Origin of the sequence: Acinetobacter indicus (assembly GCF_009914475.1) — a bacterium.
Classification (GTDB): Bacteria; Pseudomonadota; Gammaproteobacteria; order Pseudomonadales; family Moraxellaceae; genus Acinetobacter; species Acinetobacter indicus.
Window position 1 is genome coordinate 1,094,662 of record NZ_CP045198.1, and the last position, 57,671, is coordinate 1,152,332.

At 46.5% G+C, this 57,671-nt stretch carries 54 protein-coding genes and 1 other RNA gene (2 of these 55 only partly in view); 27 read left to right on the forward strand and 28 right to left on the reverse strand.

Translation table 11 applies throughout. From position 1 onward, the window contains the following. The 8 genes from GA693_RS05735 to fdx form a co-directional block, all read left to right on the forward strand. Positions 1-180: the 3' end of a hypothetical protein gene (locus GA693_RS05735; RefSeq protein ID WP_160241254.1), read on the forward strand. 468 nt of this gene lie to the left of the window's left edge; 180 of the gene's 648 nt are visible here — the last part of the coding sequence; the start codon falls outside the window, past its left edge; it ends in the stop codon at positions 178-180. Positions 181-291: 111 nt separating this feature from the next. Then, the gene (locus tag GA693_RS05740; RefSeq protein WP_005178455.1) at positions 292-765 is read left to right on the forward strand and encodes an Rrf2 family transcriptional regulator; all 474 of its coding nucleotides are present in this window, start codon (positions 292-294) and stop codon (positions 763-765) included. Position 766: 1 nt separating this feature from the next. Then, positions 767-1,984, forward strand: coding sequence for an IscS subfamily cysteine desulfurase (locus tag GA693_RS05745; protein WP_005178458.1), 1,218 nt, complete (start codon positions 767-769; stop codon positions 1,982-1,984). A gap of 102 nt (positions 1,985-2,086) precedes the next feature. Next, positions 2,087-2,473, forward strand: a complete 387-nt coding sequence (iscU, locus tag GA693_RS05750) for a Fe-S cluster assembly scaffold IscU (RefSeq protein WP_005178460.1) — start codon at positions 2,087-2,089, stop codon at positions 2,471-2,473. Positions 2,474-2,510: 37 nt separating this feature from the next. Further along, positions 2,511-2,831, forward strand: a complete 321-nt coding sequence (gene iscA / locus GA693_RS05755) for an iron-sulfur cluster assembly protein IscA (RefSeq protein WP_005178462.1) — start codon at positions 2,511-2,513, stop codon at positions 2,829-2,831. Positions 2,832-2,935: 104 nt separating this feature from the next. Next, positions 2,936-3,451 carry a Fe-S protein assembly co-chaperone HscB gene (hscB, locus tag GA693_RS05760; RefSeq protein ID WP_016659013.1) on the forward strand — a complete coding sequence of 172 codons (516 nt, stop codon included), beginning with the start codon at positions 2,936-2,938 and terminating at the stop codon, positions 3,449-3,451. A gap of 39 nt (positions 3,452-3,490) precedes the next feature. Further along, positions 3,491-5,350 carry a Fe-S protein assembly chaperone HscA gene (gene hscA / locus GA693_RS05765; protein ID WP_005178467.1) on the forward strand — a complete coding sequence of 620 codons (1,860 nt, stop codon included), beginning with the start codon at positions 3,491-3,493 and terminating at the stop codon, positions 5,348-5,350. A gap of 15 nt (positions 5,351-5,365) precedes the next feature. After that, positions 5,366-5,704, forward strand: coding sequence for an ISC system 2Fe-2S type ferredoxin (gene fdx / locus GA693_RS05770; RefSeq protein WP_005178469.1), 339 nt, complete (start codon positions 5,366-5,368; stop codon positions 5,702-5,704). 95 nt (positions 5,705-5,799) lie between these two features. Here the strand turns inward: fdx and GA693_RS05775 are convergent, their stop codons facing one another. The 7 genes from GA693_RS05775 to GA693_RS05805 form a co-directional block, all read right to left on the reverse strand. Further along, on the reverse strand, positions 5,800-7,257 hold the full coding sequence (locus GA693_RS05775; RefSeq protein WP_171525163.1) for an adenylate/guanylate cyclase domain-containing protein: 1,458 nt from the start codon (positions 7,255-7,257) through the stop codon (positions 5,800-5,802). Between the two features lie 83 nt (positions 7,258-7,340). After that, positions 7,341-7,775 carry an HIT domain-containing protein gene (locus GA693_RS05780; RefSeq protein WP_005178471.1) on the reverse strand — a complete coding sequence of 145 codons (435 nt, stop codon included), beginning with the start codon at positions 7,773-7,775 and terminating at the stop codon, positions 7,341-7,343. Between the two features lie 218 nt (positions 7,776-7,993). Further along, positions 7,994-11,455: a transcription-repair coupling factor gene (gene mfd / locus GA693_RS05785; RefSeq protein ID WP_160241253.1), complete on the reverse strand. Its 3,462-nt coding sequence runs from the start codon at positions 11,453-11,455 to the stop codon at positions 7,994-7,996. 129 nt (positions 11,456-11,584) lie between these two features. Beyond that, positions 11,585-11,941 carry a hypothetical protein gene (locus GA693_RS05790; RefSeq protein WP_005178476.1) on the reverse strand — a complete coding sequence of 119 codons (357 nt, stop codon included), beginning with the start codon at positions 11,939-11,941 and terminating at the stop codon, positions 11,585-11,587. 123 nt (positions 11,942-12,064) lie between these two features. Further along, positions 12,065-12,841, reverse strand: coding sequence for a glutathione S-transferase N-terminal domain-containing protein (locus GA693_RS05795; protein WP_160241252.1), 777 nt, complete (start codon positions 12,839-12,841; stop codon positions 12,065-12,067). Positions 12,842-12,895: 54 nt separating this feature from the next. Then, positions 12,896-13,408: a ribonuclease E activity regulator RraA gene (gene rraA, locus GA693_RS05800; protein WP_005178481.1), complete on the reverse strand. Its 513-nt coding sequence runs from the start codon at positions 13,406-13,408 to the stop codon at positions 12,896-12,898. An 11-nt stretch (positions 13,409-13,419) separates the two neighbouring features. After that, the gene (locus GA693_RS05805) at positions 13,420-14,085 is read right to left on the reverse strand and encodes an NAD(P)H-binding protein (protein ID WP_075167976.1); all 666 of its coding nucleotides are present in this window, start codon (positions 14,083-14,085) and stop codon (positions 13,420-13,422) included. Positions 14,086-14,297: 212 nt separating this feature from the next. On the opposite strand from GA693_RS05805, the gene rpsT reads away from it, so the two are divergent. After that, positions 14,298-14,567 (forward strand): 30S ribosomal protein S20, encoded by a 270-nt coding sequence (rpsT, locus tag GA693_RS05810; protein ID WP_005178484.1) that lies wholly within the window; start codon positions 14,298-14,300, stop codon positions 14,565-14,567. Positions 14,568-14,848: 281 nt separating this feature from the next. On the opposite strand, the gene GA693_RS05815 is transcribed toward rpsT, so the two are convergent. From GA693_RS05815 to GA693_RS05825, 3 genes are all read right to left on the reverse strand, one after another. Further along, positions 14,849-17,527, reverse strand: a complete 2,679-nt coding sequence (locus tag GA693_RS05815) for a M66 family metalloprotease (protein ID WP_407646728.1) — start codon at positions 17,525-17,527, stop codon at positions 14,849-14,851. Positions 17,528-17,888: 361 nt separating this feature from the next. Then, positions 17,889-18,623, reverse strand: coding sequence for a histidine phosphatase family protein (locus GA693_RS05820; RefSeq protein WP_005178488.1), 735 nt, complete (start codon positions 18,621-18,623; stop codon positions 17,889-17,891). Between the two features lie 55 nt (positions 18,624-18,678). Further along, positions 18,679-19,536 carry a 3'(2'),5'-bisphosphate nucleotidase CysQ family protein gene (locus tag GA693_RS05825; RefSeq protein WP_160241250.1) on the reverse strand — a complete coding sequence of 286 codons (858 nt, stop codon included), beginning with the start codon at positions 19,534-19,536 and terminating at the stop codon, positions 18,679-18,681. Between the two features lie 12 nt (positions 19,537-19,548). Between GA693_RS05825 and GA693_RS05830 the strand changes: the two genes are divergently transcribed. From GA693_RS05830 to GA693_RS05845, 4 genes are all read left to right on the forward strand, one after another. Then, positions 19,549-20,235, forward strand: coding sequence for an HAD-IA family hydrolase (locus GA693_RS05830; protein ID WP_160241249.1), 687 nt, complete (start codon positions 19,549-19,551; stop codon positions 20,233-20,235). Then, the gene (locus tag GA693_RS05835; protein ID WP_005178493.1) at positions 20,228-20,668 is read left to right on the forward strand and encodes an RNA-binding S4 domain-containing protein; all 441 of its coding nucleotides are present in this window, start codon (positions 20,228-20,230) and stop codon (positions 20,666-20,668) included. The genes GA693_RS05830 and GA693_RS05835 overlap by 8 nt, the downstream gene beginning before the upstream one ends. 145 nt (positions 20,669-20,813) lie before the next feature. Then, positions 20,814-21,857 (forward strand): recombinase RecA, encoded by a 1,044-nt coding sequence (gene recA / locus GA693_RS05840; RefSeq protein ID WP_005178495.1) that lies wholly within the window; start codon positions 20,814-20,816, stop codon positions 21,855-21,857. Between the two features lie 89 nt (positions 21,858-21,946). Further along, entirely contained in the window at positions 21,947-22,558 is a 612-nt protein-coding gene (locus GA693_RS05845; protein WP_127801453.1) for a regulatory protein RecX, read from the forward strand. A gap of 138 nt (positions 22,559-22,696) precedes the next feature. Here the strand turns inward: GA693_RS05845 and ffs are convergent. Beyond that, an RNA gene (gene ffs / locus GA693_RS05850) (signal recognition particle sRNA small type) lies at positions 22,697-22,793 on the reverse strand. 288 nt (positions 22,794-23,081) lie between these two features. On the opposite strand from ffs, the gene GA693_RS05855 reads away from it, so the two are divergent. Beyond that, positions 23,082-23,936, forward strand: coding sequence for a YbgF trimerization domain-containing protein (locus GA693_RS05855; protein ID WP_104511293.1), 855 nt, complete (start codon positions 23,082-23,084; stop codon positions 23,934-23,936). A 47-nt stretch (positions 23,937-23,983) separates the two neighbouring features. Here GA693_RS05855 and rodA read toward each other — a convergent pair whose 3' ends face one another. The 6 genes from rodA to GA693_RS05885 all read right to left on the reverse strand — a co-directional run bounded on the left by rodA (position 23,984) and on the right by GA693_RS05885 (position 30,192). Continuing rightward, on the reverse strand, positions 23,984-25,120 hold the full coding sequence (gene rodA, locus GA693_RS05860; RefSeq protein WP_005178500.1) for a rod shape-determining protein RodA: 1,137 nt from the start codon (positions 25,118-25,120) through the stop codon (positions 23,984-23,986). A 106-nt stretch (positions 25,121-25,226) separates the two neighbouring features. After that, on the reverse strand, positions 25,227-25,964 hold the full coding sequence (ispD, locus tag GA693_RS05865) for a 2-C-methyl-D-erythritol 4-phosphate cytidylyltransferase (protein WP_005178503.1): 738 nt from the start codon (positions 25,962-25,964) through the stop codon (positions 25,227-25,229). Beyond that, positions 25,924-26,325 carry a septum formation initiator family protein gene (locus tag GA693_RS05870; protein ID WP_160241248.1) on the reverse strand — a complete coding sequence of 134 codons (402 nt, stop codon included), beginning with the start codon at positions 26,323-26,325 and terminating at the stop codon, positions 25,924-25,926. The genes ispD and GA693_RS05870 overlap by 41 nt, the downstream gene beginning before the upstream one ends. A gap of 7 nt (positions 26,326-26,332) precedes the next feature. Continuing rightward, positions 26,333-27,622 (reverse strand): phosphopyruvate hydratase, encoded by a 1,290-nt coding sequence (gene eno / locus GA693_RS05875; protein ID WP_016659026.1) that lies wholly within the window; start codon positions 27,620-27,622, stop codon positions 26,333-26,335. Positions 27,623-27,666: 44 nt separating this feature from the next. Next, entirely contained in the window at positions 27,667-28,524 is an 858-nt protein-coding gene (kdsA, locus tag GA693_RS05880) for a 3-deoxy-8-phosphooctulonate synthase (RefSeq protein WP_005178509.1), read from the reverse strand. Positions 28,525-28,554: 30 nt separating this feature from the next. Next, complete coding sequence (locus GA693_RS05885; protein WP_005178510.1) at positions 28,555-30,192, reverse strand: CTP synthase; 1,638 nt, start codon at positions 30,190-30,192, stop codon at positions 28,555-28,557. Positions 30,193-30,417: 225 nt separating this feature from the next. Here GA693_RS05885 and GA693_RS05890 point away from each other — a divergent pair, with 225 nt between their 5' ends. Next, entirely contained in the window at positions 30,418-30,834 is a 417-nt protein-coding gene (locus GA693_RS05890; protein ID WP_005178512.1) for a hypothetical protein, read from the forward strand. Positions 30,835-30,919: 85 nt separating this feature from the next. Here GA693_RS05890 and GA693_RS05895 read toward each other — a convergent pair whose 3' ends face one another. From GA693_RS05895 to GA693_RS05905, 3 genes are all read right to left on the reverse strand, one after another. Next, positions 30,920-32,032, reverse strand: coding sequence for a YheT family hydrolase (locus GA693_RS05895; RefSeq protein WP_160241247.1), 1,113 nt, complete (start codon positions 32,030-32,032; stop codon positions 30,920-30,922). An 82-nt stretch (positions 32,033-32,114) separates the two neighbouring features. Further along, positions 32,115-32,522: a nuclear transport factor 2 family protein gene (locus tag GA693_RS05900; RefSeq protein WP_127800150.1), complete on the reverse strand. Its 408-nt coding sequence runs from the start codon at positions 32,520-32,522 to the stop codon at positions 32,115-32,117. A gap of 277 nt (positions 32,523-32,799) precedes the next feature. Further along, positions 32,800-34,824: an NADPH-dependent 2,4-dienoyl-CoA reductase gene (locus GA693_RS05905; protein ID WP_005178520.1), complete on the reverse strand. Its 2,025-nt coding sequence runs from the start codon at positions 34,822-34,824 to the stop codon at positions 32,800-32,802. Positions 34,825-34,958: 134 nt separating this feature from the next. Here GA693_RS05905 and GA693_RS05910 point away from each other — a divergent pair, with 134 nt between their 5' ends. After that, a complete protein-coding gene (locus tag GA693_RS05910) occupies positions 34,959-35,504 on the forward strand; it encodes a PadR family transcriptional regulator (RefSeq protein ID WP_005178523.1) in 546 nt (181 codons plus the stop codon). 21 nt (positions 35,505-35,525) lie between these two features. Then, positions 35,526-36,434, forward strand: a complete 909-nt coding sequence (locus GA693_RS05915) for an alpha/beta fold hydrolase (RefSeq protein WP_160241246.1) — start codon at positions 35,526-35,528, stop codon at positions 36,432-36,434. A 97-nt stretch (positions 36,435-36,531) separates the two neighbouring features. Here the strand turns inward: GA693_RS05915 and GA693_RS05920 are convergent, their stop codons facing one another. From GA693_RS05920 to GA693_RS05930, 3 genes are all read right to left on the reverse strand, one after another. Further along, complete coding sequence (locus GA693_RS05920; RefSeq protein ID WP_160241245.1) at positions 36,532-37,761, reverse strand: CaiB/BaiF CoA transferase family protein; 1,230 nt, start codon at positions 37,759-37,761, stop codon at positions 36,532-36,534. 49 nt (positions 37,762-37,810) lie between these two features. After that, positions 37,811-39,232, reverse strand: a complete 1,422-nt coding sequence (locus GA693_RS05925; protein WP_075174549.1) for an MFS transporter — start codon at positions 39,230-39,232, stop codon at positions 37,811-37,813. Positions 39,233-39,462: 230 nt separating this feature from the next. Further along, the gene (locus tag GA693_RS05930) at positions 39,463-40,686 is read right to left on the reverse strand and encodes an acyl-CoA dehydrogenase (RefSeq protein ID WP_016659032.1); all 1,224 of its coding nucleotides are present in this window, start codon (positions 40,684-40,686) and stop codon (positions 39,463-39,465) included. 247 nt (positions 40,687-40,933) lie between these two features. Between GA693_RS05930 and GA693_RS05935 the strand changes: the two genes are divergently transcribed. Then, positions 40,934-41,893, forward strand: a complete 960-nt coding sequence (locus GA693_RS05935; RefSeq protein ID WP_005178537.1) for a LysR substrate-binding domain-containing protein — start codon at positions 40,934-40,936, stop codon at positions 41,891-41,893. Then, the gene (locus tag GA693_RS05940) at positions 41,886-42,590 is read left to right on the forward strand and encodes an SIR2 family NAD-dependent protein deacylase (protein ID WP_160241244.1); all 705 of its coding nucleotides are present in this window, start codon (positions 41,886-41,888) and stop codon (positions 42,588-42,590) included. The genes GA693_RS05935 and GA693_RS05940 overlap by 8 nt, the downstream gene beginning before the upstream one ends. 89 nt (positions 42,591-42,679) lie before the next feature. On the opposite strand, the gene aspA is transcribed toward GA693_RS05940, so the two are convergent. Then, positions 42,680-44,128, reverse strand: a complete 1,449-nt coding sequence (gene aspA / locus GA693_RS05945) for an aspartate ammonia-lyase (protein ID WP_160241243.1) — start codon at positions 44,126-44,128, stop codon at positions 42,680-42,682. A gap of 424 nt (positions 44,129-44,552) precedes the next feature. Between aspA and putP the strand changes: the two genes are divergently transcribed. After that, on the forward strand, positions 44,553-46,061 hold the full coding sequence (putP, locus tag GA693_RS05950; RefSeq protein WP_104489216.1) for a sodium/proline symporter PutP: 1,509 nt from the start codon (positions 44,553-44,555) through the stop codon (positions 46,059-46,061). Positions 46,062-46,153: 92 nt separating this feature from the next. Here putP and GA693_RS05955 read toward each other — a convergent pair whose 3' ends face one another. Continuing rightward, on the reverse strand, positions 46,154-46,636 hold the full coding sequence (locus GA693_RS05955) for an Lrp/AsnC ligand binding domain-containing protein (protein WP_005178547.1): 483 nt from the start codon (positions 46,634-46,636) through the stop codon (positions 46,154-46,156). A gap of 129 nt (positions 46,637-46,765) precedes the next feature. On the opposite strand from GA693_RS05955, the gene putA reads away from it, so the two are divergent. The 4 genes from putA (at position 46,766) to GA693_RS05975 (ending at position 52,718) form a co-directional block, all read left to right on the forward strand. Next, positions 46,766-50,518, forward strand: coding sequence for a trifunctional transcriptional regulator/proline dehydrogenase/L-glutamate gamma-semialdehyde dehydrogenase (gene putA / locus GA693_RS05960; protein ID WP_160241242.1), 3,753 nt, complete (start codon positions 46,766-46,768; stop codon positions 50,516-50,518). A gap of 252 nt (positions 50,519-50,770) precedes the next feature. Continuing rightward, complete coding sequence (gene trmA / locus GA693_RS05965) at positions 50,771-51,853, forward strand: tRNA (uridine(54)-C5)-methyltransferase TrmA (protein ID WP_087662276.1); 1,083 nt, start codon at positions 50,771-50,773, stop codon at positions 51,851-51,853. A 243-nt stretch (positions 51,854-52,096) separates the two neighbouring features. Continuing rightward, positions 52,097-52,321, forward strand: coding sequence for a hypothetical protein (locus tag GA693_RS05970; protein WP_005178553.1), 225 nt, complete (start codon positions 52,097-52,099; stop codon positions 52,319-52,321). Positions 52,322-52,487: 166 nt separating this feature from the next. Then, complete coding sequence (locus GA693_RS05975) at positions 52,488-52,718, forward strand: hypothetical protein (RefSeq protein WP_160241241.1); 231 nt, start codon at positions 52,488-52,490, stop codon at positions 52,716-52,718. A 10-nt stretch (positions 52,719-52,728) separates the two neighbouring features. On the opposite strand, the gene GA693_RS05980 is transcribed toward GA693_RS05975, so the two are convergent. Continuing rightward, on the reverse strand, positions 52,729-53,577 hold the full coding sequence (locus GA693_RS05980; protein ID WP_160241240.1) for a phosphodiester glycosidase family protein: 849 nt from the start codon (positions 53,575-53,577) through the stop codon (positions 52,729-52,731). A gap of 84 nt (positions 53,578-53,661) precedes the next feature. Here GA693_RS05980 and GA693_RS05985 point away from each other — a divergent pair, with 84 nt between their 5' ends. Next, a complete protein-coding gene (locus GA693_RS05985) occupies positions 53,662-54,192 on the forward strand; it encodes a lecithin retinol acyltransferase family protein (RefSeq protein WP_016659043.1) in 531 nt (176 codons plus the stop codon). A gap of 140 nt (positions 54,193-54,332) precedes the next feature. On the opposite strand, the gene GA693_RS05990 is transcribed toward GA693_RS05985, so the two are convergent. Then, positions 54,333-56,057 (reverse strand): glutamine--tRNA ligase/YqeY domain fusion protein, encoded by a 1,725-nt coding sequence (locus GA693_RS05990; RefSeq protein WP_016659047.1) that lies wholly within the window; start codon positions 56,055-56,057, stop codon positions 54,333-54,335. Between the two features lie 166 nt (positions 56,058-56,223). On the opposite strand from GA693_RS05990, the gene GA693_RS05995 reads away from it, so the two are divergent. Then, a complete protein-coding gene (locus GA693_RS05995; protein WP_005178561.1) occupies positions 56,224-56,733 on the forward strand; it encodes a peptidylprolyl isomerase in 510 nt (169 codons plus the stop codon). 57 nt (positions 56,734-56,790) lie between these two features. Beyond that, positions 56,791-57,510, forward strand: a complete 720-nt coding sequence (locus GA693_RS06000; protein ID WP_160241239.1) for a UDP-2,3-diacylglucosamine diphosphatase — start codon at positions 56,791-56,793, stop codon at positions 57,508-57,510. 62 nt (positions 57,511-57,572) lie between these two features. Here the strand turns inward: GA693_RS06000 and hpaI are convergent, their stop codons facing one another. Beyond that, positions 57,573-57,671, reverse strand: the 3' end of a protein-coding gene (gene hpaI / locus GA693_RS06005) for a 4-hydroxy-2-oxoheptanedioate aldolase (RefSeq protein ID WP_075166833.1). Its footprint extends 696 nt past the window's final position; only the last 99 of its 795 coding nucleotides appear in the window; its start codon lies off the right edge, out of view; it ends in the stop codon at positions 57,573-57,575.

The following is a 57,671-nucleotide window of genomic DNA, read 5'->3' on the forward strand; positions in this document are numbered from 1 at the left end:
CCATTATTAGAGAAAATTGACCTGCAACGCTCGACCATTAATACCCTGCAGGTAGAAGTTAAACAGTATAAAAACCGCATTCGTCGCATGCAACGCAACCAAAAGCGAATTAATCTGGCTTTTAGTCTAATTACTCTGCTATTAATTGCGTTATTAGTGTATAATTTATGGATCGTTTAAATCCTTAATTTCCCTGCGATTGAATCGAATATCCGAATAATAAAAAAACTTGACTATTTTAGTCAGGATTCATAGAATCTACACATCTAGTCCAACCATGTGTATCGAATCATGCGCTTAACCACTCGCGGTCGCTACGCAGTGACTGCTCTACTTGATCTAGCTTTGCAGCCAACTGAACAAACGATCACTCTTGCAGAAATTGCAGCTCGACAATCTATTTCTGTCGCTTACCTTGAGCAGTTATTTGCGAAATTAAAGCGTCACGGCCTGGTTTCCAGTATTCGTGGAGCCAATGGTGGTTATCACCTGGCGCGCAGTGCCGATACAATCACCGTATTAGAAATCATTGAAGCTGTAAATGAAACGGTTGATGCCACCCGTTGTGACCATAAAGGCAACTGCCAGAATGGTGCAATGTGCTTAACCCATGATTTATGGCAAGAACTCTCCCACCATATTGCCGATTATCTTGCAAAAATCACCCTTGCTGACCTTGTAGCTCGTGACAACGTTCAAGCCGTTGCAATTCGCCAAAATTCAGCATCTTTTGATTCAGCCCTTTTATCGGTTACAGGTATTTGACATGAAACGTCCGATCTATCTTGACTATGCAGCAACAACTCCTGTAGACCCTCAAGTTGCAGAACGTATGATGGAATGCTTAACTTTCGAAGGCACCTTCGGTAATGCAGCATCTCGTTCACATGCCTATGGCTGGCAAGCAGAAGAAAAAGTGGAATATGCACGTGAACAAGTTGCGAACTTGATCAAAGCTGACCCACGTGAAATTGTCTGGACTTCAGGCGCAACTGAATCTGACAACCTTGCCCTAAAAGGTGTGGCTCAATTCTATGCATCTAAAGGCAAGCACATCATTACCTCTAAAATTGAACACAAAGCAATTTTAGATACCTGCCGCGAGCTTGAGTCTGAAGGCTTCGAAATTACCTATCTTGAGCCACAACCACAAACCGGTTTAATTACCCCGGAAATGGTTCAAGACGCAATTCGTCCAGATACTATTCTTGTTTCCCTGATGATGGTGAACAACGAAATTGGTACCGTGACTGACGTTGCTGCAATTGGTGAAATTACCCGTGCCAACAAAATCTTCTTCCACGTTGATGCTGCACAGGCTGCGGGTAAAGTCGAGATTGATCTTTCAACCTTAAAAGTTGATTTAATGAGCTTCTCTGCACACAAAATCTATGGCCCTAAAGGCATTGGTGCCTTATTTGTACGCCGTAGCCCGCGTGTGCGTCTGAAAGCGCAAATGCACGGTGGCGGTCATGAGCGCGGTATGCGTTCTGGTACGCTGGCGACCCATCAAATCGTGGGTATGGGCGAAGCATTTGAGCTGGCAGGTAAAAACCTGGAAGCTGAACAAACCCGTTTACGCGTGTTACGTGACAAACTCTGGAATGGCCTGCAAGATCTTGAACAGGTGTTCCTGAACGGTCACCCGACTCAAAACGTAGCCAACTACTTAAACGTCAGCTTCAACTTTGTTGAAGGTGAATCGTTAATGATGGCGCTTAAAGATGCAGCAGTATCTTCAGGTTCTGCATGTACGTCTGCAACGCTTGAGCCATCTTATGTACTGCGTGCGCTAGGTCTGTCTGACGAGCTTGCGCACAGTTCAATTCGCTTCAGTTTTGGCAAATACACCACTGAAGAAGATATTGATCATGTGTTATCAATTACCAAAGCTGCTGTTGAGAAATTACGTGAACTTTCTCCGCTTTGGGATATGTATAAGGAAGGTATCGACCTTTCTACAGTTGAGTGGGCGGAACACTAATTCGACACTGAGATGAAGCTTTATTCAGCTTCATCTCATTGATAAAACGAATATTGACCCCATATTAATATTAACGCTGACCCCGAGGTTTGGAGAAGCAAAATGGCATATAGCGAAAAAGTAATTGATCATTACGAAAACCCACGCAACGTTGGTGTTTTAGACAAAAATGCAGACAACGTAGGTACAGGCATGGTCGGTGCACCAGCATGTGGCGACGTAATGCGTTTACAGATTCAAGTGAATAATGACGGTGTAATTGAAGAAGCACGCTTTAAAACCTATGGCTGTGGTTCGGCAATTGCATCAAGCTCACTAGTAACTGAGTGGTTAAAAGGTAAAACTTTGGACGAAGCTCAAGCCATCAAAAACATTGATATTGCAAACGAGCTGGCTTTACCACCAGTTAAAGTACACTGCTCTGTACTTGCAGAAGACGCGATTAAAGCGGCTGTTGAAGACTATCGTACCAAACAGCAAAAAGCTTAATTGTTTCTCGTTTTAAAGACAGATTAACGGAGTTTTCATGATCCATTTAACTGAAAATGCTGCAACTCATATCAGCAATTACTTAAAGAATCGCGGTAAGGGTGAAGGTATTCGCGTTGGCGTGAAAACTTCCGGCTGTTCGGGTCTGGCCTATGTGCTTGAGTTTGTTGATGACGTCAATGCATACGATCAGGTATTTGAACAGCACGGTGTAAAAGTATTCGTTGACCCGAAAAGTCTGGTTTATCTTGAAGGTTTAGAGATGGACTATGTCAAAAACGGCTTGAATGAAGGCTTCGAATTCAATAACCCGAATAAAAAAGGTGAATGTGGTTGTGGTGAATCCTTCACGGTTTAACTCCCGACCTTCCCTTCTTTTGCAGATTAAAACAGTGTCTTGTACACTGTTTTAATTGCATTTATGCAGTCCTTTTTTGCAATCAATCGCGGATTATCTCTCCCATGAATCATTTTGAGCTGTTTAACCTGCCTGTAGCACTCGATATTGATTTGGCTACTTTAAAAGCAGAATTTTTAAAGTTACAGCAACAATATCACCCCGATAAAGCCGAAGATAAAGACCAGGCGCTGATTCAGTCCAGCGAAATCAACCAGGCGTATAAAGTTTTATCTCAGGTTGACAGCCGCGCAGGTTATTTACTGAGCTTAAAAAAACAGGATTATCATCTGGATCAGTCGATCAGTGATTTCGAGTTTTTACAGTCTGCCCTGGAAATTCGTGAGCAGCTGGATGATGCCCGCTCTGCCGATGAACTGGCTTCCCTGAAAACCGAAGTCCAGCAATGGATTGATGGTCTGGTTCGCGAATTTAAAATTGATTATGCAGATGAAGACTGGGGCGAAGCACGCGATACAGTACGTAAATTGCGTTTCTTCCAGAAAGTCATGACCGATATTGACAAGGCTGAAGATCGTTTCCTCGACGACGACAGCTTTGACCTAGATGACGATTTTTAATTTTATTTTTTCAAATTAACGTGCAAAGGATGTAACACAATGGCGCTCTTGCAAATTGCAGAACCAGGACAATCAAGCGCACCGCATGAACATCGCATTGCGATTGGAATTGATTTAGGCACCACACATTCACTGGTGGCCACTGTTCTTTCGGCGCAAGCCAAAGTCCTTCATGATGAACAAGGTCGTGTGTTACTTCCCTCAATTGTTCATTATGCCGAAAATGCCACGCAATATGGCAACGATGCCAAACCGTTTATCACCAGCGATCCGAAAAATACCATTGTTTCAGTAAAACGTTTTATGGGTCGCTCCAAGGCAGACATCAAGTTTCAGCATCCTTACGATTTAGTGGGTGAAGCCAATGAAATGCCGGCTTTTGAAACTGCGCAGGGTCGTAAAACACCAGTAGAAATCTCGGCTGAAATTTTAAAACAGCTGAAAGACCGTGCTGAAGACAGCCTGAAAAATCCGGTCAATGGCGCAGTAATTACCGTTCCGGCTTATTTTGATGAAGCCCAGCGTCAAGCCACACGTGATGCAGCTCAACTGGCCGGTCTGAATGTGCTGCGTTTACTCAATGAACCGACTGCTGCTGCAGTAGCCTATGGTCTGGATCAGGACAGCAATTTAAGTACCGATCGCAACTATGTGATTTATGACTTAGGCGGCGGTACCTTTGACGTATCGATTTTACGTTTCTCGCAAGGTGTATTTGAAGTACTGGCGACCGGTGGTCATACTGCATTAGGCGGTGATGATCTGGATCGTTTAATTGTCAAATGGGCGAAAAAACAGCTGAATATTGACACATTAAATGATACTGAATATGCCCACTTTGTGGTCGCAGCGCGTCAGGCCAAAGAAGCGCTGTCGGATGCTGAATCGGTAGAACTGCAACTGTTAGACCAAACACTAACACTGGATCGTGCAACTTTTGAAAGCATTATTCAGGTGGCGTTAGACAAGACCATTAGCGTCTGCAAACGCGTGCTGCGCGATGCCAAACTGGAACTGACCGATATTCAAAACGTGGTACTGGTTGGCGGTTCTACCCGCTCCTATGCGGTGCAAAAAGCTGTTCGCGAAGTGTTTAACCAAGAACCGCTGTGCACCATCAACCCGGATGAAGTGGTTGCGATTGGCGCCTCTATTACAGCCAATCAGCTGATTGGCAATACCAAAGACGGCTCATTGCTGTTAGACGTCACCCCACTGTCTTTAGGTCTGGAAACCATGGGCGGTCTGGTCGAACGTTTAATTTCACGTAATACTGCAATTCCAGTTGCGCGTCGTCAGGAATTCACCACTTATCAGGATGGACAAACCGCCATGCTGATTCATGTGGTGCAAGGTGAACGTGATCTGGTTGAGCATTGCCGTAGTTTAGGCCGTTTTGTCCTGCATGGTATTCCACCAATGACTGCCGGTCAGGCGCGTATTGAAGTCACCTTCCAGGTTGATGCCGATGGCCTGCTTAGTGTTTCTGCCAAAGAAACGACTTCTGGCGTTTCCGCGCATATCGACATTAAACCGTCTTATGGTTTATCGAGCGAAGATACCGAACGTTTACTGCTTGACGGTTTCAAATACGCAGAAGAAGACAAACACCTGCGTCATTTACAGGAAACCAAGGTCGAAGCACAGCGTGAACTGGAAGCTCTGGAGCAGGCACTAAAAGTTGATGCACAGCTATTGAGCGCAGAGCAACTGGACGCATTGAATAGTGCGAAAACCCATTTGTACAGCCAGCTTGAAACAACCGATATTCAGGCTATTGAACAGGCTGTTGAACAGCTTAAAATACACAGTGATGCTTTTGCTGCGCTTCGCATGAACCAGCATATTGATGCTGCTCTTAAAGGCACCAAGCTCGACGACTGGTCAAACTCAAACTAATTTAAGGTAAAGACTATGCCACGTATTAAAGTACTTCCACATGCGCAATTCTGCCCAGAAGGTGCTGAGTTTGAAGTTGAACAAAATGCCAACCTGTGCGAAAGCCTGTTAAAAAATGGCATTAAAATTGAACATGCCTGTGATATGTCATGTGCCTGCACCACCTGTCACGTGGTGGTACGCCGCGGTTTTGACAGCCTGGAAGAAATGAATGATGTCGAAGCTGATCTGTTAGATCGTGCTTGGGGTCTAGAACCTGATTCACGTTTATCTTGTCAGGTACAGGTGGTTGATGAAGATCTGGAAGTTGAAATTCCAAAATACACCATTAACCATGCTTCTGAAAATCACTAAGACTTAAAACAGAAAAACCACGCTCCGGCGTGGTTTTTTTGACTTGATAGAACACTCAACAATCTTCGATCAAGCAGATCATCTATCTTTATAATTTAATGAAATTCCCGATCTGGTCGATTAACCTCGACTTCTTCAATCACTTCATCTTCCAGTTTTAATTTCACAATACCCTGCGAGTTGGTCAGTTTTTGCTGGGTCTGAATCCGTTTAATCATTTTTTCCAGCACACCAATCAGTTCCGGATATTCAAAGTTTTGCACCTCATCCAGATTCAGCAACAGATGAAAACCTTTGTATTCATAGTCAAACCAGCGCTGATAATCGGATTTTCTGGCCGCATACTTTTCCATCACCTGCCAGGTTTTCACCGGCCCCTGAATACCTTTCAGGAAAATTGGCGCTTTGGGTGCGCACAGATAATCATTTTTCACCAGTTGATAAGTATCATCTGACAGCAGAATTTCATCAACTTCGGCTGCGCTTTGCAAACGCGCCGCCAGATTGGCATCGCGGCCGACAATGGTATAGGCCATCCGATGCGCCGCACCATAGTTACCCACGTGGCAATAACCGGTACTGATGCCCATGCGGATATGTAACGGCGGATAGCCCATTTTAATCCAGCGTTCACGCAGCAGTTTCATTTGCTGGCGCATGGCAATGGCCATTTCAACGCAGGTCTTGGCATCATTTTCTACACCCTGACTGCTTGGATCACCAAAGAAAATCAGGATGGCATCCCCCATAAACTTATCGACGGTGGCTTCATACTGCTTGGCAATTTCAGTCATATGACTCAAATAATCATTCAGCAGGTAGGCTAAATCGTCTGGAATCAGAGTTTCAGACAGCTCGGTAAAGCCCTGAATATCGGAAAAGAAGATGGTGAGTTTTTTACGTTTATATTCAATTTTGGCTTCTGACTCGCCTTTCATGATCGAGTGCCAGAGCTGAAGCGGCGCATAACGGCTCAACTGGTTGGCAAACTCCATATAGCGGTTCATTTGCTGATAATAATGTTCACGCTTATGGTTAGAGGCACGAATCCGGCGGGTCTGATAAACACTGCCCATCCCGAAATACACGATCATGCACAGGAAGGCCAGAATGGTCAGCTCATTGGTGGTGTATTCAAAATATTCACCAAAGCCAAATACGAAAATATTGCACAGATAGAATACCGACGCTGCAAATAAAGCCGCCAGCGACACCAAAAAGAACGACACTTTGACGTTAATGGCGGTATACAGCAAGGCAAAAATAGCCGCAAAGGTCAGGACCAGATTTAAATGCACGGCCGACAGACAGATGGCCACAATCATAATATCTATAATAAATAAGATATTTCTTTTAATCTGATAGTTATATTTAGATTGTAGCCAGCGCGACAGTTTCGGGGTAATAAACAGCAAAAATGCCAATAAAACCGGAATATAAATTTGGTACTGGGTGTCTGGATAGGTGTAATGATAGACAATCAGGATCAGCGATAAACTGGCATAGCCCATGACCCGATGCAGGTAATCAAATTGTGTAGGATCTCGATCCATCCAATAACCTAGTGACACCGTACTCTACTCTCCTTAGCGGATCTGGTCACACCATACATCCCTGCATGATGCAAACACGAATATCAGTCCATTCGCCAGTCAAATGGCATATCGCCCTGACCGCGCAATGCCAACATTAGCGTTTGGCGCATATGGTTCAGCACTTCATTGTTATACGGTACTGCTGGTGTTCCCCAGACCGGTTTTGGCCATGCCACATCATTTTGATAACGCACCACATGATGGAAATGCAATTGTGGCACCATGTTGCCCAGTGCAGCGACATTCATTTTATCGGCACGGAATACACGTGACAGTTGGCTAGATAACCAGCTCGATTCACGCAGGAACTGTTCCTGATCGGCCTGACTTAATTCATAGAGTTCAGTAATGCCCGGCACACGTGGAATAAGAATGAGCCAAGGAAATTGCATATCATTCATTAAACGACATGTTGACAGGGGAAAGTCGCCTACAAAAAAAGTATCTTGAGCAAGTTGTGGATGCAAACTAAACATATCTTTATAAATGACGCAAATTAGAATGATGGCTAATACTATCACATCCCAAAGGACGTGAATATTCTATAACGGCCGTTTCACCACAAATAACACACTATTTGCAGCCAGCCAGAGCAATCCCCTATCTTCAATAAATTTCCTTAAATAATCAAGACTTCTTTGCGCAGTCAGCGATTAAATAAACAGCAGGAATTGCATCAGGACTGAGCGCTAACTCAGGCTGGCAGCTCACGCAGCAGTTGCTCCAGCAAATCGGAAATAAACTGAATCCGTTTTTGATGTTCATCCAGCAGCACCATGACTTTTAAACGCTGTCCGCCATCCATCCGGAAATAGGTCGGATGTTTTTGCATCATCTGGATAATACTGATCGCCTGCACCGGGGTATCTGGCGAAAACTCGATATTGCCACCATTGGCACCCACATCAATTTTGGTAATACCGAGCTGCTCGGCTTTCAGACGCAGCTGATGCACGGCAAATAGCTGTTTTACCGGTTGTGGTGGAATACCAAAACGGTCAATCAGTTCCATACGGATGTTGTCGAGTTTTTCCTGTGTATCGGTATTGCTGATACGTTTATAGAATAATAAACGCTGATGCACATCGCCCAGATACTCATCCGGAATCAAGGCTGGCATATGCAGGTTGATTTCCGCTGTTAACGACAACGGCGCATCGAAATTTGGGGTTTTGCCTTTTTGAATGGCTTTAGTGGCTTTTTCCAGCATTTCCATATACAGGCTATAACCAATGGCCTGCATCGAACCGCTTTGCTGTTCCCCGAGAAGTTCACCGGCACCACGAATTTCCAGATCTTCGGTGGCCAGCATAAAACCGGCACCCAAGGTCGATGCACGCTGAATCGCATCCAGACGTTTTTCAGCATCACCTTTTAAGCCTTTAATCGACGGCACCAGCAAATAGGCATAAGCCTGATGGTGCGAACGTCCGACCCGGCCGCGTAGCTGGTGTAATTGCGCCAGGCCGAGCTTGTCGGCGCGTTCAATTAAAATGGTATTGGCATTCGGGACATCAATCCCGGTTTCAATAATGGTGGAACAGACCAGCACATTATATTCTTTATGATAGAACTGCTGCATCACCTGCTCCAGTTCACGCTCACGCATCTGGCCATGTGCGACTGCGACTCGCGCTTCCGGCACCAGCTGGCGGATATTTTCTGCTGCACGTTCAATGGTATCGACTTCATTATGCAGGAAATACACCTGACCGCCACGCAGCAATTCACGCAAAATCGCTTCTTTGACTGAATCACCAGTCTGTTCCTGCACAAAGGTTTTTACGGCTAAACGACGCGCAGGTGGTGTGGCAATGATGGATAAATCGCGCATACCACTAAAGGCCATATTTAAGGTACGTGGAATGGGGGTTGCCGTTAAGGTCAGCATATCGACATCGGCGCGCAAGGCTTTAATCCGCTCTTTATCGCGCACACCGAAACGGTGTTCTTCATCGACAATCATCAGGCCCAGCTGTTTGAACTGGACATTTTCCTGCAAAATTTTATGGGTACCAATCACAATATCGACTTTGCCTTCGGCCAAATCTTCAATGATTTTAGTATGGGTTTTGGATGAACCAAAACGCGACAGGACTTCAATACGCACCGGCCAGTCGGCAAAACGGTCTTTAAAGGATTCATAATGCTGCTGTGCCAGCAAGGTGGTCGGTACCAAGACCGCTACCTGTTTATTATTTTGCACGGCGACAAAGGCGGCACGCATGGCCACTTCAGTTTTACCAAAGCCAACATCCCCACAGACCAGACGGTCCATCGGTTTTGCCTGCTGCATATCATATAAGGTTGCTTCAATGGCATTGGCCTGATCCAGGGTTTCTTCATAAGCAAACCCGGACGCAAACTGCATATACAGTTTTTCATCCAGCTCAAAGGCATAGCCCGGCTTGGACTGACGGCGTGCCTGTATATGTAGCAACTCAGCTGCAACATCATGAATCTGCTCCAAGGCTTTACGCTTGGCCTTGTGCCAGGCATCAGTGCCAAGTTTATGTAGCGGTGCCAAATCCGGATCGCCACCACTATAGCGGCTAATTAAATGCAAATTGGTCACTGGCACATAGACTTTGGCGCCATCGGCATAATCGAGCTGCAAGAATTCATGATCCTGCTGATCAATTTCCAGCGTCACCAGTCCAGCATAACGCCCCACACCGTGATCAATATGTACCACTGGTGCACCAATACTCAGCTCGGTCAGACTGCGTATTAAAAACTCTTCCGAGACTTCCTGCTGACGTTTACGCCGACGCTGAACCACACGATGTTCATAAAGCTGATTTTCCGAAATGACCGAAAGCTGGCCCTGAATTACCAGACCACGATCTAAAGGAGCGTTGGTAATGGCAACGGCATATAAAGATTTCTGGAATTCAGCAAAGTTCTCAACCGTTGGGATTTCTCCCAGACTGGAACGCAGCGCATCTTTTAAGGTTTCACGGCGACCGGCACTTTCTGCGACCAGCAACACCGGATGATTGGCAGCGTTAATATACTCTTTGACCAGACTGAACGGTTTTTCCCGTTTCGGATCGACCGGCAATTTAGGCGGTGCTTCAGTGGCCAGATTTACCACACCGGCTTTTTCAGCAAAATGATCTGCCGAGGCGATGATGCGGCCAAACTGGTTCAGCTGTCCCAGCACCTGCTGCGATGATAAAAACAGTTGCTCGGGCGGTAAAATAGGCTGGTCAATATTATGCCGGCGATCTTCATAACGGCGGTTTACTTCCTGCCAGAAGCTGTTTAAACTTTCTTCCAGCCCTTTATCTGTAATGACAATGCCATTCTCAGGTAAGTACGCCATTAAGGTACTTTCGGCAGCCATTGCCTGAGCGCTAAAGAATAACGGAAAATAGAACTCTATCCCTGGCGAGGCAATGCCATCGAGCACATCCTGATACACCGGGCTTTTCTTTGGATTTGCACTTGGGAATAATTCTGCATAACGATCGCGGAACAGCGAACGGCCTTCTTTTAAAGGAAACTCTTTGGCGGGTAGTACTGAAAATTGCTGAATGGTTTGGGTGGTCCGCTGGGTTTCCGGATCAAAAAACTTCAGGCTTTCAATTTCATCATCAAACAGGTCAATCCGGATTGGTGCTTCTTGCCCTGAAGCAAAAATATCCATAATACTGCCGCGCACCGCAAATTCACCATGGTCATAGACTGTATCGACCAAATGATAACCAGCCTGAATCAGGCGTTTCTTTTGCTGTTCCAGTTCAAACTTCTGGCCAACCTGAATATCAAAATGCTCACCTAAGACCCAAAAGGTTGGCGCCACACGCTGCGCCAGGGTTGCAGCCGACACCAGCAGTACGCCCTGCTGTGGCATATTCGATAAAATCGCCAGACGCTCAGAGACAATATCCTGATGCGGCGATAAACGGTCATAAGGTAAAATTTCCCAATCCGGGAAAATGGTCGGTTGAATACCATAAAACTCAAATTCGCTTTCCAACTGCCCCAAATGCTGGCTGTTACGCGCCACCACAATCAATAACTGTTTATGCAGGGTGCTCAGCTGTTTAATCAGCAAGGCCGCGGATGAGCCCTGCAAATTGCCCACCCAGCGTTTTTCGCCCGTTTTTAATTGTTTCAGATTGAGTTGGGAGCTTTCGTGTTGGAACATGTATATAGCTTTTAGGTCTAATCAACATGCGGCTTATACTAACACGAGCATTTCCATCCATTACGTTAATTTTTCTTAATCTTTATCTGAAAAAATGAGACTGCATCTGGCTGAAAAATGGATTGAAGCTTACTTTTTCTCACGCAAAAACTGACGATAATAATCATTCAGGCGTTTCACGATACTTTTAAACTGCAACAGGTTTTCTTCTGTGTTGCCCAAACGCGTCACAAAGCTTTGCGTGGCAATTTCCAGATCAATTTTTTCATTGATCAGCATGGCGGTAAAATACAGTTCTTTCAGGTCATCAAAACGGTTCATACGCCGATTAGACAAATACTCCAGCCGCTCCGATAAAGCATCATTCAGCACAATACCATCGACGATATAGCCGTGTTGCGGATCAAACTGAATCTGATGTTCAGCCAGAAATTCTGCTTCTGGAGAGGGCTTGCTTTTAAACAGTTGCGCCACTTTATTGAACATATGGTTATATCCTGAAATTCGCTGTGCCTAGTGTATCTGCTTTAGCATGGAGATCCAGCGTTTGAACGCGGATATCTTCATAAAAACAAAAAAGCATCCGAAGATGCTTTTAACTTGAGAGTTTTAACCATACTGGCGCTGTAAATAATGCACAATATCATCCGATTCAAACATATGAGCGCCGCTATTTGGATCGACCAGATAAGGCACCTGAATATTCTCTCCCATCAGTGCCAAGACTTTCTCACGTTTACCGCCCTTTAAAGGTACATATTTACCTGGCTTTAAACGTAATTTGGCCAGCCCCTGATCCTGCCAGCGCTCTTTGGCCACATTATGGAAAATAAAAGGCAATTCCAGCTCGGTTAAGGTACTGCGCACAATGCGCGTATACGGACTGGCTTCAAAACCCCACAGCTCCAGCAGTTGCTCTGGTGCCGCACGGTTTTTAATCTTTTTCTTGACCCAGACCCCGCGTGCACCATTAAGCAGCGTACCCGCAAAGGCCACAAAGGGAATTTTTGGATAATGTGCATAGCGCCGCGGGGTTTTCCCGCTTTTGCCATAGTGTTTAAACAGATGATGAATAATCTGCTGCGATTCGTAGAGATGATCTCCAGTATTTTCATCTACCAGAAATGGAAATTGCAGTTTACCGCCCAATTCCTTGACCTGCGGACGGTATTTTTTACCACCTTTAGGACAGGGATAGACTTCATAATCCAGATTCAGCAAGGTCATGACTTCGCGGACACGTCGACAAAATGGTGAACCTTCAAACTCATACAACTTGAGCGGCTGCTCAGGTTGCTTGGGAAATGCTGTGCCATTGCTTCCGCGCCCGCCTTCGGTCAAAGCAGAAGCCAATGCCTGTACCACTTTAATTTGATGATGCAACATCATGACCTTCCTGTTCTTGTTATGTTCTAGAAGATGAATGCCGAATCGGGTTGATTACAGCTCCACCAATGCTTCTTTGGCCACCACAATACCATTATTATCGGCATAAATATAATCACCCGACTGAATATTCACACCACCAAAGCTGAGCGGAATATCGACCTCACCCACGCCTTTACGGTTACTTTTTTGTGGAATTGCTGCCAGCGCATGTACGCCTAAATCCAGTTCAGCAATGGCATCGACATCACGTACACAACCGTAAATAATCACACCATTCCAGTTGTTTTTTACTGCAGATTCGGCAATCAGGTCGCCCATAAGTGCACAGCGCATTGACGCACCACCATCCACCACCAGCACCTTGCCCCGGCCTTCAGTCGCCAGTAATTCTTTTACACGCGAATTATCTTCAAAGCATTTTACCGTCACCACCTGACCGCCAAAACTTTTACGCGCGCCATAGCTTTTGAAAAATTTGCCATCCATTGATGGGGTGACCACTTGCAGCTGTTTATCTGGGTTATCATCCAGCAAATCACAAGTAACGAAAGCGACTGTAGACACGTGTGTTTCCCTCATTTTGTATGTTGTATGCGTAAATTATCATAAATTTCAAACTTTTCAGTTTGAGTTAAGGCAGCCTCGACCATAGTATGAGCCACCTGCCCGGCTGTCACTGGCCGATGTTTAAAATTTTTAGGCAAAAAAGATGAACAGCGCTGAAACAGCTGCTGTGACAGATCTTCCAGAAAACGTGCATCCTGACGCTCGCCTAGCAATAACGATGGGCGCAGCAGTGAAACTTTGCTTAAAGATAAGTTCTGAATGTACTGTTCCAGTTCACCTTTGACCCGATTATAAAAAAATGGCGATCTGGCATTGGCCCCCAAGGCACTGACCAGCAGATAATGGGCAGAGGTTTGCTGCAACAGCTCGGCAAAATGGGCATTGATAGTAAAGTCGGTCGCATAAAAGTTATCTTTTGAGCCGGCTTTTTTCAGGGTGGTACCCAAACAGCTAAAGCCATGACTATGCTCGCTGACATCCTGATCATTCAGCATCAGTAAATCTTCCAGCACCAATGGCTGTACTTTGGCCATCTGTTCAAAGGCTGCATCCGGACGACGCACCACCGCTGTAACCTGCTGACAGGCAGGATGATCATTTAAGGCAGAAACCAGTGCCCGACCGACCAAACCGGTCGATCCTATGACAATGGCTTTTTTTATGATTTGAGTCATTTTTTATCCAATATTCAGGCACTCACACTAATCTAACGTTTTCTTTCATTTTTTTCTGCATCTTAAATGTTGTCAAAGCTTGTCAAGACTTGACTTCGACGCATTGTTTAATCAAAATATGGCACTTGTTTACGGGCTGGTGAAATTCTGCTGATGTGGTTTTCAGTTGAATTGCGGCCCGCCCAGACCAATCTATTTCAAGGAGTGCACGAGTGGCAAACTCTGCTCAAGCTAAAAAACGTGCTCGTCAAAACGTTAAAGCACGTAAACATAACGCAAGCTTGCGTTCTATGGTTCGTACCTATCTTAAACGTACAGTAGCTGCTATCGCTGCTGGTGACTATGCTGTTGCTTCAGAAGCTTACAAAAAAGCTGTACCTGTAATCGACCGCATGGCTGATAAAGGCATCATCCATAAAAATAAAGCTGCTCGTCATAAGAGCCGCTTGAACGCGCAAGTTAAAGCATTAGCTTCTAACTAATCGCAAAGCAGAAAGAGCCCTGATTCAGGGCTTTTTTTGTATCTGTAGATTTTATTTTGGTCCGATCTTATCCTCAATACGTTTACGTCCCAATCGATTCCATCTCAATTCCACACTAAACCGTCTAAAAAACATCTAACCATCACACGACCTACCATCACTAGAAAATAAATCTGTCCCCCTATATTTTTGATTGCCACAACATCCCCCATAAAAAAACACCTCCTAAACTACTTAGAAGGTGTTTATATAATTCAGACTAGAATGTTGAATATGAATTGTTATTTCAGCATCAGTCTTAAGTTTTCTGGGGTTAAATAAGCCAGTTGCAGACTATTATTAGCGCTTAACTGGGTCCATTGCTGGTTTGCCCCACCGGTACAGCCATAGCGGATTAAACGGGCACGATTGTCTTTTAAATAGCCATGTTCCAGATCAAAACATTGAGCACCCTGGCGGATGGTTCCGGTTTCCGTATGCATTGTCCACACCTGACTGTCCTGTGTGGTGCTACAGCTGGCCAGTGTTACCATATTGCCGTTATTGCTTAAACACAGATCCATCTCGGCTTTACTATGAATCCGGCCCAAACCATCATAAATCCATTGCTCGGTGTCATCTCCGGTACAGGCGCTTGCACCACTGATATAGACATTTTTCTGACCTGTCGCCAGAGTTTCCACTTTCAAACAGTTATTTCTGTTTTTAAGTAGCGTTGCTTCAGCCAGAAGATCTTCATTGGCCAGTCCCAACTGCGTCACGAAGCCATCCAGCGCTGTTTGCGCTTCAGGTTTTGCATGCTCCAGATCGGCACGGTAGACATTCATCCAGCGATTCAAACGGTAGATGTTCTGTTGCTGCTGTTCATAACGCTGCAACTGCTGCTGAGCTAGTGCACTCAATTCATGACGATTTTCTGCATAAGAATCATATAGTAATTGTGCAGCCGGCTTTAAAGCGATCACCGCCTGATTGGCCTGTGCTTCCAATTGCTGCTGGAATTCCGGCAATTCCACTTTTCTAAGCGCCGTATAACCATCCGCGCGTCCAATTTTTACAGCAGCTGAAATGGCAGTGCTGTATTGAGGAATCGTAAGTGTCGATAATAATTTCTCGGCTTCATTGGCTTTTTTGCAGTACAAATTAACCTGTTGCGGCTGATCTGCAATGGCCAGGTTCACATGCAGCTTATTGGCATTACCACGCATACGATGAGGTGCCAAAGCCACGTTCTGGTTGCGATTGGTATATTGAACATCTAACCAGCAAGCCGCCTGCTCTGCGCCACGCTGTGCAGCTGGCAAATCATAGACATTGCCCCAGTTGCTGCGTGCTGCCGGATACAACACCCCTTGCTGGGTTTCCGGATCATAGCCGCCAATAATGGTAATCACCGGCACCCCAAATAAACGCGGTTTTAAATAATAGCCATCGGCGCTGTTATACCAGACCTCGCTTGAATTCGGCACTTTCGGATAGACCACTTCCATCTGGCGGCTGTCCGGATTCCAGCGTTTATAGCCGGATGGCGAGCTTTCATCCCACACATGACGATTGGTAAAATGCGGCTGGATACGCAAAAAGGTACTATAACCGGTGTAATGGGTATAACGTGAAATACTGCTATTGGTGGCACCGCCTGACATGGCATCCCAACCATACGGATACAGTTTCAGGAAATTTGGCACCCCGTTTTTGCCATCGCCCAGATTGGAGGATTGCCAGGCCAAATTACCGCGCATTTTGTTGCGATAGCCTATATAGCCCCAGCCACTATCGGCATGATGTGCCGACCAGAAATAATTGGTGGTGGTATCATCTACTTTAAAAGAGCCCGGATAATGGCCTAAACCATAATGATGGCCAATTTCATGGCTAAATTCGTTACCCACCGAGTTATACAGGGTCAACATGCCGTTACCGCCACTCAAGCCATGGGTCTGTTCACCATTGCTATATTTACCCCGCGCATGGTGAGTTACCACAGTTTGAGTCAGTTGAGGCTGTTGCTGACTGAGCATCGAAGCACTGGTCACCCCCCAGTTGGCCAAGTTAATTCCCACACTAAAGGTCGATTTCGCCGTGTTTTCACGCATATCCCCCGAATAAACACCGCCTTCGCCTGCACTTTGACTATCGTAGATGGTGCCGTTGGCCACCATCACCCGATCCAGCTGAATATCATCATATTTAGCCACCGTCATGTGCGCTGCCGGAATGGTCTGGAAATAGTCTGAGCCTGACTTTTCCGGTTCAAGCAGCATGGCATGCCCTGTTGAATGTGGGGGCGCAGTGAGCAGTCCAATCCGAATATTATTTAGTACCAGTTCACCAGGCGCAGCAAAATCAATCTGCTCTGCCAGTAAATCACCACTGCGGTTTTTGCTGTCAATGATCCGTAATTTTAAGCCCGGACGTACTTCATCCCAGTTTAAGCGCGCTGACCAGGCCCGTTTACTGTAGCGCACTTCTGCACGGCCATCACGATTGCTCTGGTCCGAGGCCGGAATTTGAGTCGGATCAGCCAGGTTGATACGGCGTAACAGCCGTTCATTCTGATACACCTCAACCTGCAGTGCATTAATCTGATCCATCTCCTGCATCGGTGTGATTAATAACAATGCCTCCCGTTCTGCGGTTAAACGTGGCATTTTTTTCTCTTCGTTACCATTCGGGTCAACCACATGGCCTTGGGCAAACTGCACCATCGCCTGTAAAGAACCTGTTAAATCATTACGCACTTCACGTGATTCAGACTGGGCATTAAAATCATAAAAACCCAAAACAGATGGACTTACCACATCTTGCGTTGGCTCAGGATAATGACTTCCATGCAGCGGAGCATCTGGTGCTGTCCCATTGTTCGGCTGTTGACTTTCTCCATCACTACCACCACCGCCACATGCCGTCAGCATAAACGACAATATACTGACACTTAACAAACTAAGCGGAAACTTGATCACACTTTTCACTATTTACTTTACCCCAATGTCAATTTATGACTAAAAATAAAAAAATAAACACATATTTTTCAATAACTTAATTAAATATATTAAAGTAGTTTAGAGTCCAAAGCAATGTGTTGTACTTTATTGAGCAGATACAGAGAAAGCTAATTTTTATTTTTTAAATGATGAACAAAAATGCAGCAGAAAATAAAATTTTGATTTAGGCGTTTTTTAGACAGACAAGACTCTTGCACCCCCAATAGAAATAGGCGTAGCACATAGTCATTTTAGGTGAATTTTTTTGAGTGTGAGCAAGATATATTAAAGCCAGCCATAGCTCACCTTCACAAACCATCCCCAGCGCAAATTTATATTAAACTTTTTGATGAAACTGCGAGATATCCAAGGTATGTACTTTGCCGCGCCAGATCCATTTCAACTGTGATTCCAGAAAATTTTCACCTTCAAACCAGACAAACAGCCCTTCCATCATTTGTGGCCAGTCTTCCTGTGACACCTCATTACGCCCTGAAATTACCGCAATAATCGCAGCCAGAATGGTGTCATGACTGACCGCCAGACTTAGGCCGCCCGGACTGTTAGGATGAGTGTTATAAATCAGTTCCAGCACATCCACCACGCCATGAATCGGATGTTTCATGCCCGGCAAGGCATTATTGACAAAGCTGTTAATAAAGCCCAACGCACCCTGCTGGCGAAAATACGGACCAGCCTGCTTGATGTCCAGCACAAAACTGCCTGGCTCGACCAGCAAGCCCTGCTCGACAATTTCAATATGATGGGTATTTGGTGCAATATGTACCGAGTCGGCGCCTTCAATCATTAAGGCGGCAGTATCGACACAGCGCTGGATTGGACTAGAGATACAATGCTGAATGGCGCGTCCGCTATGGTCAATGAGATAAGCCCCCCATTTTTGCGCCAGTTCACGTCCCGGACCGGTTAACTGCAAATCATAGCCCGCCAGTCCCTGTCCAGCCACATTTTCACGAATGGAATGCCGGGTAAACAAGGTCACGGGAGTATGCACATCGGGCAACAAATCAATTGCCTTTAACATACTCGGTGGAAGCAGCTCTAACGCCATGGATCAAGCCAAATACAAAGGTGTTAAGCCCACTATAGCATGTTGGCAAATTAGCTCAATGTTCATTCGCCATAAGTGCTAGAGCACGCAAGGCAATCTCTTTCATTTCGGCATTTTTATAGGCAATAAAATTGCCATTTAACAGCGTATCACGATGGTTATATAAAAATGGCCGTCCCTGAAAATCAATCAGGCCACCGCCAATCCGTTCAATCAGGCATTGGCCAGCACTGGTGTCCCATTCACTGGTTGGGTGAAAACGCGGATATAAATCCACTTTATCTTCCAGCATCATGCAGAACTTATAAGCACTGCCAGCACGAAAAACCGTATAGTCCTGTTCAATCGTAGCGAGCGCCTGTAGATACTGCTCATAGACCGGTTTATTTTGGCTACTTTGACTTAAACCGACTTGAATCTGCGGACCACTGTCTACATATAGATAGGCGTACCATTGCTGTTGCTGGATATTAAACCGTAGCGGCAGGCCCTGTTTGGGGCAGATATACACCGTTTGCTCGCCCGGAATCGCCAGAATGGCAAAGGTGGTATGAATGCCTTCGATCAGACTCAGGTTAATGGTAAATTCCGGACGTTGATGTAAAAACTCTTTGGTGCCATCGAGTGGATCAAGCAGCCAGAACGTGTCCCACCGCGCCCGATCATAAACTGCGCCTTCTTCTGACAGTAGCGGCACATCTGGAAACTGCTGGGCCAGCTGTTCTGTAATGAAGGCATTCACCCGAAAATCGGCCTGGGTTACGGGCGATTCATCGCTTTTGTGTTCAATATCAAAATCGGCACCGGAACAATAACGCTGATATTCTTCTCGCAAGATTTCACATGCCTGTGTCACAATGGGCATCAGCTGCAAAATCAGTGGATCTTGTGGTGCTGTGGTTTTTTTAAACATAGATAGCCTTATATGTCGAATTATTCTGATCAACCCACCATCATCTTTGACATGGATGGTACGCTGCTTGACCTTGCCTATGATGATTTCATCTGGAATGAGCTGTTACCGGTCCGCTATGCCGAGTTGCATCAGTGCAGTCTGGCCGAAAGCCGGGATACCCTGTTCCAGTTTTATCAGGAACACAACCATACCCTCAACTGGTATTCATCGCGCTTCTGGACCAGTAAAGTCGGGGTCGATGTACTGGCCATGCAGATTGAGCACAAACATAAGGTGGCTTTAAGACCGGGCTGTATCGAGCTGCTCGATTACCTAAAAGCCAATGGCTATCCAATCTGGCTGGCCACCAATGCCGACTGCGCCGGACTGGCCTTTAAACTTGAGCAAACCGGTCTGACCAACTATTTTGATGTCATGATCAGCAGTGAAAGCGTTGGACATGCCAAAGAATTTGTCGAATTCTGGCAACACCTGGCACAGCAGCATCCTTTTGATCCTGCCCGCTGTTACTTTATTGATGATACCGAAAAAGTACTCAATGGTGCAGCAAAATTCGGTATTCAACAGCTGCTGACCATTCAGCAGCCTTCATCAGGCAAAGCAGCCCGTGCAGATAGTCATTATCCGATGCTGCATGCGCTAACCGATCTGATTCCCCTATTGCAACACGCTGAGGAAAACAAAATATATGCCTAAATCTGCTCAACACGAAGCTGTAGAAAGCATGCGTATTGACAAGTGGCTCTGGGCGGCCCGCTTTTTTAAAACCCGTTCAATTGCCAAAGCAGCCATTGAAGGCGGCAAGGTGCATCATAATGGTGAGCGCGTCAAAGTTTCCAAGGAAATCCGGGTTGGCATGGAGCTGACCGTACAACAGGGCTTTGACCGCAAAACGGTCAAAGTGCTGTCTTTATCAGCAGTCCGCGGTCCGGCACCGGTGGCCCAGCAACTTTATGAAGAAACTGAGGTCAGTATTGCTCGTCGGGAATTGATTGCATCACAAAGAAAGTTGCATAATCTAGCACGGCCTGATCATCGTCCAAGTAAAAAAGACCGACGACAAATCAGTAAATTTAAACAAGAAAATGATCAGTCCTATGACCAGTCCTGGTCATATCATGATGATTAATTTTGGGCGTCAGAATGTGTCGCAAGGCCACTGATTTTCATAGAAGAGAAACATAAATTCTGTCACTATACTCGGGTGGAAAGAGTTTGAAGTACATACATCCACTTGAGTATATTGTTTGGTGACATCGTATTGAGGTTGTAAGATGGATGAGAATAAAAGCAAGGCGCTAAATGCTGCCCTAAGCCAGATTGAAAAACAGTTTGGTAAAAACACAGTAATGCGTCTTGGTGACAATACCGTACAAGCTGTAGAAGCAGTATCTACCGGTTCATTAACGCTGGATATCGCGCTCGGTATTGGTGGTTTACCAAAAGGCCGTATTATTGAAATTTATGGCCCTGAATCTTCAGGTAAAACCACAATGACCCTGCAAGCCATTGCGGAATGTCAAAAAGCCGGCGGCACCTGTGCCTTTATTGATGCCGAACATGCTCTTGATCCTCAATATGCGCGCAAACTGGGTGTAGATATTGACAACCTGCTGGTTTCACAACCGGACAACGGTGAACAGGCACTGGAAATTGCCGACATGCTGGTACGTTCAGGCGCAATTGACCTGATCGTCGTCGACTCTGTTGCGGCCCTGACCCCTCGTGCCGAAATTGAAGGCGAAATGGGTGATTCACATATGGGCCTGCAGGCTCGTCTGATGAGCCAGGCGCTACGTAAAATTACCGGTAATGCCAAACGTTCTAACTGTATGGTGATCTTCATTAACCAGATCCGTATGAAGATTGGTGTGATGTTTGGTAGCCCGGAAACCACCACTGGTGGTAACGCACTGAAATTCTATGCCTCAGTACGTTTAGATATTCGCCGTGTTGGTCAGGTCAAAGAAGGTGATGAAATTGTCGGTTCTGAAACCAAAGTAAAAGTGGTGAAGAACAAGATGGCACCTCCGTTCCGTGAAGCGCTGTTCCAGATTCTGTACGGCAAAGGTGTGAACCATTTAGGTGAACTGGTCGACCTGGCTGTGCAGCAAGAGATTGTGCAAAAAGCTGGTGCTTGGTATTCATATCAAGGTGAAAAGATTGGCCAAGGTAAAAACAATACCATTCGCCATCTGGAAGAACATCCTGAACTGGCACAGACCATTGAAAAACTGATTCGTGAACAGCTATTAACCACAGGCAACGTGGTTGAAGAAAAAGACGAAGAGGAACCTGACTTTTCATTAGATCTGTAAGACTCAACTGTTGAGACTTTAGACATTACACAATACGCCCTACGGGGCGTTTTGTTATTATGCTGATGGCCCTTTTCTGCGAGATGCTTATGTCAGATGCGAAATTCACTAAACTGTTGGACTATGAAACCTTAAAGCAGCAATTTGGCGATGCAGAAGATCAGCCAGCACCATCTGTATCTGCAACTGCCCCGCCTGAATTTGATCCTGAAGAACGTTTATTCGATCATAATAACAGTCAGGAACACAAACCCGGTTTAAGCGGTTCACGTTTGCGCTCTTATGCCTTTGCAGTCCTGACCCGTAAAGAATATTCCAAAGCTGAACTGATTGAGAAACTGGCGCTGTATGCAGAAAACCGTGAAGAAGTGGTCGTTTTGGTCGATGAACTGTCACGCGAGAATTACCAGAGTGACCAGCGTGTGGCCGAAACCCTGCTGTCCAGCCAAAAGCGCAAAGGCAAAGGCCCCAATCAGATTAAAATGAAGCTGAAAAGCAAAAAAATTGATACCGCTTTAATTTCAGAAGAACTGAAAGAAACCGACTGGGTGCAGCAAGCCTACGAATTAAAAGTTAAAAAGTTTGGTACTGATGTCACGAAAGACCCGAAACTGAAAGCCAGACAGATCCGCTTTTTAATGTATCGTGGTTTTGAAATGGATGCGATTATGAAGGCGATTAACCGTAAAGCAGAAGATTAAAAACTGAATCTAGAGATGTAGATAAGCATCTAACTAGGATGAAACATCGACAAATATAAGAAAATAATATAGGGATTAAATCGAAAGGAAATTAAAAAGAAAAAAGCGATATTCTAAGAATTATAAAAATGGTGGCAACCCTACCAGCAAAGCTTCGGCACATCCCACGTCTGCTACCGTTGCTACCTTCCGGTCCTGGCGGGGTTCACAGGGTGAAATTGCGAAGTAACCGGCAGGGCTACCATTGCAGAAACAGAGTATAGACAATTTTATTGAACTTGCAAGTCCTGATTGCGCTTTTATATAAATCAGCCATCTATTTGATTATTAAAAAAACAGTTTGTATTTAATTGGTTATTTTGCAACAGAATTCCGAGAATTTTGACAGACGCCTAATTCATGACAACTTTGTAAAAGCTTATTGCAATTCGGGTTCGGGCCGTTTTTAATGTGCACATGATGATTTGGAATGAGCCCTTTCCTGCCCGCTCATTCCCAGTAAAGATAAAAGATGGATATGAAAATGATGCTAAAAAAGCATACGCTCTGTGCACTCACCCTGCTCTGCTCTGCGCCAGCACTGGCCAATATTCCCATTGAATCACGCGGCTTAAGCCAGAACAGCGGCAGTGCCAGCACCCCGGCGGCCATTGGCGCCTCCAATAGTGGCGCTCCGGTCACCACCAACCTGAACTGGCAATTGATGCAAAAAAACCAGCAGCTTGAAAATGATATTCGCACCCTGCGTGGCAAAATGGAAGAACAGGAAAACGAGATTGCCCAGCTCAAGCATGAACTGACCAACCGTTATACCGATTTAGACCAGCGTCTTGAACTGCTGAACCAGAAAATTGATCCGGAAGCGGCACCTGCTGTAGAGGAGGATAATCAACAGGATAGTTCTCCCAGTACAGCCAGCAGCAGCCAACCCGCCAGTAACCCCGTAAATAATACCGCTGCCCCAGCGCCAGCAGCGACCACCGTGGTTAGCACACAAAGCTCGACGGAAGAACTGGAAAAAGCGGCCTATACCATCGCTTTGGATGCCTATAAACAAGGCGGTGCAAAAAAAGCCATTGCCCCGATGCAAAACTTTATTAAAAACCATCCGAATAGCGTGTATATCAGCAATGCCTATTTCTGGCTGGCCGAGTTTAATCTGGCAATTGAACCGACCAATTACAGCGAAGCCAAAAAGAATTTTGAAATTGTTGCCAGCAAATATCCAAATTCGTCTAAAGCCTCTAATGCGGTGTATCGTCTGTATAGCATTGCTAAAAATGTCGACAAGAATGATGCACTGGCCGCACAGTATCGTAGCACCCTGCTGACCAAATACCCGTCTTCCCAGGAAGCTGGCTTTGTGAAAAGCTCATAACCCAAAAGCCTCAGATGAGGCTTTTTTTTATAACAGCAGGATCGTGTTTAACGATGGGTATGTACTGACATAACAATGCCCATCCCGGCCAGCAGACTGACCACAGCCGTACCGCCATAACTCATTAACGGTAATGGATCGCCGGTTACCGGTAAAATCCCGCTGACCATACCGGAGTTTAAAAACACAAAGAAGAAGAAGGTCAAGCCAACTGCACCGGCATATAGGCGACCGAAATTATGAAAACAGCTCAGGCTGATAATCAGGCAGCGGATAATAATTGCAGCAAACAGCGCGAACAGTAAAAATACGCCAAAGAAGCCAAATTCTTCAGCATAGGTCGACATAATAAAGTCAGTATGATGCTCCGGCAAATAACCTAAATGCGACTGAGTGCCTTCCAGATAGCCCTTACCGGTCAGACCACCCGAACCAATGGCAATTTTAGATTGAATAATATTCCAGCCAGCGCCGAGTGCATCAGATTCCGGATCAAACAGGGTTAAAATCCGTTTCTTTTGATATTCCTGTAATAAAAACATCCAGGCCAGCGGTGCAACAATGGCCATCGCCGCAAATGCCCCGCCAATTAAACGCCAGGACATGCCGCTCAGAAACAATACAAAAATGCCCGGAATAATCAGGCCAATGTTCAAGTCCGGCTGTAGCGCCACCAGCACAAAAGGAATGCCGAGCAGCACCAGCGCACCGACGATTTGCAGGAATTTGGGTGGAAACGGTTTACGAGCAAAATACCAGGCCATCATCAGTGGCATGGTAAATTTCATGAATTCACTGGGCTGCATACTGCCAATACCGGGCAGACTGATCCAGCGTTTGGCCCCCATGCGGGTTTCACCAATCAGCAGCACCAGTACCAGCATGAGCACGGCCAGGGCATAAAAATAGGGACTGGCGGCCTGATAGACCTTGGGCGGAATCTGCGCACAGATAAACATGGCAATAAAGCCGATACCAAAGCTGATGCCCTGACGCATCACCATTCCCATATCCTGTGCGGTGGCACTATACACCACCATCAGCCCTAAAATTGCATTCAGGATCAGGAAGCATAATAGCCAGGGATCGAGGTGTAGTTTGGTCCAGCGAGAGGTATCGCTTTTAATGCTTCTTCCATCACGTAAAGAGTGACGTAAAAAACGATACTGCTGAGAAGGTATCATTGCGCCCCATTCAATCCAGATAACAAATCATCGGCAATTATAGGATGAACCATGCGCAGAGTGAATCGGAAATACACACTCGACTCATGATTTCAGCAAAGATTTTTTATGCAGTGGTTGCGGCGTGCTGGGCTTGCAGAATTAAACGCGCCAGCTCCAGATCATCGGGATAGGTAATTTTAATATTGTCCGAGCGTCCCTGTACCACCTGTACCGGATAGCCACCATGCTCCAGCGCACTGGCTTCATCGGTAATATTCACCTCTTGCGCCAATGCCTGTTCAATCGCGCGTTTTAGCTCACCTAAGCGCGCCATTTGCGGGGTTTGCGCCTGCCACAGCTGGGCACGGTCTACTGTGGTCTGAATCTGCTGCTGCGTCTCTACGCGCTTGAGGGTGTCACGGACCGGAATGGCCAGAATGGCACTCTGGTTGCTGTGTACTGCCTGATTCACCAGCGCATATAAGTTTTCAACCGCCACACAGGGACGCGCGGCATCATGCACCAGCACCCAGTCTTCATCCGATGCAATAGCAGATAAATACTGCAAGGCATTCAGTACCGAGTTGACCCGCTCTGCGCCACCCAGACAAAAATGAGCTTTATCCTGATGTGCAAACGGCAAACGCTGGGCCACATCATCCTGCGCACCAATGGCCAGCACATAACCTGCCAGCGGCAACTGATTTAAACGCGCTACCGTATGCTCCAGCACCGTGTGGTCCTGGATCATCTGATATTGCTTGAGTTCGGATTTGGAAAAGCGACTGCCCGAGCCTGCTGCCGGAATAACGGCCCAAAGTTTATGGTGTAGGGGTTGTTGCAGCTGGCTGTGGTGCTTCATTGGTACGTAAATCTACCTGGGCATTCGGATTGATATAAATCGGCTTATATTGGGTACTGATGGTACTCATCTGTACAAAAGTTTCATGTGGTTTAATTAAGCCCAGATCAAGACGGGCATGTTCTTCGATGGCTTCTACACCATTTTTTAAATCATAAACTTCCGCGGCCAAAACCCGGTTACGTTCTTTTAATTCATTATTGAGTTCGGTTTGTTGTTGTATTTTCTGGGTCAGTTCCTGATGTTCACGATAACCACCTTCACCAAACCAGTATAAATATTGAAACCCTGCGATCAGAACGATCACAAGGCCCAACAGTACTTTACTCGATTTCGAGTCGAATACACTTAACATTGACATCTGTCGCTTAGTTTAAACCTTTAAACTCAGCTTTACCGCGATATGCAGCATTCGTCAATTCTTCAATACGAAGTAATTGGTTATATTTCGCTACACGGTCAGAACGGCATAGAGAACCGGTCTTGATTTGACCTGCTGCTGTACCTACTGCAAGATCGGCAATGGTCGAATCTTCAGTTTCACCTGAACGGTGAGAAATAACAGTCGAGTAACCATTGGCTTTTGCAAGGTAGATGGCATCTAAAGTTTCAGTCAAGGTACCGATCTGGTTGTATTTAATCAGAATCGAGTTACCCACTTTTTCGTTAATACCGCGTTGCAGGATTTTAGGGTTAGTCACGAATAGGTCATCACCGACCAACTGGATCTTGTCGCCAAGAATTGAAGTCAGGTAAGACCAGCCTTCCCAGTCAGATTCATCTAAACCATCTTCAATTGAGATAATTGGATATTGGTTTACCAAGCCAGCTAAATAGTCAGCAAACTGGTTGCTGGTGAATGCTTTGTTGCCTTCGCCTTCCAGTACGTATTGACCATTCTTGTAGAATTCAGAAGATGCACAGTCAAGCGCAAGCATCATGTCAGAACCTGCCTTGTAGCCAGTCTGTTCAATTGCTTCAAGAATTACGGTAATTGCTTCTTCGTTTGAACGTAAGTTCGGCGCGAAACCACCTTCATCACCTACAGCTGTGTTCAAACCTTTTTTCTTTAATACTGATTTTAACGCATGGAATACTTCAGCGCCTGAACGTAATGCTTCAGCGAATGAAGTGAAGCCTACTGGCTCAATCATGAACTCTTGGATGTCAACAGTGTTGTCTGCGTGCGCACCACCGTTCAGGATGTTCATCATTGGCACAGGCATAGTCAAAATGGTTTGACCACGTAAATCTGCGATGTATTGGAAAAGAGGAATTTTCTTTTCATCAGCAGCAGCGCGTGCAGCAGCCAAAGATACGGCTAGCGTTGCGTTTGCACCTAATTTTTCTTTGTTTTCAGTACCATCTAAAGCAATCATCGTATTGTCGATGTCTTTTTGCTCAAATACTGATTTACCCACCAGCGCATCACGGATTAGCGTGTTAACGTTGTTTACGGCAGTTTTCACACCTTTACCTAAGTAACGTGCTTTATCGCCATCACGAAGTTCTAAAGCTTCACGAGAACCAGTTGAAGCACCAGATGGTGCACATGCACGGCCAACTACGCCAGATGCTAAGATTACGTCTGCTTCGATGGTTGGGTTACCACGAGAGTCCAAAATTTCACGTGCACGAATGTCAACGATTTGGCTCATGAACAATTCCTCAGTTGATTGAATAATAGATGCTTTTGCGGGCATCAATGAGTATCTAACTTTTTGAATCCTTTAACTAAAGTATCCAATTCTTTTAATTGCGCCAAGAATGGCTCTAGCTGTGACAGACGCAGCGCACACGGGCCATCACATTTGGCCACATCCGGATCTGGATGCGCTTCCAAGAATAAACCTGCAAGCCCGGTCGCCATACCGGCACGCGCCAGTGTGGTGATTTGCGCACGGCGACCACCTGCTGAATCGGCACGACCACCCGGCGTTTGCAGCGCATGGGTCACATCGAAGAATACCGGCACATTCATTTCTTTCATGATGTCAAAGCCCAGCATATCGACCACCAGATTGTTGTAACCAAAGGCCGAGCCCCGTTCACAAAGAATCAGTTTGTCATTACCAGCTTCCAGACATTTATGCAGGATATGACGCATTTCATGCGGCGCAAGGAATTGGGCTTTTTTAATGTTGATGATGGCCTGTGTTTTGGCCATAGCTTCAACTAAATCGGTCTGACGGCTTAAAAAGGCAGGAAGCTGAATAATGTCAGCAACTTCAGCCACCGGCGCAGCCTGATACGGCTCATGCACGTCGGTGATAATCGGAACATTGAAGTGTTTTTTGATGTCTGCCAGCCACTCAATCCCTTTTTCCAGGCCTGGGCCACGGAACGAGTTCAGGCTTGAACGGTTGGCTTTATCAAAGCTGGCCTTAAAAACGTAAGGAATATTCAAACGTGTGCAGATATCAATATAGGTTTCTGCAATTTCAAAGGCCAAATCTTTGGACTCAAGTACGTTCATGCCGCCGAATAGTACAAATGGCAAGTGGTTTGCCATTTGTATATCGCCTAAACGTACAACTTCTTGTGCTTTTAATTGTGACATTTAAACTTCCTGGTTTATTCCTTTTACCGCTTAGTGCTTGTTTTGGTACTGCTTTTTGGCAGCATCAATAAAGCTTGCAAACAGCGGATGTCCATCACGTGGCGAGCTGGTAAATTCTGGGTGGAATTGTACCGCAATAAACCAAGGATGTTGAGGGATTTCAACTGTTTCCACCAAGTGCTGTACTGGTGAATAACCTGAGATTTTCATGCCTTTTTCTTCAAGAACAGGAATATAACGGTTATTCATTTCATAGCGGTGGCGGTGACGTTCAATAATTTCTGCTGAACCGTACACTTCACAGGTTTTGGTGCCTTCAACCAGTTCTGATTTTTGTGCACCTAAACGCATGGTACCGCCGAGGTCAGAATCAACTGAACGCTGCTGTACTTCACCACGCTCATCTAACCATTCGGTAATCAGACCAATTAATGGAGATTTGGTTGAACGGTTAAATTCAGTTGAAGTCGCATCTGCAATACCGGCAACGTTACGTGCGTATTCGATCACGGCAAGCTGCATACCTAAACAGATGCCCAGGAATGGTACACCGTTTTCACGTGCATAACGGATGGCCGCCATTTTGCCTTCAGTACCGCGCTCACCAAAGCCGCCTGGTACCAGAATTGCGTCAGCATCTTTCAGTACGGCTGCAACGTCCTGGCTTTCCAGGTCTTCTGCATTGACATAGTCAATCTGTACTTTGACACGGTTTTGAATACCAGCATGCAATAACGCTTCGTTCACCGATTTATAGGCATCTGGCAGTTCAACGTATTTACCAACCATCGCTACACGTACGGTATATTCCGGATTCAGTAAGGCTTCAACCACGTTATCCCAGTCAGACAGGTCTGCTTCTGGCACATCAAAACCAAAACGTTCACAGATCAAATCATCAACATCCTGCTCATAGAAGGTACGTGGAATTTGATAAATGGTTTTGGCATCTTTACATACCACCACTGCACGCGCTTCAACGTTGGTGAACAGTGCAATTTTGCGGGTAGTATCTGCGTCTACATCGTGCTCAGTACGGCAGATCAGGATATCTGGCTGAATACCGATTGACAGTAATTCTTTAACCGAGTGCTGGGTTGGCTTGGTTTTTAACTCTGCTGCAGACTTAATGTATGGCAACAGGGTTAAATGCATCAGCATGGTACGTTTATGACCGAGCTCAACCATGAGCTGACGGACCGATTCCATGAATGGGAGAGATTCAATGTCACCGACCGTGCCGCCAATCTCAACAATGGCAACGTCATAACCTTCACCTGCGCGAAGGACACGCTCTTTAATATTATCTGTGATGTGTGGAATCACCTGAACGGTACCGCCCAGATAATCACCACGACGCTCTTTATTTAAGACGTCTTGGTACACGCGACCTGATGTGAAGTTGTTTAACTTCGTCATCTTCGCACGACGCAAGAAACGTTCGTAATAACCCAAGTCTAAGTCAGTTTCAGCACCATCCTCTGTGACAAAAACTTCACCATGTTGGAAAGGACTCATCGTCCCTGGATCGACATTGATGTATGGATCCATTTTGACCATGGTTACTTTCAAACCACGGGCTTCTAAAAGTGCAGCAACTGAAGCAGCTGAAATACCTTTACCTAGTGATGAAACAACACCACCAGTCACGAAAATAAAATGGGTCATTGGGTTTCTCGTACAATCGAGCCTAAACTGGCCTGCAATGTTGCGCAATTTTACTTTACTCTGCACCTATAAAGCAAAGTCATTCCGCATCAATTCATAGAACAATAAACAATTGGCTATTCTATCAGCATTTCCGATAAAAAATTAGATTTTATTCATAGGATTTTCATCTGATTTTTTGCTGTTATAATACGCGCATCTCGTTGAACCCTCCTTTTTTAGATTATGAACAAAAAATTTTTGATTTGTGGTGCAATTGCAACCAGTTTATTCCTGAGTGCCTGTGTTAAAAAAGAAGCACCTCAGGAAGAAGAACAGGTTGAAGTTGAGGTTCAGCAAACTGAGCAGATCACTGAGCCAGCCCAGTTCGAGCCACTTGAAGCAGAAACGCCAGAAGTGTCTGAAACTGAAGCGCCAGTGGAATACGAAGTTGAACGTACTGAAACTGAAAACACCACAACTGAAATTCGTCGTGAAGTGACGCCACGTGAACCTGCGCCAGCCCCTCAGCCAGCTCAGGCCGCTCCTGCTGAAGACAAGCCGGTAGAAGCCCGTCCAGCCAACCCGGACCCGGACAGCCAGTCACAAGATGACGCTGTTGCCGCAGCCATTGCCGCAGCAACCCCAGCGCTTGAAAACTGATTTCAGCCTTCAAGCACTGTTGCATAAAAAAACCCAGTCCATGTACTGGGTTTTTTTATTGGCCTTTTTTATGAAGCTGTTCCATTCAGGAATAAGATCGTTCACCCTGTTGATGCTGGTTCTTTAAATAATCAGCCATTAAACGTGTGGCCCAGGACTGTGGCGCACCTAAACCTTCATAAAAACCGCAATGACTGCCCTTTTTGGTGGTCACCACCATAATATTCGGCATTTTCTGAATACTTTCTTTATACGGTTCCAGATTTTTAATATGACAAACCGGATCATCTTCGGCGTTTAAAATCATCAGGGGAATTTTGACATTCTGGAACACATAAATCGGGTTAATGGCTTTGCTATAACTTTCATAATCATGATAGCCAGCCATCTCAAAATAGGCCTGTTCAAATTCGGCCAGGTTTTGCGCGGTAATGACTTTGGCCAACGATTTGGTTTTCTGCCAGCTACTCCGATAAGGATCAATAAAGGCCTGAATCACCTTTTTGGTCATGACCTTACTATAAAACGGATGAACATGATTAAAGCCGATTTCAGTGTCATACCCCGGGCACAGTGCAAAAGCGGCTTTTAACGGCGTTTTATCGCCTTCTTCACCTAAATAACGCACCAGCAAACCGGTACCCGCCGATGAACCTACGCCGTATAGGGCAGAAACCGGGAATTTTTGCTGAATAAACTGGATCTGTTCCCGTAAATCTTCGGTGGAACCAAACAGGCAGATTTTCGGAACCGGCATAGGCAAGTTGGCATGACCACGGCGTAAACATAGGGCAATACGCCAGCCGGTCTGCTGATGTAAATCCCGCACCAGCTCGCTCATACTCTCGGCAGTGCCAACAATAGTGTGCATTACAATAATGGTTGGGGTGCGTGGTGGCAGATGCAGACCGTACCAGGCAATAGCCGTTACGCCACCATCGGACATGTTCAGCTGTTCAATGGCATCGTAATGCAGGCGGATGGTTTTTTTCTTGATTAAGTCAAAATAAAGCAGATGCGCATGGGTATTGGACAGCCACGGGGTTGGCCGGTATTTCTGTTTCAGTTGCGGTAAAACATCTATACAGCGCCGGATTTGACCTTCGGGATTAAAATATAAGGTCGGTTCTGCGGCGCCGGTCCATTCATCAATCAAGCGCTGGGTGAGCTGGGCCATTTTCTGGATCACAAATTTCATGTTTTGTTCCCCCCTTTTATGGTTTGGCTTATATCATGCTAGTTCTCTCATGTTATGAAGTCAGTTGAATTCAGGGCTTAGATCAGGTGGGCATAAATTGTGCCATCCGTTGTCCCATCTCGGCAGCCAAAGCTTCGAGGCCGCTTTTAGGACGAATCATCACTTCAAAATCAATAATCTGACCTTGATCATTGAAGCGGATCATATCAATACCCTTGAGTTTTTTATCTCCCACCTGGGCAGAAAACTCAAGCACAACATTGTTACCGTCTGCAGCATAAAATTCACGGTGATAGCTAAAGTTCTCAAAGACCTGAATTACATTGGTCAGAATAAAAAACACCACCTGCTTGCCGGCATAAGGCTGATAGGCCACCGGAGAACGAAACACCACCTCATCGGCCAGCAGTTCATTCAGGATGGCCATATCACGCTGTTCAAGCATCTGGTGCCAACGGGCAATGGCAGTTTTGGTGGTGTGTAAAGTCATTTTGGGGTCCTTTTTTGTTTTGATATTTCATTGCTATATAAACTCCCCCTGAGCAAGTTTTAAAGCATTGCTTTAAAACGAAGTGCAAGAAAGGAGGATTTAGGGGAGTTTTTCTACAAGAATCCCTCCCAACCTCCCTTTTTCAAAGGAAGGAGTTGATTCTATTCAGTGAATTCCCTCAGCTTCCAGAAGATGAGCAACCCTGCTGCACAGGGCAGAGGCGGTTATTCACCCTCTCCCCAGCGCTCTTCCATAGGGAGAGGGTGAAGGAATTGCATTAAATTTTCGCCGCCAACTCTGCGCCCTGACGGATTGCGCGTTTGGCATCTAACTCACCGGCTTCCTTGGCACCGCCAATCAGATGCACATTTTTACCCGCAGCTTGCAGCTGATCGTACATAGCAGTATAAGATTCTTGTCCGGCACAGATCACCACATTTTCAACTTCCAACAGCATCGGCTGGTCATTGACCGTAATATGCAGCCCCTGATCATCAATTTTCTGGTAGCTTACGCCGGCCATCATTTTAACGTCACGGTTTTTTAAGCCGGTACGATGAATCCAGCCGGTGGTTTTGCCCAGGCCTGCTCCCACCGAAGATGCTTTACGCTGCAATAAATAGATTTCATGATTGGAGGCTTCTACCTGTGCCGGTTTCAGGCCACCGACATGCTCATATTCGGTATCAATCCCCCATTCATCATAGAATTTTTCCGGATTCAGACTGCCACTTTCACCGGCATGACTTAAGTATTCTGCGGTATCAAAACCAATTCCACCAGCACCAATAATCGCAACCCGTTTCGCCACCGGTCGACGCTCTTTCAGCACATCCAGATAGCTCAGAACTTTAGGATGATCAATTCCTTCAATCTCCAGCTGACGTGGAGTCACCCCGGTTGCCACCACAATTTCGTCAAAACTGCTTTTGCTCAGCTCATCAAAGCTGGCCGTATGGTTCAGTTTTAGCTGAATGCGTGGCTGCAACTCAATTTGACGTTTGAAATAACGCAAGGTTTCATAAAACTCTTCTTTGCCCGGAATGGTCTTGGCAATATTAAACTGCCCGCCAATCTGGTTAGAGGCTTCAAAAATCGTCACTTCATGACCACGGTCTGCCGCATAAATTGCAAAGCTTAAACCGGCTGGACCCGCTCCAATCACCGCAATGTTTTTCGGCTGGCTGGCTTCTTTAAAGATCAGTTCGGTTTCATGACAGGCACGCGGATTGACCAGACAGGAGGCAATTTTCATGGAGAAAATATGGTCCAGACAGGCCTGGTTACAGGCAATACAAGTATTAATTTCATCGCTACGGCCCTGCTCGGCTTTTACTACAAAATCGGCATCTGCCAAAAATGGACGCGCCATCGACACCATATCGGCCTGGCCAGTCGCCAGTACATGCTCTGCCATTTCCGGGGTGTTAATCCGGTTGGAGGTGATTAAAGGAATTTTGACTTCACTTTTGAGCTTTTCTGTGACCCAGCTAAAAGCCGCACGCGGCACTTTGGTGGCAATGGTCGGAATACGTGCTTCATGCCAGCCAATACCGGTATTAATAATGGTCGCACCCGCTTTTTCAATTTCTTTGGCCAGCTGCACCACTTCTTCAAAACTTGATCCGCCTTCGACCAGATCCAGCATTGACAGACGATAGATAATAATAAAGTTTTCACCCACTTCAGCACGGGTACGTTTCACGATTTCAATTGGAAAGCGAATCCGGTTTTCATAGCTGCCGCCCCATTCATCATCACGATGATTGGTACGCTTGGCAATAAACTCGTTAATCAAGTAGCCTTCCGAACCCATAATTTCAACACCGTCATAACCAGCATATTTGGCCAGCTTGGCACAGTTGGCAAAATCGGCAATGGTCTGCTGTACTTCGGCCGAGGTGAGTGCATGCGGTTTAGACGGGTTAATAGGCGCCTGAATCGCGGATGGCGCCACAATATCCGGCTGATAGGAATAACGTCCAGTATGCAAAATCTGCAAGGCGATTTTACCGCCCGCTTCATGCACGGCTTGGGTGACCACTTTATGTTTTTCAGCTTCGGCCAAGGTGTCAAGTTTATTGCCACCTGCAAAGGTTAAGCCGGCATCATTTGGAGAAATCCCGCCGGTCACAATCAGGCCCACGCCGCCTTTGGCACGCTCTGCATAGAATGCTGCCATCCGTGCATAACCATTTGGTGCTTCTTCAAGACCCACATGCATAGAACCCATAAGTACGCGGTTTTTTAAGGTGGTAAAGCCTAAATCAAGCGGGGCTAACAGATGCGGATAATTCGACATATTCTCTCCTTGGCTGGCCAAAAGCGGGCTATTTTTATGTTAATGCAACTTGTTGCATAAATTTATATGCGAATTTTGACTTTTATGCAACATGTTGCATAATATTTTAGATTCATACTTGCATGATCTCGTCTATGTCTTTAGCCCATGTGTTACTCACCAGCCTGATTGAAAAACCCAGCACGGGCATTGAACTGGCCCGGCGCTTTGATCGCTCGATGGGCTTTTTCTGGAATGCCACCCATCAGCAGATTTATCGTGAATTAAACAGCATGCTCAGCAAAGGCTGGATTTCCACTTTGGCTGAAGAAGATGCCCAAGGCCGTAAAAAAACCTATCAGGTTGAGGCCGCAGGCCGGGTCGAACTGGCCGACTGGATGGTCAAGCAAGGTCCTCCGGCGCAGCTCCGTGAAGAACTGATGGTGCGTTTACGGGCCGAAGCACAACTCGGCGGTAATGAGGTTTTGCCCGAGCTAGAGCGGCATTTACAGTTGCATCAGGAAAAATTGCAGCTGTATCAGGCCATTTATGCCAAAGACTTTGCCCAGCAGACCGACGAAAATCGTACCTTATATATTCATAAAATGATTTTACAGCTGGGTATCGAGCAGGAAATCGGCTGGATTCGCTGGCTGGACGCGGTGATTCCTGCGCTAAAAGCTTTTGATCAACAACAATAAAATTTCAAGGAGTGAAATCTCATGCCGTATTATGTCATGCCCGATGGCGAAGGTTTATTTGTACGTGAATTTGGTCAGGGCCAACCGGTGCTGGTGCTGTCCGGTTTGGGCATGCACAGCTGGCAATGGCTGCCGTTTTTGTGGCCGCTACGCAAACAGTTCCGTTTTATTATTCCCGACTGGCGCGGCTTTGGCGGTTCGAAACAGTGCCGTATTCCGGAGCTGGATGCCATTTCCAGCCACTGGCAGGATGTGCAATCCTTAATTCAGCAAATGCAGCTGCAACAGTTTATAATTATTGCCTATTCGATGGGCGCGACCACCGCCATGCATGGCATGCAATATGGACAGCTGGCAACGCAGTTAAAAGCCTATCTGCATATTGATCAGACCCCAAAAATCCTGGTAGATGAACACTGGGCTTATGGCCTGTTTGGTCAGCAGCACAGCCGCTTTAAACAGATTTTATCTGAACTGTCCGCGCTATTTACGGAACACGCACATCTTCAGTGGATTCACGATTTAAATAACACAGCCAAAGATCAACTGTTTGCTTTATGGATGCAGTTTATTGAGCTGCAAAATAACAACCCTCGCCAGCGAGCCATCTTTCGTAAAATCCTGCAACAGCCACGTTTGCAACATCTGCTGTTACCCTCATCTCGACTGGACTATATGGCCTGGTATATCCGTAACTATTTGGAGCATACCGAAGATTATCGCGAGGCCTTAAGCCAGCTGAACTGTCCTACGGTGTTTTTTAGCGGGGTGCAATCGGTGCTCTATCCGGTACAGGGACAAACCCTGATTGCCCAGAGTGTGGCACAGGCACAGCAGGTGTTATTTGAAAAATCAGGGCATACTCCGCTACTGACTGAGCCGCTGAAATTTGCCCGTGAAATTAAACACTTTTTGTTGCAGCATCAGTAAGTATCTACATCAATATTTATAGCGCACTCAATAAAAAAAGCCGAACAGTGTGAGGTTCGGCAAAAAGCAAGTGAAAATCAGCAATCAAGGCAAAACGCTAGGCAATTTCCCCATCAATAATGCCCTGCTGTTTTAAAGCTTGCAGTTCTTCGGTAGATTTAAAGCGGGACAAAATATAGGCCGTATGTTCACCCAGTTGCGGTGGTGCCTGCCGGTATTCGACCGGTGTATCTGACAGCTTGATCGGTGATGCAATCATTTTAAATTGCGCATTTAAACTGTGCGGCAAATTGACCAGCATCTGCCGATGCTGAATTTGCGGCTCAGCCAAGGCATCTTCAATCGAGTTAATTACACCGACCGGTACTTTGACCGCATGAATCCGGCGTACCCATTCCTCTGCATCCTGACTCAGAAAAAATTCAGCCAGAGCTGGAATCAGCTCATCGCGGTATTTGACCCGGTCCTGATTACGTAAGAATTTCGGATTGTTCAATAATTCCGGATAACCAATGGCCAGACATAGGTCCTTGAACTGTTTGTCATTACCACAGGCAATAATAAATTCCTTATCTTTAGCCTTAAAGGTTTGATACGGCACAATATTCGGGTGTTTATTGCCCATGCGCTGCGGTGACTGGCCACTGCTCAGATAATTCATGCCCTGATTGGCCAGCGTTGCCACCTGAACATCCAATAAAGACAGATCAATATATTGTCCACGTCCGGTATGATGCCGCGCCAATAATGCTGCCTGAATCGCCACCGTGGCATACAGTCCGGTCTGAATATCCACCACTGCCACACCGACCTTCTGTGCACCACCACCCGGTTCATGATCCGGTTCGCCGGTAATGCTCATCAGGCCAGACATGCCTTGAATAATAAAGTCATAACCCGGTTCTGCTGCCCGCGGTCCATCCTGACCAAATCCGGTAATCGAGCAATATACCAATTGCGGATTCAGTTCACTCAGGCTGGCATAATCCAGTCCATATCTGGCCAGCGAACCAGCCTTATAATTTTCGATGATCACATCGGACGTTTTGACCAGCTCACGAATCAGCTGTTGGCCCTGTTCACTGGCAATATCGACACTGACCGAATATTTATTGCGGTTGGCACACTGAAAATAACCGGATTCACGGGTAGCGTTGCCCTGTGCATCGGGCATCCAGGGCGGTCCCCACATGCGGGTATCATCGCCTACCTGTGGCCGTTCAATTTTAATCACTTCTGCGCCTAAATCCGCCAGAATCTGTCCGCACCATGGACCCGCCAATACCCTGCTTAAATCCAGTACCCGAATTCCTTGTAATGCACCCATCTTATCCTCCGCTAGATCCGGGGGATGCTCCCCCGCGATCCTTTTATTTTTATTTAACTGTGGCTGGTTTCACGCTGACATCATTGCTGGCAGCCGCTGTTTGCCCCGTTTCCACGTTGGTGTTTTGCGCACTCAGACTGGCTTGCTGTGGATCATATTGACGCTCACGAATCAGCAGTCCTGGAATCACCCCGGCAATGAAGTAGGCGGCACCCATCACAATAAAGGCCATGGTGAAAGAGCTGCCTGCTGCAATCATCCCGATGGTTGCCGGTGCAATCGCTGCGCCCAGACGTCCCATGTTATAGGCACCACCAATGGCTGTACCGCGTACATCGGTCGAGAAGGTTTCAGCCATATAGGTGGCATTGACACCGTATGGAATCCCGTACAGGAAGCCAAAGGTCACCAGCAAGTAGGCAATATTGTCCGGCGTGTTAAAGAAGATGATGACTGGCAGGAAGGCCGCTGTACTGACCGTACCAAATACAAAGGTAATCCGGCGTCCGAACTTATCTGCAGCATAACCGGCCAGAATTTTACCCAGAATCATGGCGGTATAGGCACCGACCATATAACCGGTCAGGGCTTTAAAGTTCATGTTTAAATCGGTTTCCAGATAGGTCGGCATCCAGTTATTTACGCCATAATAACCAAACTGTAAAAAGGCCGCAGTAGTCATCCAGAGCAGGAACATTTTACGGTGGTTCTGATGGCCAAAAATACGCTTATAGATACTTTCAGACGGTGCAGCAGCTGGGTTTTCCGGTACGTGCTGAGGTGCCTCAAGTTTTAGTTCACGGCGTTTAATCTGTTCAATTTTGGCTTCCTGCCAAGAAGCTGGTTCTGGTACAAAGCGCATGAAGATTAAGGCAAAGCCGGCAGGAATAATGGTCACATAGAACAGCATACGCCAGCCATGATCGGGAATAATCGCCCCGGCCATGAGCGTCGCCACGATATAACCCACAGTCTGACCGGTCTGCAAAGTCCCCAGCACCGTGGTGCGGTATTTGGTCGGGACATACTCTGCCATTAAGGTATTACAGGCCATATACAGTGAACCTAAACCAAAGGCACCAATAAAACGTAAAATCATGAACTGTTCATAATTTTGGGTAAAACCTAAAATACAGGTCATGATCGAGAAAAACACCACCGACCAGGCAATGGTTTTGACCCGTCCAAATTTGTCACAGGCCCAGCCACCGGAAATGCCACCTAAGGCCATGCCGGCCAGTGACGCACTGCCGAGCATTCCGGCCTGAAACGTGGTTAAACCAAATTCTGCTTTTAAACTGGTTAAGCTAAAAGACAGCAGCATGATGTCTACGCCATCAATCACCAAAGACACAAAGGCAAAAATAAAGGCCAGTTTCCAGGTGTTTTTATTAATTCGATGGGCGGTACCCACATTCGATGGCAGTTTTAAGCCCAGTGTTCCGGCTTCAGCGTGTATATCGTTTTTCATCTTGTCGTTACCTCATTTTCCCAAATGAGTCACCGGTATTTTTTGCTATGGGTTCTGCCTTTCTGCTTTTTATTCTTTTTTATTCAGTAGCGCATGACAGCCAAAACTCGCCCACAGCAAGACCCGAGAGTCTGCCGATGAATCCTTTATTTACGTTATGAATCAGATTTTTTAGACACAACTATCCTGAGGATGTTCATCCTGAACATCCTGGCTATTTTTCTATGACATTAATTACAGAATGCAGCGATTCCGGTCTGTGCTCGGCCCAGAATTAAGGCATGTACGTCATGCGTCCCTTCATAGGTATTCACCACTTCCAGATTCACCAGATGACGCGCCACACCAAATTCATCCGAAATACCGTTACCACCCATCATGTCACGGGCCAAACGGGCAATATCCAGCGCCTTGCCACAGTTATTACGCTTGATTAAAGATGTACCTTCAATCGAGGCAATACCTTCATCTTTCATGCGGCCAAAACGTAATGCGGCCTGTAAACCTAAAGCGATTTCAGTTTGCATATCAGCCAGTTTTTTCTGGATTAACTGATTGGCAGCCAAAGGACGACCAAACTGTTTACGGTCCATGGTGTACTGATGTGCGGTATGCCAGCAGAACTCTGCCGCACCCATCGCACCCCAGGCAATGCCGTAACGGGCACTGTTCAGGCAGGTAAATGGACCTTTTAAGCCACGAACTTCTGGGAAAGCATTTTCTTCTGGGACAAATACGTTATCCATTACAATTTCACCGGTGATGGAAGCACGTAAACCGACCTTGCCGTGAATCGCAGGCGCAGACAGCCCTTCCCAGCCTTTTTCCAGAATAAAGCCGCGAATGTCACCGACATTGCCTTCAGGTGAAACTTCTTTGGCCCAGACCACAAATACATCGGCAATTGGGCTGTTGGTAATCCACATTTTTGCGCCTGTTAAACGATAACCGCCATCGACTTTTTTGGCACGGGTAATCATGCTGCCCGGGTCAGAACCATGATCCGGTTCGGTCAGACCAAAGCAGCCAATATATTCACCCGTAGCTAATTTTGGTAAATACTTCTGTTTTTGTTCTTCCGAGCCAAATTCATTAATTGGCACCATCACCAGCGAGCTTTGTACACTGGCCATAGAACGGTAGCCTGAATCGACACGTTCAACTTCACGGGCAATCAGACCATAGCTGACATAATTTAAACCGGCACCGCCGTATTGCTCAGGAATGGTCGGGCCCAGCAAACCGAGCTCGCCCATTTCACGGAAAATGGTCGGATCGGTTTTTTCATGACGGAACTGTTCTAATACACGTGGCATCAGCTTGTCCTGACAATAGGCTGCAGCAGTATCACGGATCATGCGTTCTTCTGCAGTCAGCTGCTGCTCCAGCAGGAATGGGTCTTGCCAGTCAAAATGTACTTTACGGCCTGAATGTGAATTTACCATTTGATTCATAGCTTCCTCTGCCTGAATGATGTTCTCGTTGTTTGTGTTGATACTATGTGTGAAAAATAATATTTTCAAACGAGATTTTTTAATGCAGATATGCATTCTCCGTATATCTTAAATAAGCATATTCATACTGGAGCTGCGCATCGCTCTAAAACCTGTGAAGAAACAATAAAAAATAAACAAATTGGCGATCATAGTGCCTTCATCTATGCTATTTTCAAATACCTGTGCAGATAAAGGATGATCTGAAATGCGGCGTAATATTCCCTCTTTACAGGCCTTGCTCTGCTTTGAGTCGGCAGCCAAGCATTGCAGTTATACCCATGCCTCGCAAGAACTGTTTATTACCCAGAGTGCGGTTTCCCGGCAAATCCAGCAGCTGGAAGAATTTCTTGGCTTAAGCCTGTTTATCCGGACCCGGCATGGAGTCGAACTGACGCCTGCAGGACAGCATTATTATAAAAGTATCAAACCCTATTTACTGGGGCTGGAGCAAAGCACGCTCGATGTGATGTCGCATAAAGGATTAGGTGGCACCTTAAAACTGGGTGTGGTACCGACCTTTGCCACGCGCTGGCTGGTGCCGAAGCTGCATCGTTTTAACCAGCGCTATCCGGAAATTACCATCCATTTGGAAACCAGCACCAAGCCGTTTTTATTTAATGAAAATATTTTTGATGCGGCCATTTATGCGGGCACGCAGCAGCAGATTGATCATTGGCCCGGAATCCACACCCATTTTTTAATGAAGGAAGATGTGGTGCCTGTGTGCTCACCGCAGCTGATTGCCCGGCATTTTCCTGCGGCACAAAAAAGCCATCGCTATGGTTATAACCTGGCTGCTGAACAATTACAGCAACTGCCCTTATTACAGCAAACCACACGACCGACCATCTGGCAGGAATGGTTCCAGACCCAGCAGATTGAGCATGCCCATCCGTATGATGGACAGCGTCATGAACTGTTTTCGATGCTGGCTGTGGCCGCCAGTCATGGCATGGGCATGGCACTCATCCCGCAAATGTTGATTCAGCAGGAATTAACCAGCGGTGAACTGGTACTGGCCTCAGATCAGCAGCTCAGCGGCCGGCGCTCCTATTATCTGGTGCATTCTAGTCAGGAAAATTCAGTTTTAATTCAGAAATTTGTAGAATGGATGCAACAGGAAGTCACGCACAGTATCGCCACACAGGAATCTGCCTATGCCTAAACTGATTGTTTTCTCCGGTGCCGGAATGAGCGCCGAAAGCGGGATCAATACCTTCCGTGATAGTGATGGATTGTGGGAACAGCATCGGGTGGAAGATGTGGCCACACCGGAAGCTTGGGCCAAAAATCCGGCGCTGGTGCAGCGTTTTTATAATGAACGGCGCAAAAATATTCTGAATGCCCAGCCCAACGCGGCCCATCAATTGATTGCCGAACTGGAACAGTATTTTGATGTGGCTGTTATTACCCAGAATATTGATGATCTGCATGAACGTGCCGGTAGCCAGCAGGTATTACATTTGCATGGCAATATCCGGCTGGCCAAAACCTCCGGTCCCGATGCACAAACCACTACCCGCTTTTACCCGGTTGAAGGCGCCGAGCTGGATTTGGAACGCGATGTTTGTGACGCGGGTTATCCGCTACGGCCACACGTGGTCTGGTTTGGTGAAGCGGTACCAGCCTATGCACAAGCGATTGAATGGGTGCAGGATGCCGATATTTTTATTGTGATTGGCAGCAGTCTGGCGGTCTACCCGGTGGCTGGTCTGGTTCATGAAATTCCGGCCAGCTGTCAGGCCTTTTATATTGACCCGAAAGCCAATCAGCAGCGTTTACCGGCGCAATATGAATGTATTGCCGCCACTGCAACCCAAGGTTTGGCACAGTTAAAGCCACGTCTGCTGGCGGCCCTGTAAGTTGAATCAAAACCCTCAGCCAAACACAAAAGGCTCAAAGCCAATATATGACCTTGAGCCTTTATTGTTTTACTGAAGCAGTCAGTGTCTTAACTGACTTGGGCAAAAACCGCTTCCGGTGGTGTTACTTCACTGACCAGATTATGCAGGGCGAAAATTTCATCCAGCTGTTCCTGAGTCAGCAACTCCTGATCCAGTACTACCTGCTGAATGGTTTTGTTTTCAGCAATACACAGTTTCCCGATTTCATCACATTTGGCATGACCTAGAATCGGATCTAGCAAAGTGACAATACCAACGCTACGCATCACCGCATCATGGCAGGCCTGTTCATTGGCCTGAATGCCCTGAATACATTTTTCATCCAGACTTTTCATGGCCTGAGTCAATAACTGAATCGATTCATGAATCGACACGGCAATCACCGGTTCCATTACATTTAACTGCAACTGCCCGGCTTCGGCTGCCATGGTCACGGTCAGGTCATTGCCAATCACTTTAAAGGCAATCTGGTTCACCACTTCCGGAATGACCGGATTGACCTTGGCAGGCATGATCGAAGAACCGGCCTGCAACTCCGGTAAACGGATTTCCCCCAGACCGGTACGCGGGCCAGAACTTAATAAACGCAGGTCATTACAGATTTTCGATAATTTCACTGCCAGACGTTTCAGTGTGCTGGATAAAATGATGAACACCCCACAGTCGCTGGTGGCTTCAACATAATCTTCTGCGCCAATTAACGGCAGGCCGCTAATCTCTTTTAAAGCCTGCACCGCTTCCTGGGCATAGCCTTTGGGAGTATTTACACCCGTACCAATCGCGGTAGCGCCGAGGTTAATTTCCAGTAACAACTGACGGGTCCGGTCAATCAGTTTTAAATCTTCTTTTAACAAGGTGGCAAAGGCACGGAACTCCTGCCCCAAGGTCATCGGCACGGCATCTTGCAGCTGGGTCCGGCCCATTTTTAATACATACTGAAATTCAGCTACTTTCTTGTAGAAACTGTCAATCAGGTTACGCATCTGCACGAACAGATCATCCAGACTGTAATAAGTCGCTAAACGCAAGGCTGTTGGATAGACATCATTGGTGGATTGCGACTTATTAACATGATCATTCGGATGAATGGAAAAATAACTGCCTTTTTCCAGACCCAGATGTTCTAAGGCAATATTGGCAATCACCTCATTGCTGTTCATGTTAATCGACGTTCCGGCACCGCCCTGATAAACATCTAAAGGGAAATGCGCACGCCATGCAGCAGGCTGTTCAATCAGCTGGTCACAGGCATACTGAATCGCCTCAGCCACCTGCGGGGAGATTTTTTCAAACTGTAAATTGGTTTGTGCAGATGCTTTTTTCACTTGCGCCAAAGCACGAATGAAATGCAGGTTTTCACCGACCTGCTGATTGGAGATCTGGAAGTTCTCCAAGGCACGCAAGGTATGAATACCATAATAACTGTCTGCCGGCACTTCTTTAGCACCTAGCAAATCATGCTCTATTCTTGTTTTCTCTGTCTGAACCGTAATCACACTGTTTACTCACTATTTCGCACCAATATTGTGCATAAGAAAATCTTAAACCTGTGCCAGCCTGAAACTACACAAGATTGATACGCTTTTTGAAATATTTAATTACACATTCTTTCTGAATGTACGGGATGTAACATAATGTAAATTTACTCCATTTTTAAGCCATATTTAACAGATTCTCTCCATATTTGCAAAAATAAAAATATTCACCGCTTTATTCAAAATTTTGACTTAATAATTTTCCGCTCATTGCTCCCATTTTTTCAATTGTATCTAAAGCTACAAACTGCAACATAAGACCGCTATAAATCCCGTCGAAATGTTACAGAACGTAATTTTAATTCCATGCTTGAATCAGCTCCTTGAAAAAATGCGCAAAAAATCATCTCGGATGGATGAACGCTTACAGACAAAGGATGGGCATATGAGTCAACTGAATCCCACATTAATTACCTTTATATTTTATATCGTGGCCATGATCGGTATCGGGCTGTATGCCTACAAGGCCACCACAGATTTCTCGGATTATATTCTTGGGGGCCGCAGTCTGGGCAGCGTGGTGACTGCGCTTTCTGCCGGCGCATCGGATATGAGCGGCTGGCTGCTGATGGGTTTACCCGGTGCAATCTATCTGGCCGGATTATCTGAAGCCTGGATCGCCATCGGCCTGATTATTGGTGCATGGTTAAACTGGCTTCTGGTCGCCGGGCGTTTGCGGGTTCATACCGAAGTACAAAACAATGCCCTGACCCTGCCGGATTATTTCACCAGCCGTTTTGGCGACCGCAAGAAAATTCTGCGCGTCAGTTCAGCACTGGTGATTCTGGTATTTTTCGCGATTTACTGTGCATCCGGCATGGTGGCCGGTGCGCGTTTATTTGAAAGCCTGTTTGGCTGGTCCTATACCACGGCGCTGTGGATTGGCGCGATAGCCACCATCAGCTATGTCTGTATTGGCGGCTTCCTGGCAATTAGCTGGACCGATACCTTCCAGGCCGGGCTGATGATTTTTGCCCTGCTGATTACTCCCATCATGACCTATCTGGCACTGGGTGATCATAGCCAGCAGATTGGTCTGTTACTGGAAACTGCGCGCCCACATGCCACGCAGATGCTGTCCGGTTTAAGTTTTATTGCTATTTTATCTTCTTTGGCATGGGGCTTAGGCTATTTTGGACAACCGCATATTCTGGTTCGCTTTATGGCAGCCGATTCGGTCAAAACCATTCCGGCGGCGCGTAAAATTGGTATGAGCTGGATGATTCTCTGTCTGGGCGGCGCAGTTGGTGCCGGTTTCATTGCCATTGCCTATTTCCAGCAATTTCCAGAACTGGCGACTGTGGTGAATCAGAACCCGGAAACCGTGTTTATGGAGCTGACCAAAATCCTGTTTAATCCGTGGATTGCCGGGATTATTCTGGCCGCCATTTTAGCCGCGGTGATGAGTACGCTCAGCTGTCAGTTACTGGTCTGCTCCAGTACCTTAACTGAAGATTTGTACAAAGCCTTTTTACGCAAAAATGCCTCACAAAAAGAGCTGGTCTGGGTCGGCCGTTTTATGGTGCTGTTGATTGCAATGCTGGCAATCTGGCTGGCCAGCAATCCATCGAGTAAAGTCCTGGGGCTGGTGGCCTATGCCTGGGCCGGATTTGGCGCGGCTTTTGGTCCTCTCATTATTCTGTCGCTGTTCTGGAAACGCATGACCCTGAAAGGCGCGATTGCCGGGATGCTAGTCGGTGCGATGACCGTGATTGTCTGGAAAAATGTCATGGCCGATACCGGACTCTATGAAATTATTCCCGGCTTTATTCTGGCCAGCCTGAGTATTGTAATAGTCAGTCTGCTCGACCGGGCACCAAGTACAGAGGTGATTGAGCGCTTTGAACAGTCAGATGCCGAGTACAAAAAAGCCATGCAGGAAATGAACAGCTAGCACAGCAATCTACCGAATTGATTGATCATCCATAAAAAAGGAGCTTCGGCTCCTTTTGGGTTTTAACGGAAAATACAGACAAAGATGACGGTTTATTTGGCCTTGTGCTGGTATTTCAGTTTTAGCTGCGAGCTTTCCTTAATCACTTCCATCACCGGATAACTGCGGGTTTCTTTCACCCCCGGCAACTGCCATAAAATTTGCCCGGAAATCTTACGGAATTCTTCCATATTGGCGCAGCGGATTTTGACTACAAAATCAAAACCACCACTAATCATGTGACATTCCACAATTTCCGGATGCTGCAAAATCGCATCTGAAAATTCTTCCAGTACATTCGGCGTGGTTTTATCCAGCAGAATTTCCACAAATACCACAAAGCTGCTATTCAGCAACTCCGGATTCAGCTTGGCTTCATAGCCCAGAATAAAACCATCTTTGCTCAGTTTCTGTACCCGTGCCAGCGCAGCAGTTGGCGATAAATTGACGGCTTCGGCCAGTTTAATATTTGAAATCCGGCCATCTTTTTGCAGAATATCCAGAATTTTAATGTCAGTGCGATCTAGACTCATCATTCCATTCATAATCCGTATTTATCTCTAAAAATAACAAAAATTATAGTGAGTTATTTGGCATATTTTCTGTGATCATAAATTATATAAGGTACACCATTCAACTAAAATATATCGTCACAGGATGTTGGCATGAACATGATGGATAGCGAAACCCATTTCGACGACGCAAAACCGCATTTGGATTACATCACTGAATTCAAAGAAAAAAATGAGGCAGAAATTGCCATTAATACGGCATGGCGTCGCCCTGAAAGTGAATGTGTCAGCCATTTACTCGAGCACAGTGAAATTCCTGATGCACTGAACAGCCAGATTTATGAGCTGGCTTTTCAGCTGGCCCACTCCCTGCGTGAACGTAAAAATTCCAGCGGTAAAGCCGGTCTGGTGCAAGGCCTGTTGCAAGAGTTCTCCCTCTCTTCACAAGAAGGCATCGCCCTGATGTGTCTGGCCGAAGCGCTATTACGTATTCCTGATACCGCAACCCGTGATCTGCTGATCCGTGACAAGATCAACCAGGGCAACTGGAAAGAGCATTTAGGTCAAAGTAACCTGATGTTTGTGAATGCAGCGGCCTGGGGCTTAATGCTGACCGGCAAGCTGATGGAAACCCCGAAACAGAACAGCTTAAGCGGTATTCTGACTGGCCTGCTGGCGCGCAGTGGCCGTGGTATTATCCGTAAAGCGGTAGATGTGGCGATGCGGATGATGGGCGAGCAGTTCGTGACTGGTGAAACCATTAGCGAAGCCCTGCAACATGCCGAACCTTTAGAAGAAAAAGGTTTCCGTTATTCTTATGACATGCTCGGTGAAGCAGCCCTGACCGAACACGATGCAGAGCGTTATTTTGATGACTATCAAAATGCCATCCATGCCATTGGCCAGGCCTCTAAAGATAAAGATGTTTATACCGGCCCGGGGATTTCGATCAAGCTCTCTGCCCTGCATCCACGTTATCAGCGTGCCCAGATTGACCGCGTGCATACCGAACTGTATGACAAGGTGCTGCAACTGGCGGTGCTGGCCAAAGACTATAATATTGGCCTGAATATTGATGCCGAAGAATCTGAACGACTGGAAATGTCTTTAGAGTTGCTGGAGCGTCTGTGTTTTGAACCGGCACTGGATAACTGGAAAGGCATTGGCTTTGTGATTCAGGCCTACCAGAAACGCTGCTTCTATGTGGTAGATTATGTGGTCGATCTGGCCAAACGCAGCCAGAAACGCCTGATGATCCGTCTGGTGAAAGGCGCCTATTGGGACAGCGAAATCAAGAAAGCGCAAATTGATGGCATGTCGGATTATCCAGTCTTTACCCGTAAAGTGCATACCGATCTGTCCTATATTGCCTGTGCGAAAAAATTACTGGCGGCACCGGAACAGATTTATCCACAGTTTGCGACTCACAATGCCCAGACGCTGGCCACGATTTATCATCTGGCCGATCCAGCGCGTTACTACGCTGGCCAATACGAATTCCAATGCCTGCATGGCATGGGCGAGCCATTATATGAAAATGTGGTCGGCTCGAAACAGCAGCAGAAGCTCGGCGTGCCGTGCCGTATTTATGCGCCGGTCGGTAACCATGAAACCCTGCTGGCCTATCTGGTACGTCGTTTGCTGGAAAATGGTGCCAACACCTCTTTCGTCAACCGTATTGCCGATAAGACCCTAAACATTGAAGATCTGATCGAAAATCCGCATCAGACCATTTTAGCCACAGCTCAACAGGAACAGAAAGTCGGCCAGAAACATCCGGCAATTCCCTTACCGCATGAGTTATATGGCGAGCAGCGCGACAACTCTGCTGGACTGGACTTAGCCAATGATCAAGACTTGGCGGCATTAAATGCAACCGCGCAGAGTTTGCATCAGCATCAATGGACTGCCCAGCCGATGGGTGAAGGCTTAACCGCCGAAGACAGTGCCGATGTACACGCGATTTTAAACCCGGCTCAGCATCAGGATATTGTTGGTCATGTACAAGAAGCCACAGCAGCACAGGTCAATCAGGCCCTAGAAAATGCGGTACAGGCACAAGCCGTCTGGGCCAATATTTCCAAACATGAACGCGCACAATGTCTGGAACGTGCTGCCGATTTAATGCAGGCACGCCTGCAACCGCTCATGCTGCTCCTCTGCCGCGAAAGTGGCAAGACCTATGCCAATGCCATTGCCGAAGTGCGTGAAGCAATTGATTTCCTGCGCTACTATGCCGCGCAAATGCGTGATCTGGACATCAATACCCAGATCATTCCGCTAGGGCCGGTGCTGTGTATCAGCCCATGGAATTTCCCGCTGGCGATTTTTAGCGGCCAGATTGCCGCAGCGCTGGTGGCTGGCAATACCGTTCTGGCCAAACCGGCCGAGCAGACCCCACTGATTGCAGCACAAGCGGTGCAGATTTTATGGGATGCTGGCATTCCGCAAAATGTACTGCAACTGCTGCCTGGACGCGGTGAAACGGTCGGTGCGCAGCTGAGTCAGGATGAACGGATTCAGGGCATTATGTTTACCGGCTCGACCGAAGTCGCCAAAATCCTGAATCAGACCGTGGCCAAACGTTTAAGCCAGACCGGTAGTGCTATTCCACTGATTGCGGAAACTGGCGGACAAAACGCCATGATTGTTGATTCTTCAGCCCTGACCGAACAGGTGATTCTGGATGCGGTCAGCTCTGCTTACGACAGTGCCGGACAACGCTGCTCTGCCCTGCGAATTTTATGTGTGCAGGAAGATAATGCCGACACGGTACTGACCATGCTCAAAGGTGCCATGCAGCAGTTACGCGTGGGTAATCCTTATTTGCTGAAAACCGACATTGGTCCGGTGATTGACCTGGAAGCGCAGAACAATATTGAGCGTCATATTGAAAAAATGCGCATTAAGGGCTATCCGGTGCATCAGTTGATGTGGAATAAGCAAAGCGATGCAAGCTTGCAACACGGCACTTTTGTACCACCAACGCTGATTGAACTGCCGCATCTGGATGATCTGGAGCGCGAAGTGTTTGGCCCGGTACTGCATGTGATTCGCTACCGTTATGGACAGCTTGATCAACTGCTGGCGCAAATCAATGCCAAAGGTTATGGCCTGACCATGGGCTTGCATACCCGTATTGATGAAACCATTCATAGCGTGATTGCCCAAGCCGAGGTCGGCAACCTGTATATCAACCGTAATATTGTCGGTGCTGTGGTCGGGGTGCAACCTTTTGGCGGCGAAGGCCTGTCCGGGACTGGACCTAAGGCCGGTGGACCACTGTATCTCTACCGCTTAATGCAATACTGCTCGCAGAAAAAACTGGCTCAACCATTTGCGGCGCAGACTCTACATGCAGCAGCAATGCCTGCCCTGTATAACCAATTGGTGGACTGGGTACAGGCCGAGTTCCCGCAGCAGCTGATTCAACTACCGGAGAAAATTGCCACGGGTCAGAGCTTCAATCTGACTGGTCCAACCGGTGAAAGTAACCAGTATACGATTTTGCCACGCCATGCCGTGCTATCCCTGGCCGAACAGGAGCTGGATCAGATTCATCAGTTACTGGCGATTTTTGCAGTCGGCAGTCAGCCGGTGGTTCTGACAGAAAACCGCTTCATGCTGAAATATCTGCCGAAAATGCCGCCAGAGATTGCCCAGCGGATTCGCGTGATCCCAGACTTGCTGCATGGCGATTATGATGCAGTGCTGCATCATGGCAGCTCGGCGCAATTGCTGGAGTTACAGCAAACGGTAGCGCAGCGTGCCGGAGCGATTGTCGGCATCAGCCATCTCAAACCGAATGATCCGAAAATTCCGCTGGAACGTCTGGTGATTGAACGGGCCATCAGCATTAATACTGCTGCGGCCGGAGGGAACGCCAGCCTGATGACGCTGGATTAAAGCCGCTCCTTTTCATGGTGTTATTCCTCTTTGCCAAACCAACTCTCCCTGGTCTCTGTTGGTTTGGCTTTTTTTATCTTTGCTCTCACAAGTGATCTATTTCCCGGCTTTAATCTGCCGATCTGTTGAGCCGAAGCTCGATTTCTTCCCTCACGCTACCGCAATTTAAGGTTTGCACAGAATATCTTTAGGCATCTGCCTGAAACTTTGTTACCATCCCCTGTCTCAATGGGTTTGTGATTTTTACTGCATATGACTTCATCTTATCAGCAACAACTTGATGCCAAAGTTGCACGTATTTCTGCACAGTTTGCCGAATTTAATCCTCCAGCATTGGAGGTGTTTGCCTCGCCTGAACAGCATTTCCGTATGCGTGCAGAATTCCGGATTTGGCATACCGAAGATGACCTGTTTTATGCCATGTTTGAACGCGATGAGCAGCAGAACAAAAAAGTCATTCGAATTGATGAATTTCCAATTGCCGATGCCAGCATCAACCAGTTAATGCCGGTACTGCTGAATGCCTTAAAAGCAGAACCGCTGTTATCCAATCGCCTGTTTGAAGTGCATTTTCTGGCGACCTTAAAAGGTGAAATGCTGGTTTCACTGATTTATCGCTGTCCATTAACTGCAGAGTGGGAAGCGCTGGCCAAACAGCTGGCCGAGCAACTGCAGATTAAAATTATTGGCCGGAGCCGTGGCCAGAAACTGGTACTGAGCGATGAGTTTGTGGTGGAAGAACTGCAAGTCTTTGAACGCCAGTATCAATACAAACAGATTGAAAGCAGCTTTACCCAGCCGAATGCGCGCGTTTGCCAGCACATGCTGGAATGGGCCTGTACAGCCGCCGGACACGCCAATCAGGACCTGTTAGAGCTGTACTGTGGCAATGGTAACTTTACCCTGCCGCTGTCGACCCGTTTTAATCGCGTCTTAGCCACAGAACTGGCCAAATCTTCAGTCTATGCGGCGCAGTGGAATATTGAGCAGAACCAGATTGACAATATTCAGGTGGCGCGTTTATCTGCCGAAGAATTTACCCAGGCCTACAATGGCGAGCGTGAATTCCGCCGTTTGCAGGAAGCCGGCATTGAGATGTCTAGCTATCAGTTTGACACCGTGTTTGTGGACCCACCACGTGCCGGTATTGATGCCGAAACCTTAAAACTGCTACAACGTTTTGAGCGGATTATTTATATCTCCTGTAATCCGGATACGCTGCATGACAATTTGCAGACTTTGGCCAGCACCCACAAGATCACCCAATTTGCCTTGTTTGATCAATTCCCTTATACCCATCATGTGGAATCTGGTGTCTTACTGGAAAAGATCTAAAACAATTTGTTTCAAATTATATTATTCAGTCCGAAAAGGAAGATTTTTTAATCTTCCTTTTTTCTTATAAAAACAAGCAACTTAGTTATAATCAAGGCTTATAGCCATCATAATTACGTTTAAACTGTTACAAGCTATCGAAATTTCTAGAGTCTGTTTGCTGCTTTTATCACTTTAGTCGACTTGCATTAATTTTTAAATTGGCTATATTTCGAGCTATGTTAGGTTGCAAATGAAGTCTCTATGAGTTTTTGGCAAAAGCTGTTCGCTCAGGAACAGCAAAACGAGCATAAGAATCAGATTGCTTGTGTTGAAAATGATTGCTCTTGTAAGACAAATGAACAGCTTCTTGAAGCTTTAGCAAAAGCGACAGATGAAGATGTGATTATCGGTATTAAAAAGGTTCTCGCTTCGCGCGGCTATAGCCGTAAAGAGTTGAATGAACTTCAACATTTACCCCTGCAATAGCAGAGTCTGACCACAGAAAAAGGCATTTAGAATTTCTAGGTGCCTTTTTTATTGGTCTGATTTTAATCAGATTTCTTAGTTTTGAAATTTTTTTCATGTATGCTCAAGGGCTTAGATCAGTCTTGATCGTATTTTTAATTCAATACATAACAATAAGGATACCGCTATGAATAACAAAATGATCGGCGCTCTTACCCTTCCACTGCTCTGCCTGGCCCTCACAGGCTGCGACCGTATGCCGGCAGAATGTGAAGAAGCCTGGGACAAGATGGACAGCTTGAGCACAAAAATGGGGCTTTCGGAAGAACAACGTCAATTCCAGAAAAAACAGTTTGAGGCCGGAATCAAAGAAATGTCGACTGAAGATGCCAAACGCCTCTGCAGCCAGCAAACCTAGACCTTAGGCATTATTGGCCAGTAGATTTTTCTGGCTCAGTCGCGCAGGCTGAATCATCAATATACGCCAGCATCGGGCCAACTGCGCGGTACTGGCGATGGCGTTTTAAGGCCGCAATATACACAGAAGATACTGAACCATCCAAGTACAGCGCATTCGGTGTCTTAAGCTGCTGCTGAAACAGCCGGGCAAAGTCATAAAAATTTATTGGCTGCTGGCTGATCACAAAATACAGGGTGGCGTCTTTCAGCCCAACGCCATTGCGGATTTTTCTGGAATCGGAATCCGGAATAAAGTTTGGGTTAATTTTTCCGTCAATCACCAGCATCGGGCCAGATTGGGTGGCATATTTCGGTTGCACATTGGCCTGCTGATACTGCTGGGTGATCATCAACAGTGGCTGCTTGTCCCAGGCCAGTACCCCATTCGGCTGAATCAGAAAATTGCCCCAGCCTTGGGTCTGGGTATTTAACTGGCTTACCCTCTTGCCCTCTTCAATATACAGCCCGACGGGTGCATAATCGGCATGGAACATCCCGGCATTCATGGCAAATTCCAGCTGCTGGCACGGTTGCAGATCATCCTGGAGCGCAGTGAAATAACGATAGGGCTGCTGTGCTGTATTCTTTAATACCAGCTTCAGCTGCGCCATTGATCGGATTTCCGTGACATCAAAATCACCCAGCCTATGTTTCAGCTGCCAGCTGTGGATTTGCGCCTGTGCTTGCGCCCAGTTTGCACTGCAAGCACTCAGCAGAATCAGCAGTTTTAACAGCGGCTTGGCCGTGACTTGCGCAAAGTACTGTCCTAACTTTTTCATTACAACTGTTCCCTGTTCATCGTTGTATAATTCAGCCATTCTTGTCGCCACCCTGTCGATTCTTGTGCCAAGAAGCAGTACACTAGAGCTTTAAAATACACCTGTCACTTTACTAATGTCACAATGCTCAAGCAGAACACACGGTTCCCTTTAGGGGCGCATCTGATTGTCAAACATTTCGGCTACACCCACCACGGGATTTATGCCGGACGTGGTCGTGTTATTCATTATTCCGGTTTTGCGCATTTATTTAAAAAACATCCCATCGAAATCACCAGCCTGGACAAGTTCAGTCATGGCAAACCGGTGCATGTGCAGCATTATGATCAACCCAAATATAAAGGCCGTAAAGTGGTGCGCCGGATGCGTTCACGGATGCATGAAAATAATTATCACCTGATTATCAACAACTGCGAACATTTATGCACCTGGGCCATTACCGGCGTGGAAAGCAGTCCGCAAGTCTTCCGGATGATGAACCGCTTAACCACCATTGGTTATGTCAGCTCCTTAATGAGCTATATGAACAGCATGATGCTGACCCTGACCACCACCTGTTTTGCCCTGGTGCTGTATATTAAAAAGAAATTGCGCGACAAAGCCAAAATGCAGATGCCGACCCATCTGTTTTATAAACACGATGAAAAGAAATAACACACCGGATCATCTGTAAATCAAATTTTTTTTAATTTAACGTGCTACTTCCTTTCAACGTTTACTTTCCATTTTCAACACCGCATAAAAAAGCCCGCTGAGTCCAGCAGGCTTTTTCAATCATCTAGCAAAATGCGCTTTTATTTGCCCGGTTTGAAGCTGTCTTTTAAGTCCAGAATACGGTTAAACACTGGTGTTTCGCTGGAATGATCATACTGATCTGCCACGAAATAACCTTCACGTTCAAACTGGAAACGATCTTCTGCTTGCGCTTGCGCTAAAGCCGGCTCAATAACCGCTTGTACCACTTTCAATGAGTCCGGATTCAGATTCGCCAGGAAGTCATCGCCGACTTCTGGGTCAGATTCGGTGAATAGACGGTCGTAAATACGCACTTCAGCTTTCACGCCTTTAGTGGCAGATACCCAGTGAATCACACCTTTCACTTTACGGCCTTCCGGATTCTTACCTAAAGTTTCAGGGTCGATTGAACATTTCAGCTCAATAATTTCACCCTTGTCATCTTTAATGATTTCGTCGCACTTGATCACATAAGCATGACGTAAACGCACTTCACCGCCCGGAATCAGACGTTTAAAGCCTTTCGGTGGCTCTTCTTCGAAATCTTTACGGTCAATATAGATTTCAGAGGTTAGCGGAATGACACGCTCGCCCATATCTACGTTTGGATGGCGCGAATGAGTCAGATCCATTTCTGCTGGCAGATTGGTTAACGTCACTTTTAATGGATTCAGCACGGCCATACCACGCGCTGCGGTATTTTCTAGCGACTGACGGATGCAGTATTCCAGCATTGCCACATCGACAATCCCGTCAGACTTCGACACACCAACGCGCTTACAGAAATCACGCAAGCCTTCCGGAGTAAAGCCACGACGACGCATACCCACTACAGTTGGCATACGCGGGTCGTCCCAACCCTTAACAAAACCACCTTCCACCAGACGGCGCAGCTTACGCTTTGAGGTAATGGTGTAATCGACGTTTAAACGGCTGGATTCATACTGACGTGGTACCGCCGCTGATTTTACCTTTTCCACCACCCAGTCATAGAACGGACGGTGATCCTGGAATTCAAGCGTACACAGTGAATGAGTAATGCCTTCAATCGCATCGGATAATGGATGCGCATAGTCGTACATTGGGTACATTTTCCATTTGTCACCGGTCTGGTGATGCTCGGAATGTAGCACACGGTACAAAATTGGGTCACGCATATGTACGTTTGGCGATGCCATATCAATTTTGGCACGCAATACCGCCTGACCTTCGCCCAGCGCACCATTACGCATCTGTTCAAAACGCGCCAGGTTGTCTTCTACAGACGCATCACGGTATGGTGAGTTTTTACCCGGCTCGACAAATGAACCACGATTCAGCTTGATTTCTTCAGGAGTTTGCAAATCGACATAGGCATCACCCTGTTCAATTAACTGCACCGCCCAGCTATACAACTGGTCAAAATAGCTCGACGCATAGCGTGGCTCGCCATTCCAGTTAAAGCCCAACCATTTCACGTCGTTGGCAATACCATCTACATATTCTTGTTCTTCGGCATCCGGGTTGGTATCGTCAAAACGTAAGTTACATAAACCGTTAAATTCTTCGGCAATCCCGAAATTCAGGCAAATTGCTTTCACGTGACCAATATGTAAGTAACCGTTCGGTTCTGGTGGAAAACGTGTGATCACTTTTTCAGTACGGCCTGCTGCCAGATCATCGGTAATGACCTGACGCACAAAATCTAAGCCCGGCTGTTGTTCTTGCTGCGCAGCATCGACAGAGGCATGGTTACTTGGTGTCGGGGTGTTAGGCAGAGATGAAACAGCATCATTCGGCTTCATAGTTAATAAATCACTTCTAGATAAAAATTTAGGATAATTAAAACGCTATTCCCACTTTTTAACAAAGAAAATAACGTTTTTACTTGCCTTGTAGTTTACAGTTTGCTTATGCTTCTCTCAACCAAAAAACCCATGGCTTTTTTGTCCATGATTAGGAGATAACACAATGAGTTTTCCTCAAGTCGAATTAAACACCAACAAAGGTCGTATTGTTCTTGAGCTTAACACTGAAAAAGCACCTAAAACTGCTGAGAACTTCCTTCAATACGTTCGTGACGGTTTCTATGATGGCGTAATTTTCCACCGTGTCATCGATGGTTTCATGATTCAAGGCGGCGGCTTTGATGAAAACTTCAAAGAGAAAGCAACCCGTGATTCAATCGAAAACGAAGCAGACAACGGTCTGAGCAATGACGAAGGGACCATTGCAATGGCGCGTACCCAGGCTCCGCACTCTGCATCTGCTCAATTCTTCATTAATGTGAAAAACAACTCCTTCCTAAACCACACGGGCAAAACTGCACAAGGTTGGGGTTATGCCGTATTTGGTAAAGTGGTTGAAGGTATGGACGTAGTTGCTGAAATCAAAGGCGTACGTACAGGCAACCGTGGTTACCACGCTGATGTTCCACTAGAAAATGTGGTGATTGAATCTGCCAAGATCATTTCTGAATAAGAATCCCTCTCAACCTCCCTTTATTTAAGAGCGTTGGGAGATTCCAAGGAAAAGATTGTGACCTATCTGTTTATTTCAGATTTACATTTGTCACCTGATCACCCTCGACTCGTTCGGGGGTTTTTAGATTTATTACGTGCTTATCAGAATCAAAACACCCAGCTGTATATTTTAGGCGACTGGTTCAATGCCTGGATTGGCGATGACTACACCGCCCCTTGGCTGGATGAAATTGTCAGCGCTTTAAAACAGTTTAATGCCGCAGGCAATCAGCTGTATTTTCAGGTCGGCAACCGCGATTTCGCACTGCATAAGGTTTTTTTACAGCAGTTTAACGGGCAATTATTACCTGAAATTGACACCCTCACTATTGGCCAGACCCGCTATCGTCTGGAACATGGCGATGCCTTGTGCACCGATGATGTATCCTATCAGCGCTTTAAAAAAGTTATCCGTCATCCGCTCGTGCTGCGTCTGTTAAGAAAAACTCCGCTGTCCTTTCGCAGCAAACTGGCCAACGGTTTTCGCAAACAAAGCCGCGCTTCTAAAGAAGTTAAATCGTATGAAGTGATGGATGTGAATCCGGCTGCGGTAACGCAGGCTTTGGCCGAGGTGGATGTACTGATTCATGGTCATACCCATCGACCAGCCATCCATGAGCTGAATGGCAAAAAGCGGATTGTGCTGGGGGACTGGCGTGCGCATGAGGCACTGATTCTGGAAATTGATCCTGAACAGCCTACCACTCACCTGCAACTGAAACGCTGGACCTATTAAGCAGCAGGTGGATGACTATAAATCCCCACCTCTGCATCATCTGTCAGGTTAATAATGACCGCTTAATACCCCCCTTCAGGTTTTACCCAGCTCGCTCCGGTTTTATATTTGGCCAGCAGCTCACGCAAGGAATTCATTAATACGCTGGTATCGACACCGAC

What these genes read in the sequence shown, in the direction of transcription:
- GA693_RS05995 (WP_005178561.1), top strand. Translation starts at nt 56,224, where the DNA reads ATGAGTTTTCCTCAAGTCGAATTAAACACCAACAAAGGTCGTATTGTT.
- iscA (WP_005178462.1), top strand. Translation starts at nt 2,511, where the DNA reads ATGATCCATTTAACTGAAAATGCTGCAACTCATATCAGCAATTACTTA.
- eno (WP_016659026.1), bottom strand. Translation starts at nt 27,622, where the DNA reads ATGAGCCAAATCGTTGACATTCGTGCACGTGAAATTTTGGACTCTCGT.
- GA693_RS05980 (WP_160241240.1), bottom strand. Translation starts at nt 53,577, where the DNA reads ATGGCTGAATTATACAACGATGAACAGGGAACAGTTGTAATGAAAAAG.
- GA693_RS05925 (WP_075174549.1), bottom strand. Translation starts at nt 39,232, where the DNA reads ATGAAAAACGATATACACGCTGAAGCCGGAACACTGGGCTTAAAACTG.
- GA693_RS05855 (WP_104511293.1), top strand. Translation starts at nt 23,082, where the DNA reads ATGATGCTAAAAAAGCATACGCTCTGTGCACTCACCCTGCTCTGCTCT.
- GA693_RS05905 (WP_005178520.1), bottom strand. Translation starts at nt 34,824, where the DNA reads ATGTCGAATTATCCGCATCTGTTAGCCCCGCTTGATTTAGGCTTTACC.
- GA693_RS05975 (WP_160241241.1), top strand. Translation starts at nt 52,488, where the DNA reads ATGAATAACAAAATGATCGGCGCTCTTACCCTTCCACTGCTCTGCCTG.
- GA693_RS05790 (WP_005178476.1), bottom strand. Translation starts at nt 11,941, where the DNA reads ATGTTCAATAAAGTGGCGCAACTGTTTAAAAGCAAGCCCTCTCCAGAA.
- GA693_RS05795 (WP_160241252.1), bottom strand. Translation starts at nt 12,841, where the DNA reads ATGTTGCATCATCAAATTAAAGTGGTACAGGCATTGGCTTCTGCTTTG.
- GA693_RS05780 (WP_005178471.1), bottom strand. Translation starts at nt 7,775, where the DNA reads ATGTTTAGTTTGCATCCACAACTTGCTCAAGATACTTTTTTTGTAGGC.
- iscU (WP_005178460.1), top strand. Translation starts at nt 2,087, where the DNA reads ATGGCATATAGCGAAAAAGTAATTGATCATTACGAAAACCCACGCAAC.
- GA693_RS05985 (WP_016659043.1), top strand. Translation starts at nt 53,662, where the DNA reads ATGCTCAAGCAGAACACACGGTTCCCTTTAGGGGCGCATCTGATTGTC.
- GA693_RS05910 (WP_005178523.1), top strand. Translation starts at nt 34,959, where the DNA reads ATGTCTTTAGCCCATGTGTTACTCACCAGCCTGATTGAAAAACCCAGC.
- GA693_RS05940 (WP_160241244.1), top strand. Translation starts at nt 41,886, where the DNA reads ATGCCTAAACTGATTGTTTTCTCCGGTGCCGGAATGAGCGCCGAAAGC.
- GA693_RS05775 (WP_171525163.1), bottom strand. Translation starts at nt 7,257, where the DNA reads ATGGATCGAGATCCTACACAATTTGATTACCTGCATCGGGTCATGGGC.
- GA693_RS05930 (WP_016659032.1), bottom strand. Translation starts at nt 40,686, where the DNA reads ATGAATCAAATGGTAAATTCACATTCAGGCCGTAAAGTACATTTTGAC.
- GA693_RS05825 (WP_160241250.1), bottom strand. Translation starts at nt 19,536, where the DNA reads ATGTTTAAAAAAACCACAGCACCACAAGATCCACTGATTTTGCAGCTG.
- GA693_RS05990 (WP_016659047.1), bottom strand. Translation starts at nt 56,057, where the DNA reads ATGAAGCCGAATGATGCTGTTTCATCTCTGCCTAACACCCCGACACCA.
- putP (WP_104489216.1), top strand. Translation starts at nt 44,553, where the DNA reads ATGAGTCAACTGAATCCCACATTAATTACCTTTATATTTTATATCGTG.
- rodA (WP_005178500.1), bottom strand. Translation starts at nt 25,120, where the DNA reads ATGATACCTTCTCAGCAGTATCGTTTTTTACGTCACTCTTTACGTGAT.
- GA693_RS05835 (WP_005178493.1), top strand. Translation starts at nt 20,228, where the DNA reads ATGCCTAAATCTGCTCAACACGAAGCTGTAGAAAGCATGCGTATTGAC.
- GA693_RS05895 (WP_160241247.1), bottom strand. Translation starts at nt 32,032, where the DNA reads ATGAAATTTGTGATCCAGAAAATGGCCCAGCTCACCCAGCGCTTGATT.
- GA693_RS05970 (WP_005178553.1), top strand. Translation starts at nt 52,097, where the DNA reads ATGAGTTTTTGGCAAAAGCTGTTCGCTCAGGAACAGCAAAACGAGCAT.
- putA (WP_160241242.1), top strand. Translation starts at nt 46,766, where the DNA reads ATGAACATGATGGATAGCGAAACCCATTTCGACGACGCAAAACCGCAT.
- mfd (WP_160241253.1), bottom strand. Translation starts at nt 11,455, where the DNA reads ATGTTCCAACACGAAAGCTCCCAACTCAATCTGAAACAATTAAAAACG.
- GA693_RS05935 (WP_005178537.1), top strand. Translation starts at nt 40,934, where the DNA reads ATGCGGCGTAATATTCCCTCTTTACAGGCCTTGCTCTGCTTTGAGTCG.
- GA693_RS05845 (WP_127801453.1), top strand. Translation starts at nt 21,947, where the DNA reads ATGTCAGATGCGAAATTCACTAAACTGTTGGACTATGAAACCTTAAAG.
- GA693_RS05820 (WP_005178488.1), bottom strand. Translation starts at nt 18,623, where the DNA reads ATGGCGTTAGAGCTGCTTCCACCGAGTATGTTAAAGGCAATTGATTTG.
- trmA (WP_087662276.1), top strand. Translation starts at nt 50,771, where the DNA reads ATGACTTCATCTTATCAGCAACAACTTGATGCCAAAGTTGCACGTATT.
- GA693_RS05890 (WP_005178512.1), top strand. Translation starts at nt 30,418, where the DNA reads ATGAACAAAAAATTTTTGATTTGTGGTGCAATTGCAACCAGTTTATTC.
- GA693_RS05920 (WP_160241245.1), bottom strand. Translation starts at nt 37,761, where the DNA reads ATGGGTGCATTACAAGGAATTCGGGTACTGGATTTAAGCAGGGTATTG.
- fdx (WP_005178469.1), top strand. Translation starts at nt 5,366, where the DNA reads ATGCCACGTATTAAAGTACTTCCACATGCGCAATTCTGCCCAGAAGGT.
- ispD (WP_005178503.1), bottom strand. Translation starts at nt 25,964, where the DNA reads ATGAAGCACCACAGCCAGCTGCAACAACCCCTACACCATAAACTTTGG.
- GA693_RS05745 (WP_005178458.1), top strand. Translation starts at nt 767, where the DNA reads ATGAAACGTCCGATCTATCTTGACTATGCAGCAACAACTCCTGTAGAC.
- kdsA (WP_005178509.1), bottom strand. Translation starts at nt 28,524, where the DNA reads ATGTCACAATTAAAAGCACAAGAAGTTGTACGTTTAGGCGATATACAA.
- GA693_RS05805 (WP_075167976.1), bottom strand. Translation starts at nt 14,085, where the DNA reads ATGACTCAAATCATAAAAAAAGCCATTGTCATAGGATCGACCGGTTTG.
- GA693_RS05830 (WP_160241249.1), top strand. Translation starts at nt 19,549, where the DNA reads ATGTCGAATTATTCTGATCAACCCACCATCATCTTTGACATGGATGGT.
- GA693_RS05900 (WP_127800150.1), bottom strand. Translation starts at nt 32,522, where the DNA reads ATGACTTTACACACCACCAAAACTGCCATTGCCCGTTGGCACCAGATG.
- GA693_RS05885 (WP_005178510.1), bottom strand. Translation starts at nt 30,192, where the DNA reads ATGACCCATTTTATTTTCGTGACTGGTGGTGTTGTTTCATCACTAGGT.
- hscA (WP_005178467.1), top strand. Translation starts at nt 3,491, where the DNA reads ATGGCGCTCTTGCAAATTGCAGAACCAGGACAATCAAGCGCACCGCAT.
- GA693_RS05915 (WP_160241246.1), top strand. Translation starts at nt 35,526, where the DNA reads ATGCCGTATTATGTCATGCCCGATGGCGAAGGTTTATTTGTACGTGAA.
- GA693_RS05740 (WP_005178455.1), top strand. Translation starts at nt 292, where the DNA reads ATGCGCTTAACCACTCGCGGTCGCTACGCAGTGACTGCTCTACTTGAT.
- recA (WP_005178495.1), top strand. Translation starts at nt 20,814, where the DNA reads ATGGATGAGAATAAAAGCAAGGCGCTAAATGCTGCCCTAAGCCAGATT.
- GA693_RS05870 (WP_160241248.1), bottom strand. Translation starts at nt 26,325, where the DNA reads ATGTCAATGTTAAGTGTATTCGACTCGAAATCGAGTAAAGTACTGTTG.
- GA693_RS05955 (WP_005178547.1), bottom strand. Translation starts at nt 46,636, where the DNA reads ATGATGAGTCTAGATCGCACTGACATTAAAATTCTGGATATTCTGCAA.
- hscB (WP_016659013.1), top strand. Translation starts at nt 2,936, where the DNA reads ATGAATCATTTTGAGCTGTTTAACCTGCCTGTAGCACTCGATATTGAT.